Origin of the sequence: Mycobacterium sp., assembly GCF_004298145.1 — a bacterium.
GTDB lineage: Bacteria > Actinomycetota > Actinomycetes > Mycobacteriales > Mycobacteriaceae > Mycobacterium.
Genome location: NZ_SCRH01000054.1, coordinates 115,344 through 171,299, shown reverse-complemented (window position 1 = coordinate 171,299; position 55,956 = coordinate 115,344). Strand labels below are relative to the sequence as shown.

Here is a 55,956-nt window from a genome sequence, read left to right as displayed (position 1 = left end):
CCGAGCGCTACCGCCTCTAGCGTCCGGGTCACCATGGATAAAGTCGGTCAGCGGTGGCTGATCAGCGGCTTCGACCCGGTCTAAAGCTGAAGTTGTATCTAAGCCAAGGTCTTACGCGCTGGGGTTGCTGCCAACGACTTCACAATGTGAACGATTTCGGCCCAATAGACTGGCACAGCTTCGTTACTGGTCCCGTTGTGCTGTGGTTCGCGGGATTCTCAAACACGTCCGCGCACCCTTGGCCTGTGACGACGTACGTCGCTCCCGGCCGGTATGGATAGTAGGTCACCGCAGTGAACGAGCCGACCCTATTGCCGCACTGCCCCTGAGAACCTTCAATTGCCAAACACACGACCGATTCGTTGGGGAGGGCGTCCATAGTGCACGGCCCGGGCTTCACAGTGGCCTGCACCATGCGGGTGTCGGAGACCTGAACAACTTCGGGTGGCGTGAGTACCCATGAGCACGAACCGGACTCGGACCCGGCTTCCTCCGACGGCGACGCATTCGAGACACCCGCCAACCCGACGCCAACGAGTGACATGGCTACCAGCGCCGCGAAGAGTGAACTGGAGCGAAACATGGCTAAATCCTATTGGCTAAGCGGGTTTTAGTTGTCGAAGCGTTGAACTTAGGCTCGGCGCAGACGCTGGCAGAAGGCGCATTTCGAACGGCGGGATGGTGCGCGAGAAGCACCCTGGTGAAGTCCAAGTTTCACCCCCGGCATCGATGCGACTGATTATGATGACTCTAGCCCAAGATCTCCAACTAAGTTAGAATTCTTTTGCTCGATCGACGTCAAAATCTTATGATGAGGACCGTGAAGTCGTGCGACCCAACGGCGGCCCCACACTGTCATCCAATTTCGCCGTCGGCGCGTGACGTGACCGCGTACCGGTAACCGGTACCGGGTAGCTGAGGGTCGGGAGGCATGCGATGACATTTGCGATTGGTGCGGCGCGCACCGCACTGCCCCAATCGGCGGTTGTGCTTCTCATCGGGGCGACCGTGTTGGCGCCTAACGCCCAAGCCGACAACGGCAATACCGTTGTGCCCAACAACGCCCGCCTCAACAACAGCGTTTACGTGAACATCAACACCGCTCAACGCCAAAACGGTTGCTGGACCGACTCATTGGTGGACCGCCGACTGACGGATGCTGCCCGCCGGCACACTCTCGACGTCCTCAACAACCCTGACATCAACGGTGACATCGGATCCGATGGGTCCAACCCCCAGGACCGCGCTCGTGACGCCGGATTCAACGGCAAGGCGGCCGAAACCGTGGCGATCGTGCCCTCCATCGCAATCAACGCCGTACAAGTCCTCGGCCAGTGGTGGTGGGACCCGCCATCGCGGGCCCTCATGCAGGATTGCGCTAACACCGCCATCGGCGTCTGGTCGGAAAACAGCCTGAACCGCTCGGTGCTGGTGGCGGTGTACGGCCAGCCAACCGTATAACGCGAATCACGTTGTTTCCCTACAGCATTTCGTGGTTTGAGCCGGTCAATCCATCACGTCGCGGACCTTGATCGTTGGCAGCAACTTCTGCAGAATCCTCCGCGAATTGTCCATGTGCCGGCGCCAATGCGCCTCAGCGGCATCGCCATCACGCGCCCGGAGCAACTCAATGAGCTGGCGATACGAACGCACGAGCTTGTCGTAGTCACCCTTGGGAACGCTGCGCTTGCGCACAATCGCCACCGCAGTGTGCCGTTCGGTGATCTCGTGAAGCATCCCCGCGATCATGCTCAGCGTCGCGTTGCCGGACAGCTCAACAAGCCGGAGGTGGAACCGCGCGGTGACCGAGGCAAATTGTGCAGCCTCGCCGGATTGCGGAAGTTCCTCGAGCAGTATCTGCTCGAGTTCGTCGAATGCCTTGGCCTTGCCATCAGACGCGAGTAGGCGTGCGGCGAGGGGCTCTATGGCGGAGCGCGCGACCAGGACGTCGGCAATGGTTGCGCCCGACAACTCCAGCAACAGGCCGGCTGGGCGCGCGACGATTTCGGGCCCCGGTACCCGGACCCGAGCCCCGGTGCGCGAGCCGCGGCGGACCTCGACGAGGCGCTCGGATTCCAGCACCCGCACCGCCTCGCGTAACGTCGGCCGGCTGACACCGAAATGGGTCATCAGCTCCGGCTCGTTGGGGAGAAAGTCGCCGTCCTTCAGCTTGCCGTCGACGATCATCCGGCGCAGGGTTCCAGCCACCAGCTCCGCGGTCTTCGGAGCGCGCACACCCTGCCTGCCGGGCCCCGCGGGATTCACGGCCGCCATCGGGGCGAGTGGGGGAAGTGATGCCACCGGGCCTCCCAATAGATATTGCGGTCAAGCACCGCCTTGGGCTAAAGCCAAGGGCTGCGCGCTGGACGCTATTCAATCAGCAAGTTTAACAATCAGCACCGAGTGAGATAGCAGACCCATCATATTTCGGCTCGCCAACCTTCGTGAGCCGGCTCGACGCCCTCGCCGGAGTCGGCGCTCACAACAGTATGTCGCGGACTTTGGTCGTCTCATGCCCTTTGAGGAGCGCGTTCGCCGCGTTCTCCATGTGTCTGCGCCAATGGGTTTCGGCTTCGGCGCCGTCGCGCGCCGCGACGAGATCTGCGAGCCGACGATACGACTTCATCATTTTTTCGTACTGGGTCTTCGAGAGGGTCACATCGCGGATTGCCGAGGTGGTGTGGCGTTCGGAGATTTCGTGCAACATGCCCGCGAGCAGGCCCAACGTGGTATTTCCGGACAGTTCGACCACCCGGCGATGGAGATTGGCCGATGCGCTGGCCAGTTGGCCGGCTTCCCACGCTGCGGGAATTTCGTTGACTATGTGCACCAGTTCCTGGTGTGCACGATCGTTTCCTTCGTCCGCCAAGAGTCTGGCTGCCGGGGGCTCGATCGCGGTGCGGGCCGTCATGACGTCGGCCAGGGTCGCACCCGACAACTCCAGGAGTAAGCACGCTGGGCGCGCCACGATCTCGGGCCCCGGAACACACACACGCGCACCGGTGCGCGAGCCACGGCGCACCTCGACCAGCCGGTCGGATTCCAGGACGCGCACGGCCTCGCGTAACGTCGGCCGGCTCACCTGGAAATGTTCCATCAATTCTTTTTCGTGCGGCAGGAAGTCGCCGTCGCCAAGCTGGCCGTCGACGATCATCCGGCGCAATGTGCCCGCGACCAACTCGGCGGTCTTGGGTGAGCGAACGGCACCCGGTGCGGCTTCGGGGGTGATCATCGGCGCCAGGGGTCGCGGCTGAGCCATCGTGACCTCCGGATCCCGGATAAGTTATACAACCCAGTAAACCATGTAATCATGCTCGACGCGCAACGGGCGGTGCGTCGCGGGGCGGGCTTGACGAAGTGAGCGCTCACGGTAGAGACTTCTACACATAAATAACCAAGTTAACTATCTAAGGTTGCGCGATGTCACCCGACGACTGGCGTCAACGTCTGCAAAATCTGATGGCCGAGTTCGGCCGACACCAGGCCGAGGCGAAAACCAAGGCGAAGTCCGAAGGTGTGAAGGTCGATCGGATTGCCGTTGCAAAAGCCTGGCAGGCGGAACTCGTCGACAATGAGCTCGCCGGCCCTGGCTGGCCCAAAGCCGCTGGGGGCCTTGAATTATCCCTTGCGGATCAACTCGATTACTACCGGATGACCAGTGCCGCGGGAATGCCCGCGCACCCGTGCCAAACGTCTTTCATCGTGGCGCCGGTGCTCATCAAATTCGGTACCCCCGAGCAACAGCACCGCTTTCTGCGGCCGCTGCTGCGTGCCGACGAGTTCTGGTGCCAGGGGTTTTCCGAACCGGGGGCCGGCAGCGACCTGGCCTCGCTGTCCACCCGCGCGGTTCGCGACGGCGACACCTACCGTGTCAACGGGCAAAAGGTCTGGACGACGATGGCGACCCAAGCCAATTGGATGTTCGCACTGGTGCGCACGGGCGCGCCCGGACGCGGCGCCGAGGGCATCACCTATCTGCTCATCTCGATGCACAGTCCCGGCATAACGGTGCGGCCGCTTCGCGACATCAGCGGCGGAGCGCATTTCGCCGAGGTGTTCTTCGATGACGTCGAGGTTCCCGCGTCGCAGCGGGTCGGCGAGGAGGGCAAGGGCTGGTCGATCATGCGCACGTCGCTCGGACACGAGCGGGCGACCGCGTTCCTCGCCGACGAGTTCAAGTTCCGCCGCACCGTGGATCAGGTGCTCGACCTCGTGGTGGAGCAAGGCATCGACTCGGATCCGCTGGTGCGGCAAGAGATCGCGCGGATGGAGTCCGGGGTGCGCGCCATCGCCGCCAACAGCGCCCGGGCGCTTGACGCGGTGCTACGCGGCGAGGACCCCGGCGGTGTCGCATCGGTGAACCGGCTGGTGAAGTCGAAGTTTGAACAGCAGATGCACACGCTTGCGTTGCGCGCGGCGGGCCCGCACGCAATGCTGGGCAGCCGGGCGCCGGACGCGGTGGACGGTGGCCGCTGGACCTACGGTTATTTGAAGACGCGGGCCAGCACTATCGGTGCGGGCACGGCCGAGATTCAGCGCAACACCATCGCCGAATCCGTACTCGGCCTGCCGTCGCACCGCGGCGAAGGCACCCGTTCGGCGGCCGTTGTGCCAGGCGCGCCGCTCGCCGTCTCCGATGAGAGTGAGTCCGAACTCCGCGAGGTCTTGGCCAAGGCGCTCGACGCGCGCGTGAGCCTGGATGCGTTGCTCGATACCGAACGCGCAGTCGACGCCGCTGACCCGGCCGTCTGGTCGGCGCTGGTCGAGTTCGGGCTCCCCGGGCTTGCGCTCGGTGAATCGCTCGGGGGAGCCGGGGCGCCGCCGAGGTTGCTGTACGCGGCGATCGAGGAGGCGGCCAAAGCCCTGGCGCCGGCCCCGCTGGTGCCCAGCGTGATGGCGCTGGAGGTCGCGACCGCCGCCGGGGCGCCTGCGGCCGCTGAACGGATCGCGAGCGGCGTACCGGCGGCCTTCGCGATTCCGCTCGACGAGACGGGTTGGGTCATGAGCGGTGCGGAGCTTCCTCGATGGGACGGATCACTCAGCGGGAAGGTACATCCCGTGATCGGGGCGCCCGGCGCCGAGCTGCTTCTCGTGCTGGCCTCGTCGGTCGACGGCGAGGTGCTCGTATTGGTGGAAGCCGCGGGCGAAGGGGTGATCGTGAAGGCGGAGCAACCGCTCGACCTCACCGCCACCGTTGGCTCGGTGACCTTCGAGGCAGCGCCTGCAGAAGTGTTGGCAGACGGCAAGAACCTGAGGCACGCGCTGGAAAAGGCAAGGCGGCGAGCCCTGTTGGCGGCGGCCGCGGACTCGATCGGCGTGGGCGGCGGTGCGCTTCGCATGGCGGTGGCGTGGGCCGGCGAGCGCGAGCAGTTCGGCCGAAAGATCGGCAGATTCCAGGCCATTTCGCACCGCTGCGCCGACATGCTCGTGGCCCTGGAGGCCGCGCGCAGTCAGGTCTTCGCCGCGGCCGAAGCCGATGAACCCAGCGCCGTGGACTGCATGCTGGCGGCGGCCGCGGCGTTCGACGCCGCGGTGTTCGCGGCCGAACGGTCGATCCAGATCCACGGTGGCATCGGCTTCACGTGGGAGCACCCGGCGCATCTGCTGCTGCGGCGCGCACGCGCAAACGCGGTGGCCATGGGGCGGCCCGAAACCTTGCGTGACCGTGCGGTCCTCGAGCTGTTGGCCGCACGCGCCCGCCGAGCGAACGCCTAGGGAACGGATGGAGCGGAGTGCAGCAGGATGCCCTGTTGCACTCGTACGCTGCCGGACAACTGATCGAGTAAGTGCGCCCGGGTCAGCAACAGGTGGGCATCGTGCTCCCACGTATAGCCCATACCGCCGTGGATCTGAACGTTGGCTCGTGCGTTGTCGAGTGCGGCGGCGGTAGCGATTCGCTTCGCCGCCGCAACCTGAAACTCCGCGTCGGAGCGACGATCACGCATCGCGAGAGCCGAAAAGTGAAGTAGCGAGGCCGCCGCTTCGGCGCTCATCGTCATGTCGGCGCATCGGTGCTTGATCGCCTGATTGATGCCGATGGGACGCCCGAACTGGACCCGTTCCTTCGCATAGGCCACGCTCGCATCTCGGGCGGCCTCGGCAACACCGACGAGCATCGCGGCCGTGAGCAGGGTGCCGAGCAGCATGATCTCGTCACGTGCGGCCGGTGGAACCGGTACCGGCTCAGCCAGGCTGGACAACCGGGTCAGGTGAACCGAGGGGTCGAGCCCTTCGGCCGCTGCACCACCCTCCTGCGGTGCACGAAACAGCCCCGCGGGATTGCCGGCCCGGACGACGAGGGCGGCACCGTCAAGATCGATGACATCGAAATCGCCTGCAGCTTGCGGCAATCCGAGCGCGACTCGCTTCGCCCCGGACGTCACGTCATCGCGTAGCTCGCCGTCGCCCGCCGCGTGCGCGAACCGGCCGGCCAGCACCGAAGCCAGGAAGTTCACCGGGGCGAGTCGCCGCCCGATCACCTGAAACACGAGAGCTTCCTCGACAACCGGGCAGTTCGATCCACCGGCCTCCTCGGGCAGGCCGAGCGAGAACATCCCGAGCTCGGCGGCGCCACGCCACAGCTCGGGCCCCCCAGGCGTTCCCGCGTCCACCAGGGAATGGCGCACCGATTTCGGTAACTCCTTGTCGAGGAAATGCTCGACGGTGGCGGTCAAGTCGAGTTGGTCACGCGACGGCAGCAGATCCATGCGGATCCCTTCTTCCTCGGTTCATCAGCCGATGCTGAATCGGGCCAACTCGTGCTCGAGCATGCCGTCCAGGTCGGGTGCGGGCGGTTCGGGCAGGGCCACCGGGGTATCCCGGGTGGGCAGCAACACCACCGCCGTGCCCGGGGTGCTGGTTTCACCGCGTTGATTCTCACACCAGACCTTGAGGTGAATTTCGTTGTGGCCGTTCGACTGCTGTTTGTCGACGACTTCGCCGCGGACCCAGGTGACGTCGCCGATGTAGTTGAACTTGCGGTGTTCGCAGCGCAGTTTCCACAGCCAGGCGTCATCGCCCATCCAGTCGGTGATGAGGTGGGTCAGCCAGGTTTCGCGCATTCCGCCGTAGTCGTAGGAGTTGGGCAGTCCGAGTTCCTTAGCGCGTTGCGGCTCCCAGTGCAGGCGCTGCACCGTGTCGGGGATGTTCAGCCCGTTGCGCGGGTAGAGCCCAGGTGCCTTGCGGCGGATTCTCGCCGCTATGCCAAATGAACCGGGCGGAGTGAGCTGCATTCCCCAACCCAAGTGCCACACAACAACATCCGTCGTCGTCAACGGGCCCTTCACTCGGGGCTGCAATTGGTCGCCGACGCGCACGTCCTCGAAATAGCGTGGCTCGGCACCGCGACGAGTCTCGGCCGCATACGCGGCGTCGATTTCGGCGATCTGCTCATCGGTGTAGGGGAGCTGTTCCAGCTTCTCCTTGGCGCGCTTGCGCGACGTGTGCCGCTCGGCGTTGATCCACGTGCCGCGCCGGACGGCGTGCATCTCACCGCGCCCGTTGGTGTAGAGGTAGTCGTGGGTGATGTGCACTGTGCGGCCGCCGAAGCTGCTGGGCTTGGGCCGCACGCCGACCTGGGCTTGCAGCACCTCGCAGCGATCGCCGAGTAGCAGTGGGCGCCACCATTCGAATTCCATCACTGCCTGGTATGACCCGAGACCGGCGAAGGGGTCTCCCTTGAGCAACGCCTTCGTCTCGGGATCCGGCTTCGGCGCGGCGTCGTCGCCCATGGTGTACAGGAAGTTCGGCGGCGCGATCAGCGCTCCCCAGCGGGTCTTCGCGGCGTATTCGGGGTCGCAATACAACGGATTGTCGTCGCCGTAGCCGTAGGCGAAGTGCCGCGTCCCGTCAGCCGTCACCTCGTAGTTGTGTGGCGAGTTCGGTTGCGGCTGGGGCACACCCAATCGCAACCGGGATCGCTCGATGGCCTCGTCGGTCAGCACGCCGAATTCGGTGCTGCTGGTCTCGGTCACGGTGTCTTCTCCTTCTCGATGAATTCCTCACCGAACCAGGTGAGCGCGCCGGTCGCTGCCGCAACCGAATGTGCCGGTGTGCGCACAACGAAGTGGGTCACCCCGGCCCCGGCGAGCTCCCCGATGTGGTCGTGAAGGCGCTCGGCGGAAACTGCCGCCTCGACCAACGCACTGTGCGGTGATAGGACCTGAATAGCGATCGAGGCTGGATCGCGGCCGGCCTCCGCCACGAGCTGACGCAGGTCGTCGATGTAATCGGCCAGTCGGGTGACGTCCGTGATGGCGGGCATCCGCGTGGTTGCGGCGACCTCCTCACTGGTGACGAGCGGACTCCACCCTTGGCCGAACCGCGCGACACGGCGCCGTGCGTTGCGGCCGTTACCGCCGATCCACACCGGGGGGTGCGGCCGCTGGGCCGGGCCGGGCACCATCGTCACTCCGCGAGCACTGAAACGCGATCCCGCGTAATGGAATTCTTCGTTGGTACACACCCCGCTGAGAACCTCGAGCGCCTCGTCGAACAACGCGCCCCGCTCGTCGAAATCAGCACCCAAGGCCGAGAACTCCGATCGCAGATAGCCGCCACCGGCAGCGACGATCAGTCTGCCCCCGGAGAGCACGTCGAGGGACACGATCGACTTGGCGGCCAGCAACGGGTTTCGGTAAGGCAGCACCAACAGGTAAGGCATCACGGCGAGCGACGTGGTGGACGCCGCGACAAACGACAGCGCCGCGACCGGATCCAATGTCGCGTGCCCCCCGCCACGCAACCACTTCAGCGAAGGCGCCGGATGCTCGGTGAACGCGATGGCCGTGAAGCCCGCCCGTTCTGCCGTCTGCGCGAACAGCGGCAGACCCGCCGGCCCGTACAGGTCGGGCTCGCAATCCGCCCGCCCGATCGGGTGCTCAGCCGTGAAATACATTGCCGCTCACCTTCTCAACACGCATCAGCAGTGCGCGACCGACGGCAGTGCGGCCAGCACGTCGTCCGTGGTGGTCACGGTGGCCAGCAACCGGATGATGTTCTCGATCTGAAACCCGTGGATCTCCGCGCTGCTGCCGGCGACGGCGTCCTCGGGCACAACGGCTGTGAATTCGCGGTTGATCGCCTCGAGACACGTTCCCGGCACTCCGACGTTGGTCGAGACGCCCGTAACGATCACGGTCTCGACACCGCGTTGCCGCAGTATCGATTCCAGCTCCGTGCCGTGAAACGGGGTCAGTCCGTGCCGTCGTTGCGAAACGTAGTCCGCCGCTCGTGGCGTGAGGTCCGGGTGGATCTCGGCCGACTTCTTGCCCTCTACGCAGTACCCCCGCTTGACCAGCAAACCCAGCAGCAGGCACGACGCCGTCGTCCCCAGCCCGTCGCGTCGCAAGACGATGGTCGAATGCACCACCAGTGCCCCGGCACCGCGACAGGCATCGGCGAGGGCCGCAATACGTTTCGTTATCGCGCGTTTGGTGGCTTGTTGCGCCAGCTCCACGTTGGCCTGAAATTCAAGGTCCAGCATCGCGTTCTGGCATTCGTTGATGATGAGCGCTACTCGGCGGCCGGGTTCGAGCCCGCGGACGGTCATGACTTCTCCTGTAGTTCGATAGTTTAGCGGTTCGATGGTCAGCGGGGGAGGCCCAGCAGGCGCTCACCGATGATGTTGCGTTGAATCTCGGAGGTGCCGCCCCCGATGGAGTCGGCGAGGCTGTAAAGGTAGCCGCCAGTCCACCCTCCGTCGATGTAACGGTGGGTGAACCGAAGTGCAGCCGGGCCGAGGATGTCCATCGCCAGCCGGAACAACCGCTGGTGTACCTCGGCGAAATACAGCTTGACGACCGAACCTTCCGGACCCGGCGTCGCGGTGCGGGCGCTGCGCGACACGACGGCGAAGGTCATCGCGCGCAGCGCCGCAACCTCTGCTCGCAGATCGGCGATGCGGCAGGATATTTCAACGTCGGCCAGCGCGGTGCGCTTACCGTCCGGCCCCGTGGTTTCCCGAGCGAGGTCGATGAGGCGCTCGGTTTCCTTGTGCAGGGCGACCTGGTGCGCCATGAACGCCGTGCCGCGCTCGAATGAGAGGGTGGACATGGCGACGCTCCACCCGTCGCCGACCCTGCCGACCACATTGCTCACTGGGATGCGGACGTCGTCGTAGAAGACCTCGGCGAAATGCGCGTCACGGGCCGGGGTTTTGATTGGCCGGACGTCGACGCCCGGGTTGTGCATGTCGTTGATGACCCAGGTGATGCCCTGATGTTTGGTGCCGCTCGGGTCCGTGCGGACCAGAAGCTCCTGATAGTCGGCGCAGTCCGCGTAGCTGGTCCAGATCTTCTGCCCGTTGACGACGAGCTCATCGCCGTCGAGTTCCGCGCGCGTGCGCAGCGAGGCGAGGTCTGATCCCGCGTCCGGCTCCGAAAAGCCCTGGCACCACACGGATTCTCCACGCAGGATGCGCGGCAGGTGAAACGCCTTCTGCTGTTCGCTACCGCGCGCGATGAGGGTCGGCCCACCGTGGTTCAGGCCCACGAAGTTGACTCCGACGTCGGGGCCGTCGGCCAACGCGTATTCCTCGTGCCAGATGAGTTGCTGGGTCAGCGTCATGCCGCGCCCGCCGTACTCACGGGGCCACGCGATCCCTGCCCATCCTCCCTCGTACTGGGTGCGCTGCCACGCCAGGTCGAATTCGCGAAGCGGTCCGGGGTCGACGGGTTGTTGCTCGCGAGGTACGTGCTTGCGCAGCCAGGTGCGCACCTCGTCGCGGAACTCCTTGTCCTGCGCGCAGAAAGCGATATCCACGAGTCAGATCGCGTGCTTCAACATCGCGCCGGCGTCGACCTTGAACTGGCTGCCGGTGATGTACCGCGACTCGTCGGATGCAAGGAAGCAGACGACGCTCGACACGTCGTCCGGCTCCACATACGGCACCGGCATGGCTTGCATGGCGGGGAAGGCGAGCAGGGCGTCGTCGCGCGTCGGCTCCGGCAGATCGGGCCGGAAGATCCGGTACATCGGATCGCTGTTCAGCATCGCGGTGTTGCAGTTCGTCGGGTGGATCACGTTGGCCCGGATGGATTGCGATGCCAGTTGTGCGGCAAGCTGTTTCGTGTACTGATCGACCATCTGCTTGGCGAAGTTGTATCCCGCACCTCCGGGCCCCACGGGTCCGACGTCCGCGCTGCCCGCCGCCATCAGCCCGGCGATGGAACCCGTAGTGATGATGGACGCGCCGGCCTTGAGATAGGGCAGCGCGGCGTGAACGGTGTTCACCACACCGACGAAGTCGACGTCGAACGCGTCGGCGAACGCGTCGACACCTTTGGCGGTCCCGAGTGGGCAGATGCCGGCATTGGCCACCACCACGTCGAGGGCGCCATCGAACTCGTCGAGTGCGGTGGCCAGCGCCGCAACGACGGCCGCCTTGTCCCGCACGTCGACCTCGGCGGTGACGGCGCGTCGCCCGTACTTCTCCACCCCCAACTTGGCCTCTTCGAGATCGCGAGGCGTCGCGAGCGGATAGTCGTTCGTGACGATGTCCTCGCAGATGTCGAAGAGCACGACATCGGCGCCTTCTTCGGCCAGTTTGACGGCATGACTGCGGCCCTGACCGCGCGCCCCGCCGGTGATCAGAACGACCTTGTCCTGCACTCGTCCCATTGCTTTATGCCTTTCCCAGTTTTGTCAGCCGCCCGCGACGGGCCAGTGCACCGTTTTGGCTTCGAGGAACTCCTCCAGCCCGAAGGCGCCCCATTCGCGTCCCAACCCGCTCTGCTTGTAACCCCCGAACGGACCGTGCGGCGAGAGACCCGGGCCGCCACCGTTGACGGCAATGAGGCCGGCACGGATTCGCTTGGCGATTCCGTACGCGCGCACCGGGTCTTTGGCCCAGACGCCACCGGCTAGGCCGTAGTCACTGGCGTTGGCCAGGCGCACCGCCTCGTCGTCGTCGTCGAAGGGGATGACGACGCCGACGGGGCCGAAGAATTCCCGCTGCGCCACGGCCATCTCGTTTTTCACGCCCGTCATCAGCGTCGGCTCGACGAAGAAGCCGGTGTCCAGCCCCGCGGGACGGCCGCCACCGAAGGCGATCTCCGCGCCCTCTGCCACACCGGTGGCAATCAGGCTTTCGACCTTGTCCCGTTGGGCGGCGCTGATCAGTGGGCCCATCATCGTCGACCCGTCTCGCGGGTCACCCACCGAGATGTGCTGCAGTGTGGCAGTGGCCATGCCTACGAGCTCGTCGTAGCGCGAGCGGTGCACCAGTGTCCTGGTGAGTAGCGCACAGCCCTGCCCCGCGTGCGTGACCATGTTCTGTATCACCGTCGGCAGCACCTTGGACAGATCGGCGTCATCGCAGACGATGTTGGCCGACTTTCCGCCGAGCTCGAGGACGACCTTTTTCAGGGTCGAGGAAGCCTGGTTGGCGACCAGACGACCCACCGTGTCGGACCCGGTGAAGCTGACCAGATCGATCATGGGGTTCGTGGTGAGTTCCTGGCCCGCGTCGATATCACCGGTCACGACATTGAGCACACCCGCGGGCAGGCCGGCTTCCTGCGCGATTTCGCCGAGCACAAAGGCTTCCAAAGGCGTCGTCGGAGCGGGTTTCAACACCGCGGTACAGCCGGCGGCGAGTGCGGGCGCCACCTTGAAGAGGTTCAGGAACAGCGGGAAGTTGTAGGCCGAGATCAATGCGGCCACACCGGCGGGCTCCTTGAGCACGACGCCTTGGCCGAGTCCCTGACCGACCAGGGGCAGCATCGGCTGTTCGAACGCGAAGGTCGTCAGCACGCGTTCGGCCGTGTCCCGGAAATGCTCGAGCGGAATACCTACTTGGAGCGTCTCGGAAAGCATCCGCACCGAACCGGCTTCGGCGATGTTCAGTTCGATCAGCTCCGCCCGGCGCCGGTCCAGGACGTCTGCCATCCGCACCAGGACGGCGGACCGCTCCCGCGGTGACATCCGCGGCCACGGACCGTCATCGAAGGCCCTCCGCGCGGATTCGATGGCCCGCACCACGTCCTTCTGGCTGGCCTGCGCGGCGGTGCCTATCACCGTTTCGGTGGCTGGGTTCACCACCTCCACAACGGATTCGGACTCGCCATCCGTCCACGCGCCATCGATGAACAGTTGGTAGTGCAACGTCTCTGTCACTGTCCTGTTCTCCTGTCTTGAGCAAACCTCGCGCCGTTCATGTGACGGCACCGTCGATCTTGAGCGCGATGAGCTCGTCATCGGAGAAGCCGCGCTCGCGCAGCACGTCATCGGTGTGCTCGGCGAAGCCCGGTGCGCGCGTGATGCTGAAGGCAGTCTCGTCGAATTGCACCGGGCTCGCGACTAATTCGCGCTCGATACCGTCGGTGTCGGTGACGCCCGCGATCATGCCATTCGCGCGCAGGGCGGTGTCCTGGCTGACTTCCCACGCGTCCTGCACGATGGACCACTGGCCCTCGCCGCGCGAGAGCACCTGCACCCATTCCGACAGCGGCCGGGCGGCCATCAACTCGGCTACGATCTCGGCCGCCGCGGGGGCGTTGGCCATGATCTTCTCGACAGAATCGAACCGTTCATCGCTGACCAGATCGGGCCGGTCGGCAAGTCTGCAGAACTCGGGCCAGTAGCGGCCGGGTTGCAGCATGGCGAGTTCGATGAAACGGCCGTCAGCGGTGCGGTAGGCCCCGATGAGCGGATTGGTCGCCGCCCCGTGCGCCGGCGGCTCCTCTTTCGGCAGCGGCCCGCCCGCCATCAGCGCCAGGTTCACCGAGAACTGTGTTGCCCACGCCCCGACGCCGATCAAGGAAACGTCAACGACCGAGGGCTTGCCCGTCGCAGCCCTCGAGTACAGGGCGGCAGCGATGCCACCGGCGATCGTCATGCCCCCCATCGAATCCCCGTAGGCGCCGGCGGGCATGCGTGGGCTTCGCGGGGAGGAGGGCGAGGTCAGACCCGCCGCACTGCCACCACGCGCCCAGAACGCCGTGCTGTCATAGCCGCCCTTGTCCGCCTCGGGACCGCGCTGGCCGAAACCGCTGCCGCGGACATAGATGATGTCGGGATTGATCGCGCGGATATCGGCAAGCTCTATTCCCAGCCGCTTACGCGGTCCCGGAAGGTAATTGGTGAGGAAGACGTCGCTGGATGCCACCAGTCGTTCCAGAACCGGACGGCAAGCGGGATTGTCCAGTGCCAGGCCGACGCTGCGCTTGCCCCGGTTGGGGCCCTCCATGATCGGGAAGAAGGACGAACCCCCGCTTGCCGTTTCGAGGCCGAGCACCCGAACCAATCCGCGTTGAGCGTCGCCGCGTTCGGCGTGCTCCACCTTGATGACGTCGGCGCCCCAATCGGCGAGCACTGCACCGGCGGCCGGCACGAACGTGAACTGTGCGACCTCGAGGACGCGCACGCCCCGCATCGGTCGCGTCACCGGGACGGGCTCGGAGTCGGTTGTGCTCATACCGTCCATCGCAGGGGGAGCACGTCGATACCGAAGACGCCCCCGGTGTGCTCGACCACGGCCGAGGGGTCGGCGAGCTCGTATTCGGGAATCAACCGGTGCCACTCCTCCAACACCACGGTGATCTCCTGGCGCGCCAGGTGCGAACCCAGGCAGCGGTGCGGGCCCGCACCGAAACCGATGTGCCGCGCCCGCGGCGCATCGAAATCGACTGTGCGGCCGCGCTCGTGTTCTTGCGGGTCACGGTTGGCCATGCCGAGTGGCAGCTCGATGACTTCACCCTCCTTGATCGAGCAGCCGTGGAAGACGACGTCGCGGGTGGCCTTTCGCCCGGTCTGCACGATAGAATACGCGCGCACGAGCTCCTCCACCGCGTGCGGGATGATCGACGGTTCCGAGGCGATTCGCTTGCGATCGGCGTCGTGAGTCGCCAAGTGCAGGAAGGAATACGACAGCTGCGATGCAACGGTGTCGAGGCCGGCCATGAATAGCAACAGCATGCAGGACAAGAGATCCGCATCCAAGGGTTCTTCGCCGTCTATTCGCCAGTCGAGCGCATGACTGACGATGTCATCGCCGCGCTTACTCGGGTCGGCGCGCTTCTCGGCGATGAGCTCCGAGAAGTATCCCGCCACCTCCATCATTGCCGCCGCAGCGATCGATCGGTCGGGATCGCTGTCGGCCGTCGTATGCAGGATCTTGGCTTCCCACCGCATGAAATCCGGCAGTTTATCGATGGGGAGCCCCATGATCTGCAGGAAGATCGTGGTCGGGAAGACCGCCGCGAAATCGGAGTAGAAATCGCATGAGCCGCTGTCGCGAAATTTGTTGATGAGATCCCTTGCGAAGGACCGTTGTTCGTCTTCCAGACCGCGGACGCGACCGGGGGAGAAGTACAGCCCGAGCAGGTGTCGCCACTTGCCATGTTCCGGCGGATCGATCATCATCGGGATCCACTTATATGGGGGGTCGGGTTCTAGCGGTACCACCGAGCTGTTCGAGAAAAGCTCTGGATCCTGCAGCGCTTCCAGAATGACGTCATGATCGGTGAAGACCCAGTAGTCCCGGTCGTCCTTCGCGCGGAAAAACGGACGCGCTTGGCGTTGAAGGTCGTCAAGCCGCAGGAAGTTCGAGCCTCCCGGATCCGGACCGCGAAAGTAGCTGTATTTCTGGACCGGGCAGTCGTGCATCTCGGTCATCGATTCCTCCGTCATGTCTTTTACTTGTCCTCTTCCAGGACGAGCGCCCCCTCCGGGCATGCTGCTACGCCACGGCGCACCCTGTCCTCGATATCCGGCCCGACTTCGCGCGGCTGGAGCACCGAGTAGCCGAAATCATCCAGAGGGAACAGCTCTGGGTCGACGGCGTTGCACTGCGCGTGTCCCATACATTTCTCTTTCTCTAATCGGACTTTCACGTCGTTCCTTTCGCGGGGGCCGGCTTCGGGGGCGTTGGCATATCGCAGGTACCGCTCATACCTTCAACGCGGTTTCGGCGGTACGTGGGAAGCGCAGCATGCGGCGGGCGTTGTCTTCGACGATCAATGCGCACTCGTCGTCGGGAATGTCGGCAAGAACCTCTGCGGCCCGCTTGCGCGAGTTCGGCCAGTTGGAATCCGAGTGGGGAAAGTCGATTTCGAGGGTGATCCGATCGACGCCCACGGTGTGCCGGTTCTGCAAGCCGTGGATGTCATCGATGAAGCAGCCCCAAAAGTGTTGCCGGAACAGGTCCGAAGGCCGCGCGTCGAAGTCGATGGGCTGGTAATAGCGATGGCGCTCCCATACGTAATCGCTGCGCTCTAGTACGTAGGGCACCCAGCCGATGCCGCCTTCGGCCAGCGAGAACTGCAGCTGCGGAAACTGTTGCAGCTTGCCGGAGAACAGCAGGTCCATCGTCGTCCACATCAGATTGGTGGAAAATGCCGTGATCGCGACGGCGAACGGGGCGTCGTTCACTGCGTCCGGTTTGGCGCTGGCGGCCAGCGAGCTGAAAGAGAATCCGGGCACGAAAGAGCCGGAACCGAAGTGCAACGACACCGGCATTTGCGTCTCGGAGCAAACGCTCCAAAGCCGATCCCAGTGGTCGGAGTGAAAGGACGGAAGCCCGAGCGGCACTGGGCTATCGGGGAAGGACACGGTGCGTGCGCCTTTCGCGGCAACCCGCTCCGCCTCCGCGACGGCCTGGTCGATGTCCCAGGTGGGCAAGATCGCCAGCGGGATGTAGCGGTCGGGAGCGGTCGCGCACCATTCGTCGATGTAGAAGTCGTTCCATGCCTTGACGCATAGCAGCGCCAGCTCCTTGTCCTGGGCCCGGTGAAAGGTGCCGCCGGCGAACCCCGGGAACGACGGGAAGCACAGTGCGGACTGGACGCCGTCAAGATCCATGTCCTTGACCCGTGCGTGCGGGTCGTAGCAACCGGGAATCATGTCCTCGTACCGGACCGGGTCCAAGCCCCATTCCTCTTGCGGCTTGCCCGCGACGGCGTTGAGCCCGATGGTCGGGTACGACTCGCCCTCGTACACCCAGATGTGTTTTCCACCCTGCTCGACGATGCGCGGGCCGACTTCCCTGAATTTCTCTGGTAGCCGGTCCTGCCACACGCGCGGGTGCTCCACCAGGTGATCGTCGACCGAAACGATCTGCATGTAGTCCCGGAGCGGCATCGATGCCTCCAGCTGATTCTGACAGTTTGTCTTGATTTCTGACGGGTTGTCTCAGACCATAGAGCGGGAAGACCGAGTCTGTCTAGAGAAACTAGAGAGTAATGAGCGAAGCCGGGTCGGAAAGTGCCAACCCCTCACGCCGCAAGCTCGACGAAGACGATCACGATCTGCTGACATTCGGCGAAGCCGGTGAGCGGCTGCGCATGGAGATCAGCGGCGCGCAGGCCCGCATTGCCGAACTGGAGGCGGCCGGTCCCAACGCTGCGGGCCTGCCGGAGGCGCGGGCAAGGCTTTCCGCGCTACTAGAGGCCGCCCAGCGGAATTCGGCCCAGCCGATCAACGACGAGAACTTCGAGCGATTTTTTGGCTACCCCGGCAAAGCCAAACGCAACGTGGCCCCGGGGCCGGCCAAACCGCACCGCGATCCCGACCGCTAGGCGACATCGACGATGATGACGTGGCGATGACGAGTCCCGAGACGGTACGGCGTGCCGGTTACGCACCGGCCAACACGTCGGTGGGACGCCGCGGGCGGCACACCCGCGAGCGAATCCTCGCCTGCGCGGCCGACCTCTTCGTCGCCGACGGCTATCACGCGGCATCCATCGAGGAGGTTGCCCAGGCCGTTGGGGGTTCGCGCGCCACGATCTATCAATATTTCGAGAGCAAACACGAGATCGTTCTCGAACTGGCCGCCACCTGCCGGCCCGCCGTCTTCGACCATGCGCGCGGTTTGGGCGCGTTGGCGCCCGACGCAGACGGACTGCGTGAATTGCACCGTTGGCTTAGCGAATGGGCCGAACTGCACGACATGTATGCCCTGGTCTTCCTCGAGTTTCCCGGCATCGGCACCGTCGAAAAGGACGCCGCGGCCGAGTCTGGTAACGCGTCGCAGGAGTACACCGAAATCGTCGCGGGCAAGCTGCACGCCGCGGGCATCAGCGGCATCGACCCCATCGATGCGGCCGCCGTGCTCCTCCGCATTTCCCACATGCTCAACCTCAACCAGTTCCGGGACATGTTCGGTCTGTCGGACGGTGGCCGGATCACGGCTTCACTCGCGATCGCCATGCAGCGGCTGGTATTCCCCGATACACCCGCGAAGGTTCTCAGCGTCCTGGGTGGCGCACCGGAACGGCGGGCGCGCAAGAGAATTGGTCGCACGGTATCCAGAATGGCCGAATCCGACGAGCCCGACGCCTCCGCCGTTTCACCGGTCCGCCAGGACATCCTGTCCGCGGCGTCGGCCCTGTTCTCCGAGCGTGGGTATTACTCGGTGTCGATGGAGGACGTCGCCGCGGCCGGGGAAGTCAGCCGGGCGACGCTGTACCGGCACTTCAGCACCAAGGTCGCTCTCCTCGATGAGCTCAGCAGTTGGTCGACGCTCGAAAGCGAGCGCCTCAGTGCGGAATTGCGCGCGATCTCTCCGGGAAGCGCAGAGCCGCTGCGCGCCTGGCTGGCTCGCTACGTCCACTTTCATCGCGCCTATGGCGGCGTCATCCGCGCCTGGTATGACGGCGCGATTGCGCGACAACTTCCGAATGACTCTGTCGCTGGGGGCATGCGCACCTTGCATGCCGCGGTGCAAACCTTTCTCACCCGGCGTCGGTTGCTTCCGGGTGTGGATTCCGACGTGGCGGCTGCGATCTTCCTCGCCGCATTGGGGCGCCTTTCCGAGTACTCGACGGAGCGGCACCCTGCTGAGATGGACTACGACGCAGCCGGATTCATGCTGCTTGTGCTGCGGCGCGCCCTACTGGGCGAAGACGCCGACGACGACTCCGCATAGCGCTGCGGTTCCTGGCGATTCGCGCCGCCGACGGCGGTGCCGGCCGAGGGGTTTCGATGCGTGTTCGCGAGCTCCGGAGTCGCCGTTAGTAAGTTGACCTAGTAAACCACCTCGGCTAGGTTGAGGAGGCCTTACCTCGCGATTTCGAGTCCGAAGAAAGTTGGCATGACGAGCATCCAAGATGCGCTGGGGCGGTTGTGGCAGGCCGACGATGGCGCCAACATGCTGCAGAGCGGCGGTCATTGGATTTCGTGGGGCCGGATCAGAACTCTGGCAGAGCAGCTCGACGAGCAGCTCAGCGCTGCAGGATGCGGGGCCGGTGGCCGCGTCGCGGTCGTTTTGGGCAATCGGATGGAATCGGTCGCCGCGCTCATCGCGATCATGCGTGGCGAGCGCACCCTGGTGACAATCAGCCCCCTGCAGCCGGTGGAGCGGCTGAGCTCCGACCTGCTGGCCACCAAGGCCGCCTTCGTGTTGGCACCCGCCGCGCTGTGGGTGGAGGACACGTTCACGTCGGCCATGGCAGAACTGGGCGCGGCGGCGTGGAGCGTGGACGACGGGGCGCTCGTCAAGCGTTCCGAATTGACCTGCGAGCCACCGGCGGGGGAGCCGAAGGTGGCGGTCGAAATGCTGACGTCCGGAACCACCGGTGCTCCCAAGCGCATCCCGCTCAGCAGGGCGCAGTTGGAGGCGTCGTTGTCCGCGGCCCTGCAGCACAACAACCGGCCCGACGGCAGCGAAAGAGCGCCGTTCACCGGAAAGGTCGGCTTGGTCGTATTGCCGATCGTGCACATCGGCGGATTGTGGGGACTGTTGCAGGCGCTGGTCACGGCCCGCCCGTTTGTCATGCTCGAGCGGTTCAACCTGCCCGCTTGGCGCGCCGTGGTCAACGAGCACCGCCCAGCCCTGATTTCGCTGCCGCCGCCCGCGCTGCGGGCAGTCCTCGACTCTGACATCACCCGCGAAGAGCTCGGCAGCGTTCGGGCTGTAAACGTCGGCACCAGCCCGGCGGAGCCGGCCCTCGTCGATGCGTTCTACGAAAAGTTCGGCATTCCCGTGCTGATCGTCTACGGCGCGACGGAATTCTCGGGAGCCGTTGCGGGATGGACGAAAAAAGATTTTGTGGCCCATTGGTCCGATAAGAAGGGCAGCACCGGTCGCCCCTTCCCCGGGGTCCGCCTCCAGGTCATCGATGACGACGGCAATGTCCTGCCAACCGGGGAAACGGGCCGCCTGCAAGTGGCGTCGCCGCAAGTCGGCGGATCCTCAGACCGGTGGGTTACCACCAGTGACCTCGCACACCTCGACGAGGACGGTTACCTGTACATCGACGGCCGCGCCGACGACGTCATCCTGCGCGGCGGGTTCAAGATCGCGCCCGACACGGTGGCGCGCGCGCTGCGTACGCACGACGCCGTGCACGACGCCGCGGTCGCGGGCCTTCCGGACACGCGGCTGGGCCAAATCCCCATTGCCGCAGTCGAACTCCGTCCGGGCACCTCGGTGACGCCGGAGCAGTTGCGGAGCCACTGCAGGTCATCGTTGACCCCATACGAGGTGCCCGCAGAGGTGCACATCGTCGACGAATTACCGCGCGGCGCGGCGCTCAAGGTGGACCGACGGCGCCTGACCGCGATGTTGGAAGAGCTGCGGCAAGACGCCCCCGCAGCCAACGACCGATTCACGCGCGAATCAACCAAAGGAGTTCTCATGGCTGAAGCCGTCGTGACCGCTGACGCGGTGGCCCCCGCCGCCGCGCTCGTCGAGGTGCGGTCCAACGTCATGATCATCACGATCAACCGGCCGGAGGCGCGCAACGCCGTCAACGGCGCGGTGAGCACCGCGGTCGGTGATGCCATGGTGCGCGCACAGCAGGATCCAGAGATACGCGCCGTGGTAATCACCGGGGCCGGCGACAAATCGTTCTGCGCCGGGGCCGATCTCAAGGCGATCTCGCGGGGCGAGAGCGTGTTGCATCCCCACTACCAGGAGTGGAGCTTCGCCGGCTACGCGAACCATTTCATCGACAAGCCGACGATCGCGGCCGTCAACGGTACGGCGCTCGGCGGCGGTACCGAACTCGCCTTCGCCAGTGACCTGGTCGTGGCGTGCGAAAGCGCTTCCTTTGGGCTGCCCGAGGTAAAGCGCGGCCTCATCGCCGGCGCGGGGGGCGCATTCCGCATCGTTGACCAACTGCCCCCGAAGGTGGGCCTCGGGCTGCTCTTCACCGGTGATCCGATGACCGCCGCCGAGGCCCTGCGGTGGGGTCTGATCAACGAGGTGGTGCCCGATGGTCCGGGCAACCCGGCGCTAAAAGCGGCGCTGGCGCTGGCGAATCGCATCGCCGTCAACGCGCCGCTCTCGGTGCAGGCGAGCAAGCGCATCGCCTATCGGGCCGACGACGGAGTCATGTCCAACGAGACAGCGGACTGGTCGCGCACCGCCCATGAATTCGACGTTCTACTCAAAAGTGAGGACGCGAAGGAGGGCCCGCTCGCCTTCGGCGAAAAGCGCCAGCCCGTGTGGAAAGCGCGCTGACCCCGGCGGCTTCGACCAGGACGGTCAGCGTCATCAGGTAGCTTCTCGGATATCAGGCAAGGTCGGCGTCCAGATGCGCCGCCGTCACGGAGAACAAGACATGAAGCGACAGATTTTTGAGGCCGAGCACGAGGCCTTCGGGGACACCACTCGACAGTTCATCGAGCGCGAACTGGTGCCGCACGCCGAAAAGTGGGAAACCGAGCGCATCGTCGACCGCTCCGCGTACGCGGCCGCGGGAAAGTACGGGCTGATCGGGTTCAACATGCCCGAGGAGTACGGCGGAGGCGGTGTCGACGACTTCCGTTTCAATGCGATCGTCAACGAGGAGATCGCCCGTTACGGCGGACCGGCCCCGGCGCTGAGCTTGCAGAACGACGTCGTTGGCCCGTATTTCAAGAACCTGGCCAATGACGAGCAGAAGAAGCGCTGGCTGCCAGGGATCATCAGCGGTGAGCTGATCCTCGCCGTCGCGATGACCGAACCGGGCGCGGGTAGCGACCTGGCCGGCATCCGCACCTCGGCCGTCCGGGACGGTGACGACTGGATCCTCAACGGCTCCAAGACCTTCATCTCGGCGGGCATCAACAGCGACCTTGTCGTCGTCGTCACCCGCACCGATCCCGAGGCCGGCCACAAAGGCTTCACACTCTTCGTCGTCGAACGGGGGATGGACGGCTTCACCCGCGGGCGCAAACTCGACAAGATGGGCCTGCACTCCCAAGACACCTCCGAACTGCATTTCGAAAACGTCCGGGTGCCCTCGGCCAACCTGCTCGGCGAAGAAGGCCGCGGTTTCTATCACCTCATGCACAACCTGCCCTCCGAACGGCTCGGGATCGCCATCACCGCCATCGCCGGAGCGCGCGAAACATGGCGGCAGACACTGCAGTACGCCAAGGACCGCAAGGCATTCGGCCAATCCATCGGTAACTTCCAGCACAATCGCTTCCTGCTGGCCGAGATGGACACCGAACTCGACGTCTCCGAGCGCTACATCGACCGCTGCCTGCAGGGAGTGCTCGACGGTGACCTGAGCGCGGTGGAAGCCGCGAAGGCCAAGTGGTGGTGCACCGAGGTGGCCAAGAAGGTCGTCGACGGGTGCGTGCAGTTGCACGGCGGCTACGGCTACATGCTGGAGTATCGTGTCGCCCGCGACTACTGCGACGGCCGCATCCAGACAATCTTCGGTGGCACCACCGAGATCATGAAGGACATCATCGGTCGCGACTTGGGCCTGTAGCCGTGACTGCGGGCGTCTCGTGCCGCCGCGATGATGCTGTGTTGCGCATCGTGCTCGACAAGCCCGAGAAGCTGAACGCGGTCAACACGCCCATGCTCGTCGCTCTTCGCGAGGCGATTTCGGCTGCCGCGAGCGATGATTCGGTCCGCGTCATTACGCTGACCGGTGCTGGTCGCGCGTTCTGCGCCGGCGGTGAGGTCGGCGGCGAGGACATCGGGGGCGCGGGCGCCGCGGCGGCCGAACTGGTCGAGGTCCTCACCGGGTCGCCCAAGCCGGTTGTTGCCGGCGTCCGCGGTGCGGCCGTCGGCGTGGGATGCTCGCTGGTACTCGCCTGTGATCTGGCGGTCGTCGCGGAATCGGCGTTCTTCCAGTTGTCGTTCACAAAGATCGGCTTGATGACCGACGGCGGGGCGTCGGCGCTGATCCCGGCGTCCATCGGCCGTGCGCGGGCGGCGCGGATGGCTTTGCTCGCCGAGAGGATCACTGCCACAACAGCATTTGAGTGGGGCATGATCTCGCACGTGGTCCCCGACGAAGCCTACGACGCGGAGTTCGAGGCCGTGACGCAGGCCCTGGCCGGCGGTCCGACGCTGTCCTATGCCTGGATAAAGCGCGCGCTACGGACTGCGGCGCTGTCCGAGTTGGGGGAGACGCAGGGCGTCGAGATCCGGGGCCAGGAAGCCCTGCATCGCAGCGAGGACGTTCGCGAAGGCGTGCGGGCTTTTCGTGACCGACGCGAACCACGCTTTCGCGGACGTTAATCACTGTCTCCGATTTTCCCGCTTACACCTTGAGCACGATTCCTTGGGTGAGCGCGACGATGATCGCGAGGATGGTGACAAAGGCAAGGCTGCCGAGCAGCAGTCCGACGGTTTCTCGCCGCAGGCCGGTATCGGTCGCAGGCGGCAGAAAGAACTCGGGGGGAAGGTCTTTCATGTTGACGCGGCGACGTGGTCGTCTAGGCACGATGCTGGCCCTTTCAAATCACGGAACGTAAGGACTGTCAACGCCGCTCAACGCCCGGAACAGCACCAACGGCACGGCGAGGACACAAAAGCTGACCTGGAAGCAGACGAACCAGGCGCCCAGCCGTAGCAACTCGAATTTCCAACGGGCGATGGTGACGTCGTAGTTGAGGTAGTCGTCGAACTCCTGCTGTTTGGTTTTGACCACTGGTCGCGTGGCCACCTCTACGGCAATGCCTGCGCCCGCGGTGTCGACAGCCGGCGTCGGCGGGGTGGTTTTGGGAACGGTGAAGTGCTGCAGGCCGCAGAACCGCTCCAGATGGTTGAGGCCACGGATGGGTGGTTTGCCGGCCCAGTAGGCGATGAGGTTGGGCCACACGCACATCAGACCGATGGTCCACACTAGGGTGATGCGCCCGCCGTTGGGCCACTGGAGGACGGGGCCCATGCCGGGGTCGTAGGTCCACCAGCCCATCGCTGTGGCGGTGCCTTCCACGACGAAGTCCCAGACATAGTTGACCGGAATAGCCAGTATAAGAAGAGATTTGAGCATGCTCCAGCCGGTGCGCGAGGCCACCAACTGACTCAGCCACAGCACCAAGATGGCGTGTACACCCCAGTAGACGGCATAGGCGAATGGCATGAACAGCGGATCGTTGGGTGTCTTCAGCGGCAGCCACTCCAGCAGATGGTGTCGGGCGAAGGTCGGGCTGTAGAACAGCATCTGTCCCCAGTCGCCCACGGTTTCCATCCAGTAGATCGCCATGCTGTTGAACAGGAACAAGAAGCCCCAGGTGAACCGGCGGCGACAGATTACGCCAGCGATCACCAGCACGATGAACAGGCTGCCCACGATGGGGATCACCCAATTGAAGAACCACACCCCGGCCGGCTTCAGCGTGGATGGGGGAACCAATTCGGCGCCTGCCATAAACGATCTCATGCCACCTGCCAGCCTGCGGATATAGTGAAGTAAGCTTTACTAATTTTCGCCGTGATGTCAACTGCCAAGCGCGTGAGGCGCTAGTCTGCAGTAATGCGAGGGAGAGCGGAAGGCGGCAGCCCGCGGTCGCGCCGGGACTCCGAGGTGGATTACCGCGCTATCGAAGAGTTCGTCACGGAGTCGTTGCAGCGCCACGCCATCGACTTCGGTGAGTGGATGGCCGCAACGAGCAGCCAACGAGCTCATGCGCGCGGCTACAGCACGCTGCGGCGCGTGCATAATCGGGTCTTCGTGCACCTGCGCCTCGACGGCAGCAGGATCGTGGATATCGCTCGGGCCGAGGGTGTCTCGAAGACGGCAATCGGGCAACTGGTCACCGAGCTCGAGCAACTCGGATTCGTTGAACGCCGTGCGGACCCAGCGGACGGCCGAGCCAAGAAGGTCTTCTATACCCGCAAGGGACTCGAAATGCTTGATGAGGCCTGCTCGATTGGGAAGACCATAAACGCTGACCTCGTTGCCGTGTTGGGTCAACGTAAGTTCGACCAGCTCGCAAAGTTACTCGCCGAAGCCTTCCACGCGAAGGACGATGTGCCGCCTCGGTGATGTAGGCAGCGGTAAATTAGCGAAGCCTGCTTGACTATTTTCCGCGAGATGTGTTGGCATTGTAGCGACAGTGCATGGCGCAATGGCGGGAGTTCACTGGTGAGTAGTCCAACGGAAGCCTGCCCGGCCTACCAGTTTGTGCGGGGCGGTGACCCCGCCTGCTCCAACTTCAGACGATTGGATCGGTTACAGGCCGAGAACCGGCCCTTCTTGCGTGCCGACGAAGCTTCGGGTTACTGGGTCTTCACAGATCACGATGCAATCCTCGAGGGACTGCAGCATCCTGAGTTGTTCTCGAATGCGGTGATGGTTCCGATAGAGCCGGAACCACCGTACAAGTGGATCCCGATCATGCTGGATCCGCCGGACCACAGCAAGTGGCGCCATGTGCTCGGGCTCTATTTCTCCCCGGGGCGGATCAACAGTCTGGAGTCCGAGCAGCGCGCGTTTGCAGTCAAACTCATCGAAAAGTTTCGCGCCCAAGGGGAATGCGACTTCTATGCAGACTTTGCCGCGGTGTTCCCGACGACGATCTTCCTGCAGATCATGGGACTGCCGATCGACCGGCTCGACGATTTCATGGTGTGGGAGGCAAAGATTCTGCACGCTACCCCGGAGAGCGATCCGGATCGATCGATCACCGTGGGTGCCATGATGGAGGTGATGGCTTACTTCGGGGACTTGATTACGCAGAAACGTGACGATCCGAGCACCCGAAGCGACGACATCGTCAGCCATGCGATCGACTGGAAGATCGACGGGGCATCGCCGACCGACGAGGACCTGTTGTCATGCATGCTGCTGCTGTTCATGGCCGGCTTGGACACGGTGGCCGGGCAGTTGTCGTACGCGTTCTACCACCTGGCAACTCATCCCGCGGACCGGCACAAGATCGTGACCGACCCAACGATCATTCCGCTGGTGGTCGAGGAACTCGTCCGCGCGTACCCGATCGTCCAGACGGCGCGAATCGCCACCCGCGACACTGATTTTCACGGTTGCCCGATCAAGCAAGGCGATATGGTCGCTTTCCCGTTGGGCATGGCCAACCGCGACCCGAAGGAGCATCCACGTGGCGGCACCGTGGATTTCGACGCGCCCAGGCCGCGGCACATCGGCTTCGGCGCTGGGCCGCATCGGTGCCTCGGCTCTCACTTGGCCCGCCAGGAGATGGCCGTCGTGCTCGACGAGTGGCATCGGCTCATCCCTGATTACGAGGTCGCCGACGAGGCAGCGGTGGTCGAACACAGCGGCGGGGTGTACAGCCTCGACCGGCTCCCGCTTCGATGGAACCCCTGATCGATTCCTCGCTGAAAACGTTGTGAATCAATACTTTTGGAAGGAACCAGTGGAGCTACCCGAGAAGTCTTTCATCGGGGACTTGTCGTTCCCGGAGGCGCCGCGCTGGCGCGCCGGACAGCTCTGGTTTTCGGACATGGTCGCCAAGCGGTTGTGCACCGCCGACCCTGGGGGAACCGTTCGGACGGTCGCGCGGTTCGACGAAATGCCCGGTGGCGTCGGGTTTCTTCCCGATGGCACACCGCTGGTCGTCGGCATGTCCTCGGCTCGCGTGTTCGCCGTCCGCAATGGCGAGGCTGAGGTGTACGCGGAACTTGGGGACGCCGCGGCCGGTCACTGCGACGATATGGTCGTGTCACCGGACGGTACCGCCTACGTCGGTGCGATCGGCGAGGTGACCGCTGACATGGAGGGTGCGCCGGCAGGTGGGGGGATCGTCTCAGTTACGCCGGACGGGCAGGTTATCCGCGACGCTGACGAGCTTGCGTTTCCGAACGGTGCCGTCGTCACCAACGATGGCAGGTTGTTGGTCAATGAGACGTTCGCCGAACGAATCACGGCCTTCGACATCGACGGGGACGGCCGGCTCACGAATCGCCGGACGTGGGCGGAGCTGCCCCGCACGCATCCGGACGGGATCGCGGTCGACGCGGACGGCGCCGTGTGGGTTGGCTGCTATCTGGAGGGGCAGTTCGTCCGGGTATTGGAGGGCGGCGAGATCACCGACGTGATCACCACCGGTGACCGTTGGGCGACGGGCGTCGAGCTGGGCGGTCTCGACGGGAAGACGCTGTTCTTGTGCACGGCCGACACGGACGTGCGGCGGTTCTTCGCCGGGGACTCGCACGGCCGGATCGACGCCGTCAATGTCGACGTCGGAGTGGCCTGACGCATGACAGTGACCACTGAACCGGCACAGGGTCTTCCGCCCGCGATCACCTCCTGGCTGCAGGAGGTCACCGGGGCCGCCCACGTTCACGCCCGGCGTCGCCCCGGGGGCGGCAGGCGCCAAGCCTGGCTCGTCGACGTCGAACGCGATGACGGTCCCCTCGAGCCGCTCTTCCTGCGCTTCGACTCATCAGATCCCGCTAAGACCGGCGATCCGTTCACGCTCGACCGCGAGGCGCGTTTCTACGCGGCACTGCAGGACACGGAGGTACCGGTGCCCCGATTCGTCGCGTCTCATCCGTTGCTTCAGGCCGTGCTCTGCGGTCGCGTCGAGGGCGAGACGTGGTTCTCCCGGCTCAAAGATGAGCGCGCGCGGCTGGCGATCGCGCGGGAGTTCATGGGCATACTGGCAGCCCTGCACCGCGTCGATCCCGCGCGGGTGCGGCTGGATGAGCCCCGCCGGCCACTACGGGCTTGTGTCGAGGCGGACATCGCCCGGTGGGAGGCGCTCTACCGGTTCGGCGATCCGCCGAAGGACCCGACGATCGAATTCGGCCTTGCCTGGCTGAAAGCCAACATTCCCGACACGGATATCGATCCGGTCATCGTTCAGGGGGACACCGGTCCCGGCAACTTTCTCTACGCCGACGGCCGCATCACCGCCGTACTCGATTGGGAGCTAGCCCATTTCGGTGACCCGATGGAAGACCTTGGCTGGCTGGCGTTGCGGGCAGTGCAGGAACCGTTCACGTGTTTCGCCGATCGACTGGCCGAGTACGAGACCTTTTCCGGCACTGCTCTCGACCTCGGTCGCGTGCGGTACTACCGGCTTTTCGCCGAATTCAAAGTGGTGATTCTGGGCTTCCGGCGCACGGTCGAACGCGGGGTGCACGGTGAGATCGGCAATGCGCTCATCTACGAGGCGCTGCATAACACGCTGTTCGCCGAGGCGCTTGCCGAACAGTATGGGCTCAAGGGGCTGACCCGGGTAGAGCTTGACGGCGCTTCCACCGAACGCCAACAGCTCTATGACGTCGTCCTGGCGCAACTCAGGGACATCATCGTCCCTGGCATCGACGATCCCTTCGTAGCGCTGCGCGCAAAAGGATTGGCCCGCATTGTCAAATACCTCAGTGCAGCGGATCGCCACCGGGAGTTGGTGGAGCGGCACGAACTCGACGCGTTGGAGAAGGTGAGGCGCCGGCGGCCGAGGACAGTTGGCGAGGGCCGCCGCGAACTCGCGGACACTATCGGCGCCGAATCTCTCTCCGACACCAACATCGTTGCCTACCTGTGGGTCCGGGCTCATCTTCAGCATGAGTTGATGCGCCCGGCGATGGGAGTGCTGGCCGAGCGACGGTTCGATCCGCTGCCTGACGACGTCAATCCGGAACAGCGGTGACAATCGAGAACGCGTTCGGGCCTCACGACGACGCGCTACATCGCCCGGGGGACGGCCACTACGAGACCGAGACGTTTTGGTACTCGTTCGTGGTGCCGGAGCGAACAATTGGTGGATGGATGTACGCCTCGGTGCGCCAGAACGCAGGCGTCACGGCCGGCGGCATGTGGATGTGGGATGCCGCTACGGCCCACCCGATCGATTCACCGTTCTACGAGTACTTCGCGCATTTGAAGCTGCCGGCCGACCCCGGACCGGAGCTGATCACGTTCCCCACGGGGATGCGCGTCGAGGTCCGCGAACCGCTGATGGTCTACGACATTGCCTACGACGACCGGGCGCGGATGGACGCGCGATTGCGATTTGAGGCCGCCGAACCGCCCGTGCCGTTGCGAACCGGTGAACCGCCCTATCCCAAGGCGCACCATTTCGACCAGACCGGCCGGGTTAGCGGGACGGTGACACTCGACGGCGACGCCATTGCCGTCGATTGCTTCGCGATGCGCGACCGATCCTGGGGCCCACGGCCCGAGCGGGGATACCGCCGCGTCGGCTATACGTGGGCCGCCGGATCGGCGTTGAGCCTGCTCACCTATACCGCGCCGGTCGGCGAAGGTGCCGAGCACGTGTATTCCGGTTACCTACGCCGAGGAAACCGGATCTCACGAATTGTCAACGGTGTCAGGCACGTCGAGCGACATCCCGTGGAACGCTGGGTCAGCGTGGTCAGCCTGGACGCCGAGACCGAGAACGGCAACCGGATCCGGGGCCGCGCCACGGCGGTGAGTCGGTTGCTGCTCTCGATCGGCAACCACGTCTGCGTGTGCACGCTGTTGGATTGGGACCTGGACGGCGAGCGGCTGGCGGGCGAAGACCAAGACGTGTGGCCTATCCCGGAATGGCGCCTTCTCCGCGCCGCGGGCAGGCGCGCAGGGCAGTCATAGCGCCGGTGCGCGCGCCCGCCCGGATCAGTCGAGATTCGCGGCGAATTCGATCGCCGAGGCGTCGTAGACCGCCTTGCGGCGGCGCCCGACCAGGAAGCTGGGCGGGGAGATGAAGACCGTCTCGGGTAACCGGTTGCGCGCCTTGATCATCTCGGCGGCCTGACCGCGGTCTCCGCAGACCGCGATTGCCCACACCATCTCCTCGGTCACATGATCGGCGATGCTCTCGGGCGGGCCCGACCGAAATGCTTTGCGGATGGCCTCAACTCGGTCCTGCCAGCCGTGCAGCGCAACCAGGGAGTCGTAAGTCCGCACCGTCAGGTAGAACGCGATCTGAAGTTTGGCCTCGCGGATCGCCCGGTCGGGGTACTCGTCGTCGATGGCGGTGATCAGCCAGCCCCAGCGATGTAACGCGGAGGTATCACGCCCGGCCGACGCGGCGCCCCGCGCCAGTTCCGGATCGATCACCTCTTCCCACCAGCGGTCGGTGAACAGGCCGTGCCCCAGCACGCCGTCCGCCGACCTGCCCGCCACCCGAACCATGATCTTGTTGAAGGCCCCGATCAGGATGGGGACGTCAAGGCGGCCGAACACCGGTGCGCGGATATCGGCGTCGACGCGGTAGAACTCACCGCTGTAACGGATCTTCTCGTCGTTCTCCGCGTGCAGATAACCCTTGATGACGTCGATGAGTTCAGCCATCCGCGGCGCCGGCCGATCCGAATCCACGGCGAACCAGTCGCGATTCATTCGGCCGGTGCCGGCGCCGAGCCCGAGGAAGACGCGGCCGGGCGCCAGCCGATGCAGCTGACGCACCGCCGAGGCATGCACGAACGGTGAGCGCGCGAAGGCATACGCGATGCCGGGTCCAACCATGGCCGTTGACGTGCTGAGCGCCATCTCTGTCGTGGTCACATAGGCGTCGCGGTCACTGAACTCCCCCGAGCAGAATGCGGCGGCCCCGGCCGCTTCTGCGCGCTCGGCCATCTCCCGGCCCGGCCACGGGAGCCCCCATCTGACCGGTCGCCGCTTTCCCGACTCAGGCATCGACGAGCACCGCCCGATGCTCGGCGACCGTACCGTCCAGCGCCTCATCGACTTTGACCCGACGGAGGAGTAGGTGCAGATCGTGTTCCCAGGTAAACCCGATGCCGCCGTGCACCTGCAGCGCGGTTCCGGCGACATCGGCGGCTGCCGCCTTCGTGTAGGCTGCGCCCGCCGCGGCCGAATGCCGGCGGGCGGGTGGCTCGGCGTTGTCCAGCGCGAGGGCGGCGGCCCACAGCGCTGCCCGGCCTGCTTCGACCCCCACCGCCATATTTGCGCAGTGGTGCTTGACGGCCTGGAATGAACCAATCGCCACGCCGAACTGCTGGCGCTGGCTGGCGTAGGAAACGGTCATGTTCAACAGTCTGGCGGCTGCTCCCAATGCGTCGAGTGCCCGGTGGACAGCCAGGGCATCCCTGATCAATGCGACGGTGCCACGGGGCAGCCCGATACCGCCTCGGATTTGTTGCCCGACCCTGGTTCTGGACCAGGTGCGGGAGAGGTCCAAAGTCGCCATCGGTATCCATTCCGGTTGGTCGATGATCGTGCAGATATCCGCATCCGCGGACTCCGCGACCACCACCACGCCCGTCAGGTCGGGGGCCATCGGCACCGCGGTCGTGATCCCCCCGCTCTCGCCGGGCAGGCGCGCCAGTCCGTAGAGGGCTTGGCCTGCGACGGCCGGTTCGGCCTGGGGTGCATCGACGAGATCGAGCAACCAGGCCGCAGTCGCAAGGTCGGCGACGGGCAGTGAACTCGCGGCCCAACCATGGGCTTCAGCCAGCACCGCCAAGTCAGCGTGCTCACCCCCGACGTCGGGGGTGAGCAAGGCCAACAAGCCCGACTCCGCCAGGTGGCTGATACCCGCCGGATCGATCGTGATCGGCTCGGAGTCAAGGGAATTACGCAGACGCGCGATGGGGTCATGTTGGGTCAACCACGCGCGTTCGGCGTCGTCGAGTTGCTGTTGTTCGTCGCTGAGCCCGAAGTTCATGGCAACCCCAACACCACGCGGTGGTCGCGGTTGAAACCGAACTTCGCGATGCTGTACGTCATAGGCAGGACACTATCATGTGCGTTCTAACCTAGTTAGCTATCTATTCGAGGCCCACGCGGATCGAGGGCGCCTCTCGGCCTGCTCGGTTGGATGCTTGACGAGGCCGTCTTGGTTGCGGGAAGCTGCAAGACGTACCCCACCAAGTTAACTATGTTTGGGTGAAGGTGCGCAGACGGAAAGCAGGCGATGAACAAAGCCGATGATGAGCGCGACTCGAGCCCGCAACTGCGCGCCTTCAGGGCGGAAGTGCGGAATTTCATCCTCGAGTACGGGCCTTCAATCCCGTACCGGGCGGGGGTGCGGAGCGCCGAAAACGAGGACGAGCACCGACTCCTCATCGATTGGGCCACCCGTCTGTTCGAAGCAGGCTACGCGGGCGCCGATTGGCCGAAGGAATACGGCGGACGCGACGGCTGGACGGCCGAGCACGCCGTCGTGGTGAGCGAGGAACTCGCCAGGGCCCGGCTGCCCGGCGTCCCAAGCGGCAACAACCTGGCGTCGCGGGCTCTCATCGACTATGGAACCGGCGAGCAGCGCCACGCTCATTTGCCGAAAATCCGGGCGGGACAAGAATCGTGGTGCCAACTGTTCTCCGAGCCTGGCGCGGGTAGCGATTTGGCGTCGCTGCGGACGAAGGCAACCTTGGACGGCGACCGCTACAAGGTGACCGGCCAGAAGGTGTGGACCACCGATGGGCACTGGGCGCGGTTCGGTTACCTGCTGGCTCGCACCGACCCTGCGGCCGCTAAACACAAAGGCATCAGCGCATTTATCCTCGATATGTCCGCGCCCGGTGTCGCCGTGCGACCGCTGCGGGAACTCACCGGGACTTCAGACTTCAACGAGGTGTTCCTCGACGACGTCGAGGTTCCTGCCAAGGACATGATCGGTGCGCCGGGGCAGGGCTGGGCGATCGCCAACGCCACACTGGCCCATGAGCGGACCGGCGTCGCCGCGATGGTCGTCAAACTGCGGCTCGCCCTTGAGGCGCTCAGGGACCTTGCGGGACGGGCGGTCACCCCCACCGGCCAAGCCTCGCTGAGCAGCGATTTGGTGCGGGATCGAATCGGCGACTTCACCGCACAGGCCGAGGCGCTGTCCGCGCTGACGATGGCCAACGTCACCCGGTGGTCTCGTGGCGCTCAGCGGATGCACGACGCGGCGATGGCCAAACTGATGTTTTCTGAGCTGAATCTCGCGATCGCTACCTTCGCGGTCGAATTAGCCGGAGAGAGTGGAATTCTCGTCGCAGGGGATGTCAATGCCGTCGACGGCGGTCGTTGGCAGGACGAGTTTCTGTACGCCCGTGCCTTCACCATCGCCGGGGGCAGCTCGGAGATCATGCGCAACCTGATCGCTGAACGTGGTCTGGGTCTTCCTCGCTGACAATCCTGGACACGAGTTGCGTGTTGCATTAATATAGCGATCGCTACATTAACGAGAGGAACATTTGCCAATGTCAATCCCGGCCTACGGTGACTTCGATTTCCAGACGGTCGTCGACACATACGACCCCAAGCTGTCCGATCTGCAGCCGCACCACCATCGGCACGGGCTGACGCTGCAGGTGCAGTACTTCTACGGCGGCCTGCGCGACGCCGACGGCGTGATGTGGGCGCTGGAGCGGAAGTTCATCGGCCCGATGACCGGCGGCCTGTGGTTTATGAACGATTCGACCGGCGACTTGAACCTGCACCCGGGTACCTTCACGTCGTCGCGCGGCGAGTCGATCCGCACCATCGAACCGTCCCGACGCGTCTGGCGAAACCACCTCATGCACACCATGTCCGAGAAATTCGGCGTGGCCACCGAGCCGCTCGAGCTGACCATCGACGATAGCGGCATTCATTGGTCGGAAGGGCAGCTGCTCGATGTGTCCGGGCCGCTGCAAGGTCCGGGGTTCCAGTTTTACGCCCCCGCGCGCGACGAACCGCTGTTCTACACGACCCAGGTCTACTGGGTCACCGGGACGATCGCCGGTAAGCCCGTCGAAGGATTCATCGGTCTCGATCACGGGTACTGGACGCACGGCCTGGAGTGGAAGGAGTACCGCTACTTCAGCGACCTCGAGATCTCCTGGGAGGTCTTCGGTAACAAGTTCACCGACGGCAGTGTGGAGTACGGCGTGATCGTCAAGGGGCGACGCGGGTGGTCCGGTGCGGCGACGTTCGACTCGGGCAGCCTGGTAGCCAAGACGGACCGGGTCAAGGCGAGCTACGATCTGGACGACGAGGGCTTCATCAACGCCGCGAAATTCGACATCGACGGGCAGGGCTACACGTTCACCGGCAGCGAGACGGGGAAGATGCGTCATTTCGGTGAGGCGCGGTGGGCCAATTACACTTCGCAAGGCGGGGTCACGCGACGGGATGGCGATGACCGCGAACTGGCCGTCGGGTACTCCTGGATCGAGTTCTTCCCAGGGCGCATCGTTGAGGAGAAACTCACCGCCCGGTGACTGGGAAATCGGAAGGTCGACGGCGCGGTTCTGGTAGGCCCCCTGCCGGGGCCGCGTCGGTTCGGGATGCATTGCTCCGTTCCGCGGCCACGCATTTCAGCAAGCACGGCTACGCCGGCGCGAGCACCCGTGCCATATTGTCCGAGGCCGGCGCGACGGCACCGGCGCTGTACCACCACTTCGGCAACAAGACTGGGCTGTATATCGCGGCGGCCGCCGCGGCTCAAGAACACGTGCTGAGCGCATTCACCGCAGCAATCGCCGATCACGCCACGTTGGCCGACCGGATGTCGGCGCTGCTGGCGGAAGCGGTCGCGCTGCGCCAGGAGCATCCGAACGTCGCCAAGTACCTCAGCGTGATCCAGCAGGATACCGCACGGCATGCGGAGCTCAGCGAATTAGATTCGTATGAAGCGCAATTCAATGTTCTGTGGCAGTCGGTGGCGCCCGGCCCGCAGCCGGAAACCGCTACGGCCGTCGCCCTCCGAGCGGTTGTCGAAGGGCTTCTTGCGGTCGGCGGCGCGCACATCGAAATGAGGGACATTGCCGCCGCGGCCGAAGTTCTGCGAAGGATTACGCGGACCGGGCTCGCCGGGGACTACCGCCGCCCACCGGTATAGCGTCGATCCAGCCCGTTGAGTGGGAACGTTTCGATCCATGCGACCGACGTGTCGGGCACCCGGTCGTCCCCGACCCGGCGCACCGAACCGGCCTGGCCGTGATACGCGTCGCCGCGCGCGGCGGCCAGTGAGCGCATCTGGCCTCGTTTGGCCGCGGTGAACCGCCATTCGGTGCCGCTGACCGCGTAAAGCGCGGTGTCAACGTACTTGTCGTTGTCCAACCGCACGTCTGCGGTGAGTTCGGTGGTCTCGACGATCGGGCCGGTTTCGTTCGCCACTACGGCAAAGCCCCAGTGTTCCTTACCCAGGCACAGGGCGCCGAACTCGTGAGTGCCGTCCCCGTAGAAGTTGGCGAACGTTACCCATGCCAGCTCGACCACGTTGAAGATCGGGCCGTTGTTGTAAATCTGCCCCGTCGGGCCGTAGAAGTTGTCCATCGACACCAGGCCGTGGACCGGGCGGCCGCGCACGTGGCCAGTGACGCGGAATGGTGTTGAAACGTAAAGGTTTCCACCGCACTCGTCGATGTTGGGGGTGTACCACTGGTAGCCGAGACCCAGTTGGGGGCCCTGCAGGTCGAGAAGATCGCCTTCCGCCCACTGAATTTCGTCGTCGGAGACGGTGATTGCGAACGGTTGGGTGGACGGGGTCGGCTGCGCGGCCACCTGAAACGACGTCTCGTCCTCGCTCAATGTCCAGCGGGCTCCCGCTCCGCGCTGGGATACCTCGAAGGCTTGGGGCGCGATCTCGAGGTTGTCCTCGCCGACGTTCGACGATAATTGCAGGCCGCCGGAGAGTTCGGTGTTCACCTTGCGCATCGGCGCCAAGAAGTTGCCGTCGTCGTCGTTCAGACAGCTCCACCAGTAGGTGGCCATCGGCCGTAAACCGAAGAACTCGCGCTCGCACCAGGCGTCACGAGCGACGAATTCGCAAGTGCTGACCAGGCTTCGGAAATCGAAGTTGCCACGTCGCCGCGACGGCCACCGCCACGAACTCAGCGGGGGACCCGCATTCATGACGCGACCGTCTGCCGCAGTGCGCCCGTGTCGATCAGCCGGCTGTTGTAGGTTTCCATCAGCGCCTCGGTGGTCCTGGGCCGCCGCTTCTCGTCTACGTGATGCGCCCAGCCCTGGCGCCAGCGGTGCCCGGCAGGAAGGTCGTGACGCACGGGGCAACGCCCGCCCTCATTCGCCTCCCACACCCAGGTCTCGCCGCCGCCGGTATAGGCGAGCTTGGCTGGGTAGGCGGATTCCGAAGCCGGCTCCCCGTCGAGCTCGGCTTCGACGACAATGTCGTGCGCTATCAGGGACGGCCCGTCGGTGCGGTGAATGATCATCAGGTTGAAGTTCTCGGTGCCGTGCACCAGGTGGCCGGCGTGTATTTCACCGTCTTCGAATTCCGTGGCGAACGCCACCCATCCGGTCTCCAGCTTCGTGATGACCGGACCCTTCATGAATGGGCGGTCGGCTTTGGTATGCATGCTGTCGTGAAAGATGAGGCCCGTCACGGGAATGCCTTTGATCGTCCCTGACGCCTTGAACAGGCGTGAGGTGTACACAAGCGGGTCGTCTTCGTCGGCGCAGTAGAACTGCAGACCCGGGCCGACCCGCTCACCGATGATCTTCAACTCGGCGCCGTCGTTCCACGCCATCTGATCGGTGGTGACGCCCATCAGCACGTGCCCCTCCGGATTGACGACCTCCCAGCGGTCACCGGAGTTGTGATGCTCGACCGGACCGCCGTAGGAATTGGTTTCGTCCATGGCGTAGGTGAAGTCGCCGCCGATCTTCGATTCCGGCAAGTGCAGAAAACGTGCGCGGTCGGCGTAGAAGCCTCGGATCGGCCACCAGTAATCTCCCGCCGCGGAACGAACCGATCCGTAGAAGTATTGCATGTTCATCGGGATGCCGAAGACATCGTTCCAATGCGCATCAGGGGTCGGTTCGATGAAGTTGCCGACCAAGGGGAATCCGTAGCGGCCGCTGGTACCAAGGTTTTCCGTCACAACAATCCTCGTTTCTCTTCGGGCCCGACAACCTCGGCCGGGATCTGATCGTTTGCGGTCTCGAGAAGTTTGATTTCGCCCGTCGAACCGTCTACTTCCACCAGGGCGCCGTGCGGGAGCCGCCGGGTTGCGTTGCGGGCGTCGACGACACAGGTGACGCCGAACTCGCGGGCCACGATCGCCGCATGCGACATCGGACCGCCGAGGTTGGTGACCACCGCGCCGGCGTAGGCGAAAGCCGGCGTGTAACCGACATCGGTGACCTCGGCGACCAGCACCTCATCCGGTTCCAGGTCGTTGACGGTGTGCTGATCGACGACGCGTACCCGCCCTTTGACGCGTCCACCGCTCACGCCCAGGCCATGAAGCACCTGCCCCGGCTGCAGTTGGGAGACGTCAGATGCCGGGGTCCACGATCCGCTGAATGCCTGCGGGGGTTGGCCTTCAGCCAACCGGTACATCTCGGCGCGCCGGCGGGCGACTACCTTTCGGGGGTCCGCGGGCAGTGCTTCCAGCTCGTCGATTTGGAAGAAGAAGATGTCGTCGATCCGATCGAGTGTGCCGCCCTCGACGAGCCGCCGCGCATAGTCGCGCAGCAAGCGACGCAGAATCCAGGTCGCGCGAACGACTCTGTCCCGGCGGACTTCGCGGTCGCGCAGTTGCCGTCCGGCTAGGCGTGTCACAAGCTTGCCGAGTGATGTGGCCGCCGGCCTGGCCAGTTGCGCAGAGTAGTTGTCCTGTTGCCGCTTAAGCGTCTTCGCGATCATCCGGGTGAACTGTTCGGGATCGTCGGCGTAGGTAGGTGAGCGCAACTCGCACTCGGCGGGCCCGCGATGGCCGACCTTGGCCAACTCCGCGAGGATCTCCCGGTGCAGCTCCGGCGCCCGCTGCCCAATGGTGGCGAGCACGTCGCTCTCGGCGGAAAGAGCCTCCACAGCTTGAGGATTGGAGCGTGCCAGGTCGGTCAGCCGCCGCAGGCTGGCGAGCGCCCGGCCACTGGCTACGCCCTGGCCCGCGGTGGGCGCTTCGCCGCCACCCAGGCGCGCGCCCGCGGTCGCGGTCGCCGTGCAGAGCAGCGCGCCCCAGGATGACAGCATCCAGCCGTGCACAACGAAATCGCGGGCCAGCAGAATGAGGCTTTCCAGGCGATTGTCCTCGAGTGCGGTCAGGTCCTCGGGCACCAGACTTTCGAGGCGATCGACGTCGCGCACGTACACGTCCGATTCGGATGTCGATCCGACGAGCAACCCGATGCCTGTCAGGCCGACCCCAAGCAGATCCCACAAGCGCCGGCCGATGCGGGGCGTCTCTTGCGGGGGACGCTCGGCGCCGAATACCGGCATGTCACTGAGTTCACGACCGAAGAAATGGTCGGTCAAACTGTCGGGGTTGGTACCCGGCATCGAGGTGGCCATGTAAAACACCGACGTCACGCCACCATAGACCCGGTGCGCGAAGGTGCCGATCGACCTGGTGGCGAACTCGCGTCCGATCACTCCGGGCAGCCGAAGCCGTTCGGCCATCGACACGCCGCCCGCGCGTAGCCCACGTACGGTGGTCGACGCGGAGGCCGGAGAGAACGGACCCGGCAGCGCCTCCGACAGGTTGGTGGCAACGAATGTCGGGAATCGGGGATCGATTGGACTGTCGAACTCTCCGTTGAGACCTTCCGGCCCAGCGGGCTGCAGCAATACGCCGTCCGCCGGTGCCTCATCGACGGCGGGAATGTCTTTCACCAGAGGCATCCGCCAGGGAATCGTGAAGACCTTCTTGCCGACCACGATTCGGCCGCGCACAGCGAGTTCGAAGTCGTCCAGGCACTCGTCGGCGTTCCAGGCAGGCGTGTAACCCCATTCGTCCACCAGTCTGCTGGTGTCCATGATCGGAAAGTTCAGCAGCAGCTCGAACTCCGCGGGGGACGCCTCGACGAGTTCGCGACGATAGAGCGCACCCATGCCGGTATCGATCAGCCGTTTTTTGGCCGGAAACAGTCGGCGCCCGAGTTTCGTGGTGATGTCCCGTACGGTGGGCTCGCCCGGGGCGGCCAGATTGACCGCCCCAGTTTCGTCTCCGAGCACCGCACGAACGAAAAGCCGGTGCACGTCGTCGGTGTGCACGATTTGCATCGGCCGGTCCGCGGAACCCTCGACGTTGGGAAACGCCGGCGAACCGAGCAGCCTCATGATGATGTTGTCGACGTCGCGCCCCACCACAATGCCGGGGCGGATCGCGACCCATTCCTTGCCGCATTGCGCGAGCATGGCTTCGACATGGGCCTTGTGGAAGGCATAGAAGTGATCCGGTGAGGGGGTCAGGGGGTCCTCTTCGGTGAGGTGCCCGTTGCCACCTGGCTGGGCCCCGTACGCCAGGACGGAGGACGCGAAAACGATTCGGCGGGAACCCGATTGATCCATCGCGTCGAGGACGTTCTGCGTGCCGCCGATGTTGATCTCGCGGGTGAGTTTTTCATCGGGGTTGGAATTGACCACCCAGGCGCAGTGTGCGACGACATCCACGCCGTTGACCGCGCACCGGACGCGATCGGCGTCGCGGATGTCGCCCTCGATGAAATCGCTGTCCGAGAACCAGTTTCGGGGACGGTGCCGGGCCAGCCCGAGGACTGTGTGTCCTTCGGAACGCAACCGGGCGGCGATGCCGCGCCCGAAGACGCCGCTGGCGCCGGTGACGGCGATCCTCATGACGGTTGCTGCCACGGTACGACCGGGGCCACACCTTCGAACGTGGTGGAGCCCCCCTGGGCGCGGCGCAAGATCAGGAAGTCGGCGCCCTTGTAGGCGCGGTGGTCGGATGGACCGAGCGTGATGATTGTTCCGGGTCCGCCGGTACACGCCGGGACGCGGCGCAGCGTGTCCATCGCGTCGCGCAGCGCGGTGGGCGTGGCGTAACGCATCCTGCCCAGGGCGAGCGCGAAGGCATGGCCGATGTCGTATCCCGTTGACAATCCCGAGGTTGCGTAGTCGTAGCCGAAGCGCTTGAGGAACCTCTCACGCACCGCGGCGAAGACCTCGTTGCGTTCGTCGTACTGGTCCACACCGACCCAGCCCTCCAGCCGCTGAGCGCGCTCTTCGCTGTACGTCGCGCTGACGAACGCCGTCGTCTGGATGCGCGGTGGATCCCACCCCATCTGTTCGAGAGCGGGCCGCACCCATTGGTTGACCCCGCCAAGGCCGAGGTACACCAGGGCGTCGGGCTTGGAGTCGCGGCAAATGGTGAGGGCCTCGACCAACTCCTCGACGCTGGTCGCCGGGTATACCGGGGGCTCGGCCGTGACGACCAAGTTGTGCGTCTGCAGGTCGTAGCGGAAGAACTCCGCGTACTCCTCACCGATCTGGGTGCGCTCGCGCAGCACGGCGATCCTGCGGTACTCGTTCGCCTCGAGCCACGCAGCCATCACGCCAGGCTCGTCCGCCAACCCTCCGTTGGCGAATGCGTAGGCGTAGTCACCGGCGAAGCGGGTGGACCCACAGATCGTGGCGGTGGGCACCTTCAGGCGCTCGATCTCGGGCAGCAGGGCGAGGCAGTTGTCGGAGGTGAACGGGCCGACGACGCCAAGCACCTCGGTCTCCTCGACGAGCTCGCGATAAGCCCTGATCAGTCCCTGGGCGGAAGCCCACGGCTGCGCGTAAACCTCGCGCACCACCACCTCGACATCGCGTTCGAGCAGTCCGCGAGCCTTGGCCTCCTCACACGCCAGCCGCACCGCATCGGGCCAGCAGTCACTGAGGCCGGGGTGCTCGGGAAGATCGATCAGCACACCGAGCCGATAGGGCTCGATGGGGCGCCCATGGTAGACGGTTGCCATATTTACTCCTTGCGCCGCTCGCCGGTGCGAGTCTGCGAGTGCGGTTCCACTCGTAGAGCTGCCACGATCATGACAAGAGTGTGGTATGTCGACGAGTTGCACTAGCCTGCAAGGCATTCGACACATCCGGTGGCGTTACTACGGTCCGGAGGCTGCCGTGCGGCATCGCGCAGGTCGAGAGTCTCACAAGTCGGAGCATAACCTGTTAAGCTAGCGGATGCTAGCTAGTGATTTCTTGGTTTACTTTGACTATGCCCACGAAGCGCCGTTCCAGCGCCGACGTTCGAGCCGAACTGCTCATGTCGGCCAGCTACCTGTTTGCGACGCGGGGGTGGGCCGGGACGTCGACCAAAGAAATCGCGGTGCGGGCGGGCACCTATGAGACTTCGCTGTACACCCATTTCGGCTCCAAGGCGGGCATTTTTTCCGCGGCGGTCGTCGAACCATTCAAGCAGTCCATCGACTCGTTTCGAAGCACATTGGCCAAGCAACCCGATGCCCCGGAGGACGTGCTGGCCCACGCGTTCGTGCACAACCTGTACGGGACCCTCGAGCAGCACCGCGAGGCGGCCACCGCCTTCGTCCTGGCTATGCAGGAGCCCGAGGCCAACGAGGCGCTGGCCCAAGCCAGAGCGGCGTTGGAATCGGTGTTCGACGACCTGTACGCCAGCGGCCGGGCCCGGGCCGCGCTCGTAGGCGAGTCCGCGCCGGGGCGGCCGCTGACCCAGCGGCTCATGGTCGGGTTGGTCGTCGCGTCGTCGGTGTTCGCTCCCTGGCTTTTCGCGGGCAACGGCCTGGCCGCGTCGGCGGACGAGATCCAAGAAGCGATCGTCAGCATGTTCCTGAACGGAATCACCACGGCAGGTAACCCCGAACGTTGAGTGCTCCCGCTCGGCTCGGCTATTCGGCCAAACCGATTGTCCGAGGCATTGGACCCAAATCAAGGGTGTCGTTGGTAGATCAGAAAACGACGTCGACTTCGCCGGGACCTACTGTGCCACTGGCTGAGTCGGAGGTGCTGATCGTGAACGTGACGACACCGCGATCAGCATCGATGGCTGTGACCGTCCCGGAGACGACCGCGGTGGTTCCGACGGTGTTGAACCGCGACATCCGAAATCCACGGATAGCGACGATCCGCCCCGTCGAGTCGGTCCAGTCGTAGATGGCCCGCTCCCACATTCCCATCAGAAACAAGGTGTTGGCGTAGGCGTCGGGCGCTCCTGTCGCCCGAGCATAGCCGCGGTTGTGGTGGATTGAGTTGAAGTCGCGGTTGGCCCCGGCTTCCATCACCAGTCGGTACGAGGTGATGGGGAAGGTGATGTTCGGCAGCTCGGAGCCAACCGTCGCCCCGGACGCCGCGGTGATCGGGGGTGCGGTCACGTCGCGTTCCTTTCCTCGCCGGGACCGAAGGGGTTGTAGGCGTAGGTGCCGGTGCGCATGACGGCCACGACGTCGCCACGGTCGCTGACGATTTCGCTTTCGGTTGTGCTGAACGCCCCGCGACCCACAACGGTCTCCTTTGGTGCGCAAGACAATAGGCGCTTTCCCCGGATGCCGAGTCGCTCGCCGACCACCACCGGGCGCAGGAAGTCCACGCTGATGTCGGTCGCGAAGAATCCCGAGGTGGGCGGCGCGGGGCCGGTGTCGACATTGTTGATCGGGGTGCGCAGCGGTTGAGCATCCGGGTCGTCGTCGCCGAACAGTGGCGCATCGCCGGGGGACCACATGGCCGGCAGGTGAAACGACAGGACGCTCGTGACCGGTGCCACGATGTCGTCGTAACCGGCGGCTCGTGCGGCGCCGGTGTCGTAATGGATGGCGGCGCCGATTTCGAGCGGTTCGAGGTACCTGCGGATGGTGCCGGCCTCCACCCGGTCCGCGCCCCAGATTGTGGTCCCGTCCGACAGATCCTGACCGACCAGGGCCACCATGTCGGCCCAGGACACCTTCCAATCATCTTGCGCGGCAGGGTCACTCATCGCAGAACGCCTTCATCCGCGAGTCGCTGTATTTCCTCCGTGTCGAGGCCGAGCAGCGTTGTCAGGATGTGCTCGTTGTCCTGACCGAATGTTGGCGCAGCGCGTCGTGGCATGCCCGGTGTGTCCGACAGCAGGCAGCGCGGGCCTTCCACCACGGTCTGTCCCAGCGTGGGATGCGCGAGCCGCACGAAGTGGCCGCGATGCGCAATCTGTGGATCCTCGAGCAGATCGCGACTGTTCGCCGAGCGATGGGCGGGCACCCCGGCCCGTTGGAGAATGGCCTCCGCCGACAAGGCCACGTGGTTGGCTGTCCACTTACTGATGGCTGTTTCGATCACGGCCGCATGCGCTATTCGGCCCTCGGCGCTGCCGAATCGCGCGTCAGCGCGGAGGTCGGGCCTGCCGATCGCCTCGGTCAGTGCCGTCCATTCGGCCTCGTCGGTCACGACCACGGCCACATACCGGTCCTCGTCCGGCGTGTTATCGGGCCGGCACTTGAAGACGCCGTGCGGCGCGAATTCGCGGTCCGCGTCGCCGAGTCGGGTCACGATCGTACCGTTGGCGGCACAGTCGGCGACCTCGGGCGCCTGCAGCCACACGCCGGCTTCGACCTGGGCGACGTCGAGGTAGCAGCCTTCGCCGGTACGGTCGCGGTATTGCAGGGCGGCGAGCAGCGCCACCACGGAGAAACGCGGGCCGACATAGTCGGTGTAGGGGCCGAACGGACCGATCGGGGCCCGGTTGGGCCAGCCGGTGATGAATTGGAATCCCGATAGCGCCGCCCCTACGTTGCCGTATCCGGCCAGTTGAGCGTGCGGGCCGTACTGGCCGTTGATGGAGGTGCTGAGCATGACAAGGCCGGGGTTGTCGCGCCGCAGTGTCTCGTAATCGAGTCCCCACTTCGCCATGCGTCCCGGCGAGAACGACTCGATGACCACATCGGCCCAGCCGGCCAACTTTCGGGCGAGGGCGCGGCCTTGCTCACTGTTGAGATCGAGCGTCATCCCCAGCTTGCCGGCGTTGCACGTGCCGTAGAGCGCCGAGCTTTCCGCACTGGGTTCGCCGTTGACGTAAGGCTGCATGAACCGGGCTGTTTCGATGCGGCCGGACGATTCGACTCGAATCACCGTGGCGCCGAAATCCGCGAGTGCACGGCCGATCAGGGGCCCGGCCACCACCCAGCTGAAGTCGACCACCTTCAACCCGTCCAGGGGAGCACCCGCTTCCGACGCGGCCGGGGCGGTCTCATTTCGTGCCGCAAGCCACTCGTCGACCACCTCCTGCTGGTGCTCGCCAAGTCGTGGTGCGCGGCGGCGAATTGCCATGGCGTTCGGCACTGAAGCGTGTGCGAACGGGCCGGGCAGCAGGACGGCATCGTCGCCGTCGCCGACGGTGACGAAGAAGTTACGCGCGGCCAGTTGGGGACTGTTGACGATGTCGCCGATGTCGCAAATCGGCACGCTGAGCAACTTGCGTTTGACCGCGGCTTCCATCACATCGGCCTTGGTGTGGGCGGCGAAGAATTCCGAGATCACCGCCCTCAGGCGCAGGCTGTCTGCGTCGGAGAACTCGCCCGACGCGATTTTGCTTGGGACGGTGCGAAAGTCGAGGTCCGTGAAGTCGCCGACCGGTGCGCCCTCCTCGGCCAGCCACGCGATGAAGTCGTTGGTGAAGGAACCCGACGCGGGCCCGATACCGATATGAAATTCGATCAGGCCATCGCTACAGGCCCACTTCTTGAGCGCCGGATCGGTGTTCGAGCCGCTACCGGATTGGTCGACGACGCGCGGGGCCTCGAGCACGTGGCCCTTGGTCATGTCACCTCGCGGCACGTCGCCGACCGCACAGGTCAGCGCGCGCCCCAACGTGGCGGTGGTCAGGCTGGCCTGCACGGCGACATCGACGAGCTGGCCGCGGCCGGTGTGGCGACGTGCCGCCAGCGCGAGCTGGGCACCCGCGACCGCATCGAGGGATGCGTGTAAGTAGGCCTGCGGCAACGATATTCGCAGGGGTGGGCGATCGCCGTCGCGGTGCTCGTCGAGTGGACCACCCGCGGCCCATACCACCAGGTCGGGTGCCTTGAGATGAGCCTTCGGGCCGGTCCGCCCGAACGCGGTGATGGACACGTATACCAACGCCGGGTTGACCGCATGCAAGTCGTCGACGTCCAGTCCGCGTGCGGCGAGCGTTCCCGGGCGGGCCGACTCGACGAGCACGTCAGCGGCGGAGGCGAGGCGACGGATGAGGTCTACTCCGTCGTAGGTGTCGACGTCGGCGACGATGCCGCGCTTGTTGGCGGCATATGCCTGCCACACATAGGAATCCGCCCCTGGACTCGGCGGCAGCGGCGCTCTGCGGCGAGCGCTGCTGCCGCCGGCCGGCTCCACCTGCACCACGTCCGCACCGAGATCGGCGAGCACGCGGCCCGCCATCAGGCCGCGCTCGTCGGTCAGATCCAGTACTCGCACTCCATCAAGAAACACTTCATCTACCCATTGGTTCGCCGGAAACTGGATTACTGAACAACATCGTATAGTAATGAGGCTCGAGTTCGGAAGGGCGATAGTCCCGTGCGTTCCTTAGACGCCGGCGCCAATCCGACTGTCGCACCATTCGAGGATTTGATTGAAGGTCTGTCCGCTTGATGGCGACGTGTTGAGGCAGTGCCCGGCGCCGCGGACACTCAGGCAGGTTGCATCGGTGGACGGGTCGTAGAAGCGCCGTTCGACACGCATCCACGCCTGGGTCCCGCACACGATGGTGTCGCGTGAGCCGGTGATCACCAACACCGGCGTGCGCAGCGCACGGGTTCGTAACGCCTCGTTGCGCATGCGGCCCAACGCTTCTCGATAATGGGCGGTCGTAGATTTGAGTTGCTCGTCGACCACGATTACATCGCGTTCGACAGGACCGGGAGCGTAGAACAGAAGTCGCCTCGAGCCCGGAATCGTGGTGCGATACCCACGCGGAGGCCGGACTTCGGGACCGCGCTGACGGGGCCGCCACCAACCACCGGCGTAGAACAGTCCGGTTCCTGGCATCACGAGGTGGCTGAAGCCGGTGAGCACCACAGCGTCCGGGCGACTGTGACGACCCGTACGATCAGCTGACACTGCATGCCCCGCGACAACGGCTGATCCCAGCGAGTGTCCGACACTGATGATCCGGCTCTTCGCAGTATCGGCGAGGCGACCCGAACGCAGCGCGGCGATGACGGTGTTCAATGCCGCGACATGATTGTCCAACGTCAGCAGGTGCGCGGGTGGATGACTGCTCGCGCCGGTGCCGAGGCGGTCCAAAGCCAGGGTGGCGTAGCCTCTGTTGACCGCTGCGCTCACGTACGAGTAGGACTCGGGCCGATGCGGAAAGTCCCAATAATTGTGGTCATACGTATAGCCCGGCACCAGCACCTGAACCGTTCGTCTGGCGAAATCACCGCTCCACGTCAGTTGCCCGGCGATTCGCATTTCACGTCCTGCAACCACCAAGCCACAGCTGACGTCTTGTCGATCAGTCTTCACGGCGCGCCCTGAATTCGGTGACTTCAACCCCGGCTCTCCGCTTCGGCCGTGGTCCGGACATGCCGAGATTAACGTACGGAACCGTATAGGAATATATTTCTGTCCATCTCCTTGGGAACGTAGCGACTACCATGGCGTGATGACGTCGGCGCAATCCACCAGCCGGGCAAGCGGCCGCCCCCGTAATCCCGATGTGGACCGCCGTATTCTCGAGGCCGCGGTACTGGAATTCGGCGACGTCGGCTACGACGGCCTGAGCATGGAGCGTGTCGCACTTCGCGCCCGCGTCAGCAAGGCCACGCTGTACCTACGGTGGGCCAAGCGCGACGATCTGCTACTCGACTGCTGGGCGGCGCTGGACCTGCACGTAGGTGAAATCGACACGGGCAACCTGCGTTCGGACTTGCGGGAACTTGCGACAAGCGTGGCGGAATTGTACTTCAGCGACTATGGTCGCTCCACGCTGCGACTGGTCGTGGAGTCCGAACGGCATCCCGTATTGGCGGTCCATTCCCAGAAGATCCGAGATGGTCAAGTGATGGCGGCGCGTTCGATCGTGCGACGAGCCATCGGACGCCGTGAAATTCCGGCCGACACCCCGGTGTCGATTCTGCTCGACGGACTGTGCGGAGCGCTGCTCAATCACGCCCTGAGCACACCGAGTCGGCTTCGAAGTCATGCGCGCTCCACACTTCCGGAGTACGTTGACCAGCTGGTGGAATTCGTGCTTGCCGGCAGCGATGCCGTGCGAAATTCGGGATTCGATTCTGGAGGCGATTAGGCGTTTGAGGCCATTGCCAGGCGCCGCGCATGTAAGTGATCGTTCACAAATTAGCTGTGACAAGCTAAAATACTGCTGATGTACGATGGACGACAGGTCCTGACCGCCATCGATAACCACCTAGTCTGGGTGTTGGTGCTATGCGCGCTGGCGATGGTCTTCAACTACACTTGGTTCTTTGCTGCCTACGTGATTGCCCGGCGCGAGAAGCGGTACTCGATCCCGATCTTCTGCACCCTATTCTGGTTTGCCGGCGATGGTTCTTTCGTAGCACGATACAACACCTGGTTCCACACTTACCACCACTGGTATGTCGAATTATTTTGGGGTGCGCTGCTTCTCACCGTTACGTTCGAAGTCGCCTACATTGTTCAGGCGATCCAGTACGGCAGGAAGGAGCTACTGCCGTCATCGACCCCGCGCCAGTTTGCGCTGCTGATCGTGTCTGGGGCGGCCGCGGCGGTCATCATCTGGAATTTCCTCAACTACTCGATGGATGACCCCATTGCGATCGCGTACTTCTCCGTCGCAAACACCGCGTTGCCGTTGATGTATATCGGCATCCTGATGCGGCGCCGGAGCCGGGCCGGAACCGCGCCAATCGTGTGGTGGGGTTATCTCGGCATGATCAACTGCTGGTTCCTCGCCATCACGCTCTTCTTCGGCCCGCAATTCCGCTCGCCGTGGTATCTCGGATTGTGGGCCGTCTGCGCCCTCGGAGGCATAGGCGTGCTGGTCACCGTGTCGCGGCTGCCCAAGACGCCCCCACAACCGGCGCCAGTACCGCCCATCCACGGTGCTTCGCTCCGGCGCTGAACATGATCGCCCACCGAAGTGCAAGGCGTTTCGCGGATTCAGCTCCAGGACGGGTGCTTTGCACCGGGCGCAGATCGGACGCGACATCGCGGTAACAAATGCTGAATTCGTGCTGTGTAACCGGCGATTTCCCTATCACGTATCCGCACCGAGCACTAGTCGAGCCTCGGCCAGCGCCTGCCCCCATACGTCCTTGATGCTGAGCCCGGTGGCTTGGGCGACTCGCGCACAGTCCCGATGCTCCGGCTTCGCATTGACGACTTCACCATCGAGAAGCCCGAACTTGACACTGATTTCATGGCCGTCGACGGTCACCGTTGCGAATCGGCGCTCCAGCGCCCACCGATGCTCGACTCGTCGCACCCGAACTCCGAGCGTGGTGGTGTGGCGCAGCATCGCGTGGGCGACCGGTCGTTCGCTCGACGTAGACACCAAGGCGGACAACGTGATTCCCGGCCGACCGTTCTTCATGCCTGCGGGCGTGGTCCACGCGTCGTGGGCCCCCGCATCCAAGCACGCCTGCACGACGTCGGGCACCCATTCGGGGACCATGTCGTCGAGGTTGGTCTCCAGGACCAAGGCCGCCCGTCCAGACTCGCGCTGCTCCTCGTCGGCTTTCCCTATCAACGCGCGTACGACGTTGGGCAGGGCGCGCCAATCCGCGTTGCCAGAACCGATTCCGATCGCGCTGAGCGACATCGCCGGCATGGCGCCGAACCGGCTGCTCTGCGACTTCACCAGTGCGGCACCCGTGGGCGTTACGGTTTCGCCCGTGACATCGATGCCGTAAACCGGGCTGTCGTGCAGGATCTCGAGGGTGGCCGGCGCGGGCAGCGGGATCACGCCGTGCGTGCTGCGGGTGGTGCCGTGGCCCATCGGTAGCGGCGAGCACACGACATCGTCGACACCGAGCTGCTCGAGCGCGATTGCGACACCGCAGATGTCGACGATGGCATCGAGCGCGCCCACTTCGTGGAACGTCACCTCGTGGGGTGAAATACGGTGCACACGTCCTTCGGCAACCGCGAGCACGTCGAAGGCACGATGGGCCCGCGACTTAGCAGCGTCCGGCATCGAACTCGCGTCGATGATGGCCTTGATGTCGTTCAGCCGGCGGTGCGCGTGCTCGTGCGGGGCCGTCACCGTCAGTGCGGTAGCGCCGATGCCGTGTCGCTCGACGGTGCGCGTCTCGAGTCTGACACCCGAAACCGGTAGCTGGGAACGGATCGCCTCCAGTGAGGCGCCGGCGTCGATCAACGCCGACAACAGCATATCTCCGGCGACCCCGCCCACACAGTCGATGTAGAGCGTGGATGTCATTTGGTGGCCAAGATTCGCGCGGCGCCGCATGCCGCCCCGAACCCATTGTCGATATTGGTGACCAGCACGCCCTGGGCACAACTCGCCAGCATGGCGTTGAGCGCCGTCTGGCCGCCGTGGGCGGCGCCGTATCCGGTTGACGTCGGCACCGCGATGATCGGGCAGCCCACCAAGCCGCCGACCACCGACGCCAGCGCGGCGTCCATTCCGGCGACCACGATCAGCACCTGTTCGTTGCGAAGGTCGTCGACGCGGTCCAGTAGCCGCCAGAGCCCGGCGACGCCGACATCGATATGTAACCGGGTGGTGATGCCCAAGAACTGCAACGTGCGCTGGGCCTCAAGCGCCACCGACCGATCGGATGTGCCCGCTGCCACGATGCCTACTCGGACGTCCCGCTCGGGCAGACAGCCGTTGAGGAACGCTGTCTGTGACAACAGGTCGTAGTCGAAGGTCGCATCCGTTCGCTCGATGGCCGCATCGTATTGCTGCTCGCACATCCGGGTGAACAGCACGGGCCCAACACCGGGCACGTCGAGGCGTTCGACGATCCGCACGACATCGTCGATAAGTTTGTCTAGGCAGAACACCGCCTCCGGCATCCCGATCCGAGCCGTCCGGCCGCAGTCGTAGACCAATATCCCGGTCGCTTCGGCGCCGGCCCGCTTCTTGACATTCGTGTTGGCGTTACTCATGCTGTGCGATAGGTTACGGACTAAATCGGTACGTATCAAGAGGGGTGGCGAGTGAACACGGTCCAATTCGGTATCGAGGTCGTCGACGAGAACTGCACCGGCTGCTACCGCTGCGAACGAGTCTGCCCGACTGAGGCGATGGTCATGGTAGGCCCGAAGACGAAGGCGCTGGCGGTGGTCGACAACGACAAATGCATCGCGTGCATGCGCTGCATCGACGCGTGCGACGACGATGCCTTACATACCATCAACCGCGCCGAACCGATCATCCAGGAATTCGATCCATCAGACGTCGATCCTGAGGCGGTCAAGGAACTCTGCCGGGCCGCCGACATGGCACCAAGCCACCTGGTATGCCCGTGCGCAAATACCACCGCGCAGGAGATCGCCGTGACAGTCCTCAAGGGGGCGAGTAGCTACGAGGAGTTGTCGCTTCAGATCGGGGTGCAGTCCGGATGCCTGATGTACTGCAGCGTTCCGCTGCGGCGCCTGGTGATGGCCGGCACCGGAAATGCGCAGGACAGCTCCAAGTTGCGCCGGTATGCGGACGACCAGTCGTTGATGGATATCGACCCCGAACTGGACGCTCGCTATCCCTTGTTCCAGATACGTGCCGAGCAGGAATGGCGCCGCCAAGAAAAAGTCGAAGCTGATGTCGATTTCTGACAGCGAGGAGAGACTCCGATGACGATCACTGCCCCGAGTAGAACGTTCAAACCGCCGATCGAACCGCCGGCGATCATGCCGTCAATTTACGGTCCACCGGTTCGCCCGCTGCGCGCCAAAGACATTCCGGGGATGGTGTCGCTCCCGGTCACCCAACTGTTCCCCGACATTCCGCTGGCGATATACCGCCACGACCAGGACGGGGCGCCGCTGCGCAATGCGGCCATGGGCGCATTGGCCCGGGTCGACATGACCATGATCAAGCCCAACCAGCGGGTCCATGTCATCTGCTCGGAGCATGGCTTTGGCATCGATGGCGGGTTCGGCTATGCCGAGATGTTGGGCGCCGTCCGCGACGAAATCGTCTCGCGCACCGGCTGTCAGAACGTCAAGCTCGTGGTGATCGCCTGGCATGGCCGCAAGGAGCCCCGGGAGTTCATCGAGTATTACGGCTTGGACAAGCGGTATCACGGCAAGGTCGTCGGCGCGAACCCGCTCGACGCGGGCATTGAGATCGACACGGTGCTGGGGCCGCTGCACGGAATCCGGGCGATCTACAACGCCGACTGGATCATCCACACCCACTATGACGATCCGCGCGAGGTTTATGCGCATCGGGCCATCGACCGCATCACCAAGCCATTCGGAATGTCCTACGCCCGCATCGAGACTCGGTCGATCTTCCACATGCAGATGGGGCCGCGCACCGGCAACCTGATCGGTCGCGCCATCGCCGATTCGGACTTCGTTCGCAGCAAGCTCGCTTTCTCGGTGGTGATGAAGAGTTCTCCCGACGGGCTGACCGGGGTCGATGCGGACAACGACCTGGACCAACTGGGTGCGCGCACCACGGCGGACATGCTCCGGTCCTACGGCAAGATGCTGGCGCTGCTGCGGACCGTCGACGACGTCATTCCCATCATCGACGGAGCCAGATGGCCGTACTACGTCCACGCCGGTGGGATGATTTTCGGCCAGCTGTTTTTCAACGGCCGCGATTGGTGGGACCTCGATCTGCCTGACGAAACCGCCGACACCGAACATCTGATCGGCGGCAACGTCTCGCTGGGAATCAAGGCGCTGGTGCTCAATCACACACTGATCGGTCTCACCGTGTTGGCACTGCCGATGGTGTACCCGACGGTCATTGCCGATCGCGCGATGGCCGACGTGATGGCACGTGACTTCGCCAATGCGGACTTCTTGGAGTACGCCGAGGTAGCCGATGACTTGTTCCAGGCGGTCGAGATGGCACGCGAAAGGGCCGGCGGCTCAAACAATCTGATGTGCTTTGACGGCAGCTACGGTGCCATCAACCTGACCCCGTCGATGGGAGAGCAGCTGCTGGAGAATGCTCCCGGATGCAGTCGGCTCGTTGACGAGGAGTTGCTGCCCAAGTACCTGAAGCAGCGGGGACTGGATCCGGTGGCTCTGGGGGCCGGCAGTGCCTGACCTTGACGACGGCCTCACTCTCGATCTGCTCGACAAGCGCGAATTGCGCGTAGAGGGCATCGCGCTTCGCGAGGCTAATCTCGGGGCACTGGCCGGCGTGGTGGCAAGCGCGTTGGATCTGTCGGCCGAAGAGGTGCTCGTCACCGATGTGCTCGGTGATGTTGTCACATTCGACATCCTGAGGCCAAAGTTGTACGGCCACCAGCTCGTTGGCCGCTGGGACGCGATCCGCCAAGGATTGGCCAACGTGCCGGGCGTGGTACTGCAACCCGACGCGCGCATCACGTCGAACGGTGTGCTGGGGTGGATCCCCACCGACCCGGAGATGCTGGACTCGGCTTTGGCGCAGGCCCGCAGCGCTGCCGAGGGCATCGCGGCCCGCATCGCGCGGCGGGTGTGCGTGTTGTCCACCGGCGCGGAGGTCGATCGCGGTGAAATCGAGGACACCAACCGCCAAACGCTCAGCGATGCGTTCGGCGACGCCTACGACGTATCGTTCGGCGGCACGGTACGCGACGACCATGACCTGATCGCGGGGCGCATACGTAACGCGGTGGAGGCGGGTTACGGCGTGGTGGTTACCACCGGCGGTGTGGGCGCCGAAAGCAAGGACCACACCATCGAGGCTCTGCTCAAGGTCGATCCCAATGCGGCGACACCGTATCTAGCCTATTTCCCGTCGGGGGAACACCCCCGCCACGTAAAGGCCGGAATCCGCATCGGCGTCGGAGAACTGCGTGGCAGCGTCATCGTGTGTCTTCCCGGGCCCAACGAAGAAGTGCGGCTTGCCGCACCGATACTGCTCGAGCGCTTCCAGGCGGGTAAGCGGGGTGCCGACCTGGCCGAGCCCATCGCCGCCGCACTGCGGGCGCACCTGCGCACCTGCATGAACCATCTCGACCACCAGTCAGGAGTCCACGAGTGAGTCAGAAACATCAATTCCTCAGCGACGAATGGTTCGCGTCCGTCAAGGACCTACTGGCCGACGGCCAGCCCGAACTGCCCGAAGCGCTGCGCGGCCTCGTCGTCAACATGGACGTCACCGACATGGGTGTGCAGGCAACGTATCGGGGATGCTGGTTCGAACCGGGATTCTCCGATGACGCCGAGGCGACGCTGACGACGACCAAACAGTTGGCATACGACGTATTGGTCGAAAAGAATCTCGCTCTGGGCGTCCGGGCAATCGCTACGGGTAAGGCGAAACTGAAGGGCAACAAAACCAAGCTGATGAAGCTGCGGGCGGTCCGTCCGACGGCTTCGCAGGAAGCGTTCGAGCAAAAGGTGCGGGAGGTTACCCAATCTTGAGCGTGACGTCTGCTCCGCCCCGACGCATCACGGCGGAACTGGTTTCCGAGCTGCGCGGCCTTTTTCGCGCGGTCGCAAGCCCGACGGAGCCGGGCCTGGTCGCGGGAACCGGTTTGGTTGTGCCTCCGTCGACCGACCCGGCCGGGCAATGGGACGTCGTCGCCCTCGAAGGGGAACACGCCGATGCCGGACAGCCCCTGGTCTTCATCGAGGGAAGTGCCTGGGAAATCTCGGTGGCCGAAGACCATGTACTCGGCGTGCTGGGATTTGCCGGCGGGATTGCGCGGCGTGGAGCCGAGATCAAGGCCGCAGCACCCGACGGACTGAGGGTCGTGTGCGGAGGCTGGAAGAAGCTGCCCGTCGCGCTGAAGCCGGCGCTTCGGGCAGGGCTCGATGTCGCGGGCCTGTCCCACCGCCTGCTCGACGGGGACTTCGTTTACGTCGGAAAGAATCAAGTCGCGATGCTGGGTGGTGTGGCGGCTGCGGTGCGGACGGCGCTCGATCTCCACGCCGGACCCGTGTCGGTGCAAGTCGTCGATGTCGCTGAGGCTTTCGCAGCCGTTGACGCCGGCGCCGGGGTCGTCATGGTCGACACCGGAGAACTTGCCGATCTAGAGGCGGTCACGACGGCGTTACGCGCGCGCGGCCACGACGGGCTGATCGCGTACGCCGGCGGGGTGGACCCGACACAGCTGGGCTCCATCGCCAACTTGGGCACGGACATCGTCGATATCGGTCGCGCCCTGCTCGACGCGCCCCTGTGGGACCTGCACCTGGAGGTTGCCGGATGAGTGAGCAGTTCGACATGTTGGCCGCGGCGCTGGAGCGCTCGCCGCGGCGCGTGATCGCCTGCAGCGGCGGGGTGGACAGTCTACTGCTGGCCGACGTCGCACACGAATTACAGCCGCGCACAACGATTATCGCCCACTCGGTGTCGCCGGCCGTTCCACCCTCGGCGACCCGTCGCGTGCGGCAGGTGGCCGCCGACCTCGGGTGGCGCCTCGAGCTGGTGAACTCACATGAGTTCGAGGACCCGCGGTACCTGGCGAACCCGCGTGATCGCTGCTACTTCTGTAAATCGAACCTGTACACGGAGTTGGACCGCGTAGGTGCCGCGGCCCGTGCTCATGGGGCCGACTGGACGGTGATGAGCGGTGCCAACGCCGACGATCTGGGCGAGTACCGCCCCGGCCTGGTGGCGGCCAGCGAACACGACGTGCGGCATCCGTTCGTCGAAGCACGGATGGCCAAAGCCGATATTCGCACCCTGGCACGTAGCCGGGACAGATCTTGGCATGACCTGACGGCGGCGCCTTGCCTGGCCAGCAGGCTCTACACGGGAACCGCGGTCACCGCCGACCTGCTGCGCGCGGTTGATCAGGGGGAGAACCTGTTGCGTGAACGTGCGGGCGTCGACGTGGTCCGCTGCCGGATCGACGGCGATGAGGTCTTGGTGGAGACCCGCACCGAGACCCGATCACGGCTCACGCCAACGCTATTGGACGAGGTACTCGAGATCATGCGTAGCGAGGTGCCGACCCTTCGTTCGATCAGCCTCGACGAGGTTCCGTATGCGCCCGGACGCGCGTTCGTCGCCCCTTCGGCGACTTCGAGGGGTTTTCAGATAAGTTGACTGCGTCAGTGTCGCGTGTCCTACGAGGGGCGAAGGTGCCGCAGGCTCGACAGGGGACCGGTCGGCCCAGGGATCCCGACGTCGAACGTCGGGCCTTCGAAGCCGCGCGGCAGATCTACGGCGAATCGGGCAAGTCGCAAGTGACGTTCGCCAACGTCGCGGTGCGGGCAGGAATCGGAAAGCCGGCGCTGTATAGGCGTTGGGAGACACCGCAAGAGCTGCTGATGGACGCGCTGCGGGCGATTCCGCTGCCGGAGGGTACCGAGGATCTCGGTGATGCTCAGGCCGAGCTCGCGGCTTACACGCGCGGTCTGATGCGGCTGTATGTGTCACCCGACGGGGCGGCGATGATGCGAGTCATCACCGAATTCCATGATGAGACAGAGCCATTCAGAAAGTGGATCACCGAGATATCGGATGGCATGATCGCCCATGCCGCAAAAGTAGTCCAGCGGGCAATCGACCGAGGTGAGCCGGCACCGCACCTGCCGGCGCGAACGATCATGGAAATCCTCACCGGCACCATGCTCAGCCATATCGTGACCCGTCTGCATGCAGGGCAGTTGCCGCCCGAGGCGGAGATGGTCGAATATTGTTGGAATCTGGCCGGTGTCGTGCTTGGCCGTCCCCCGTCGCCTTTGTCGCGTGGTGTGGCAACGACGGAGTTGGAGCGTGCGCCGGCGGGTAGCAGGCGTGAACAGTTGATTCGCATTGCCCAGCAGGTGGTGGCACAGCGGGGTTTAGCCGACGTCACCCTGGCCCACGTCGCCGAATCCGCGGGCATGACGGCGCCGGCGCTCTATACGCACTTCTCCAGCCGGACCGACCTGCTCGAGCAGGTCCTGGAGGCCACCGCGCGTGACTACACCGAGGATATGAGAGTCACCGATGACGCCGACGCCTCGGTGGAGGAAAGGCTGCGAACCCGATTGTCTCGCTGGGCAACTACGCCCACCGGTCGATTGCGCATCATCCACGACGGCGTGTTGCACATGCCCGACTCGCCCAAGATCAAGCTTGCCACCCAACGCGCTCGCCGCGCGTGGACGGACTTCGTCGTTGACGTGCTCACCCGCGGC

General features: G+C 64.7%; 52 protein-coding genes and 1 pseudogene (1 of these 53 cut by a window edge). 26 read left to right on the top strand and 27 right to left on the bottom strand.

The window, feature by feature from the left end:
* Positions 1–936 precede the first annotated feature (936 nt).
* On the top strand, positions 937–1,461 hold the full coding sequence (locus EPN51_RS23845; RefSeq protein WP_293047580.1) for a CAP domain-containing protein: 525 nt from the start codon (positions 937–939) through the stop codon (positions 1,459–1,461).
* Positions 1,462–1,506: 45 nt separating this feature from the next.
* Here the strand turns inward: EPN51_RS23845 and EPN51_RS23840 are convergent, their stop codons facing one another.
* Entirely contained in the window at positions 1,507–2,274 is a 768-nt protein-coding gene (locus tag EPN51_RS23840; protein ID WP_293047593.1) for an FCD domain-containing protein, read from the bottom strand.
* A 205-nt stretch (positions 2,275–2,479) separates the two neighbouring features.
* Positions 2,480–3,259 (bottom strand): GntR family transcriptional regulator, encoded by a 780-nt coding sequence (locus EPN51_RS23835; RefSeq protein ID WP_293047578.1) that lies wholly within the window; start codon positions 3,257–3,259, stop codon positions 2,480–2,482.
* A 161-nt stretch (positions 3,260–3,420) separates the two neighbouring features.
* Between EPN51_RS23835 and EPN51_RS23830 the strand changes: the two genes are divergently transcribed.
* On the top strand, positions 3,421–5,715 hold the full coding sequence (locus tag EPN51_RS23830) for an acyl-CoA dehydrogenase family protein (protein WP_293047576.1): 2,295 nt from the start codon (positions 3,421–3,423) through the stop codon (positions 5,713–5,715).
* On the opposite strand, the gene EPN51_RS23825 is transcribed toward EPN51_RS23830, so the two are convergent.
* The 11 genes from EPN51_RS23825 to EPN51_RS23775 are packed head-to-tail and all read right to left on the bottom strand — an operon-like array spanning position 5,712 to position 17,079.
* Positions 5,712–6,707 (bottom strand): acyl-CoA dehydrogenase family protein, encoded by a 996-nt coding sequence (locus tag EPN51_RS23825; protein WP_293047574.1) that lies wholly within the window; start codon positions 6,705–6,707, stop codon positions 5,712–5,714. The genes EPN51_RS23830 and EPN51_RS23825 overlap by 4 nt on opposite strands.
* 24 nt (positions 6,708–6,731) lie before the next feature.
* The gene (locus EPN51_RS23820; RefSeq protein WP_293047572.1) at positions 6,732–7,973 is read right to left on the bottom strand and encodes a MaoC family dehydratase N-terminal domain-containing protein; all 1,242 of its coding nucleotides are present in this window, start codon (positions 7,971–7,973) and stop codon (positions 6,732–6,734) included.
* Positions 7,970–8,896 carry a TIGR03619 family F420-dependent LLM class oxidoreductase gene (locus EPN51_RS23815; protein WP_293047570.1) on the bottom strand — a complete coding sequence of 309 codons (927 nt, stop codon included), beginning with the start codon at positions 8,894–8,896 and terminating at the stop codon, positions 7,970–7,972. Before EPN51_RS23815 ends, EPN51_RS23820 begins: the two co-directional genes overlap by 4 nt.
* A 24-nt stretch (positions 8,897–8,920) precedes the next feature.
* Positions 8,921–9,550: a cysteine hydrolase gene (locus tag EPN51_RS23810; protein ID WP_293047568.1), complete on the bottom strand. Its 630-nt coding sequence runs from the start codon at positions 9,548–9,550 to the stop codon at positions 8,921–8,923.
* A gap of 38 nt (positions 9,551–9,588) precedes the next feature.
* Positions 9,589–10,761: an acyl-CoA dehydrogenase family protein gene (locus EPN51_RS23805; protein WP_293047566.1), complete on the bottom strand. Its 1,173-nt coding sequence runs from the start codon at positions 10,759–10,761 to the stop codon at positions 9,589–9,591.
* Between the two features lie 3 nt (positions 10,762–10,764).
* Positions 10,765–11,619, bottom strand: a complete 855-nt coding sequence (locus EPN51_RS23800) for a mycofactocin-coupled SDR family oxidoreductase (protein ID WP_293047565.1) — start codon at positions 11,617–11,619, stop codon at positions 10,765–10,767.
* Positions 11,620–11,643: 24 nt separating this feature from the next.
* A complete protein-coding gene (locus EPN51_RS23795) occupies positions 11,644–13,116 on the bottom strand; it encodes an aldehyde dehydrogenase family protein (RefSeq protein WP_293047564.1) in 1,473 nt (490 codons plus the stop codon).
* 37 nt (positions 13,117–13,153) lie between these two features.
* Positions 13,154–14,386, bottom strand: a complete 1,233-nt coding sequence (locus tag EPN51_RS23790) for a CoA transferase (protein WP_293047591.1) — start codon at positions 14,384–14,386, stop codon at positions 13,154–13,156.
* Between the two features lie 26 nt (positions 14,387–14,412).
* Positions 14,413–15,615 (bottom strand): cytochrome P450, encoded by a 1,203-nt coding sequence (locus EPN51_RS23785; protein WP_293047562.1) that lies wholly within the window; start codon positions 15,613–15,615, stop codon positions 14,413–14,415.
* Positions 15,616–15,635: 20 nt separating this feature from the next.
* Positions 15,636–15,833 (bottom strand): ferredoxin, encoded by a 198-nt coding sequence (locus EPN51_RS23780; RefSeq protein WP_293047560.1) that lies wholly within the window; start codon positions 15,831–15,833, stop codon positions 15,636–15,638.
* Between the two features lie 55 nt (positions 15,834–15,888).
* Complete coding sequence (locus EPN51_RS23775; protein WP_293047558.1) at positions 15,889–17,079, bottom strand: amidohydrolase family protein; 1,191 nt, start codon at positions 17,077–17,079, stop codon at positions 15,889–15,891.
* A gap of 101 nt (positions 17,080–17,180) precedes the next feature.
* Between EPN51_RS23775 and EPN51_RS23770 the strand changes: the two genes are divergently transcribed.
* The 6 genes and pseudogenes from EPN51_RS23770 to EPN51_RS23745 all read left to right on the top strand — a co-directional run bounded on the left by EPN51_RS23770 (position 17,181) and on the right by EPN51_RS23745 (position 23,410).
* Positions 17,181–17,516: an acyl-CoA synthetase gene (locus EPN51_RS23770; protein WP_293047556.1), complete on the top strand. Its 336-nt coding sequence runs from the start codon at positions 17,181–17,183 to the stop codon at positions 17,514–17,516.
* Positions 17,517–17,542: 26 nt separating this feature from the next.
* Positions 17,543–18,868: a TetR/AcrR family transcriptional regulator gene (locus EPN51_RS23765; RefSeq protein WP_293047555.1), complete on the top strand. Its 1,326-nt coding sequence runs from the start codon at positions 17,543–17,545 to the stop codon at positions 18,866–18,868.
* 165 nt (positions 18,869–19,033) lie between these two features.
* A pseudogene (locus EPN51_RS23760) lies at positions 19,034–20,452 on the top strand (fatty acid--CoA ligase family protein); the annotation flags it as partial.
* Between the two features lie 126 nt (positions 20,453–20,578).
* Positions 20,579–21,406 carry an enoyl-CoA hydratase-related protein gene (locus EPN51_RS23755; protein WP_293047589.1) on the top strand — a complete coding sequence of 276 codons (828 nt, stop codon included), beginning with the start codon at positions 20,579–20,581 and terminating at the stop codon, positions 21,404–21,406.
* 100 nt (positions 21,407–21,506) lie between these two features.
* Positions 21,507–22,649, top strand: a complete 1,143-nt coding sequence (locus EPN51_RS23750; protein WP_293047553.1) for an acyl-CoA dehydrogenase family protein — start codon at positions 21,507–21,509, stop codon at positions 22,647–22,649.
* A 38-nt stretch (positions 22,650–22,687) separates the two neighbouring features.
* The gene (locus tag EPN51_RS23745) at positions 22,688–23,410 is read left to right on the top strand and encodes an enoyl-CoA hydratase-related protein (protein WP_366509471.1); all 723 of its coding nucleotides are present in this window, start codon (positions 22,688–22,690) and stop codon (positions 23,408–23,410) included.
* Between the two features lie 22 nt (positions 23,411–23,432).
* Here the strand turns inward: EPN51_RS23745 and EPN51_RS23740 are convergent, their stop codons facing one another.
* Positions 23,433–23,615, bottom strand: coding sequence for a hypothetical protein (locus tag EPN51_RS23740; RefSeq protein ID WP_293047549.1), 183 nt, complete (start codon positions 23,613–23,615; stop codon positions 23,433–23,435).
* 18 nt (positions 23,616–23,633) lie between these two features.
* Positions 23,634–24,545 carry a spirocyclase AveC family protein gene (locus tag EPN51_RS23735; RefSeq protein WP_293047547.1) on the bottom strand — a complete coding sequence of 304 codons (912 nt, stop codon included), beginning with the start codon at positions 24,543–24,545 and terminating at the stop codon, positions 23,634–23,636.
* A gap of 156 nt (positions 24,546–24,701) precedes the next feature.
* On the opposite strand from EPN51_RS23735, the gene EPN51_RS23730 reads away from it, so the two are divergent.
* The 5 genes from EPN51_RS23730 to EPN51_RS23710 all read left to right on the top strand — a co-directional run bounded on the left by EPN51_RS23730 (position 24,702) and on the right by EPN51_RS23710 (position 29,696).
* A complete protein-coding gene (locus EPN51_RS23730; RefSeq protein WP_293047545.1) occupies positions 24,702–25,163 on the top strand; it encodes a MarR family winged helix-turn-helix transcriptional regulator in 462 nt (153 codons plus the stop codon).
* A gap of 99 nt (positions 25,164–25,262) precedes the next feature.
* Entirely contained in the window at positions 25,263–26,462 is a 1,200-nt protein-coding gene (locus tag EPN51_RS23725; RefSeq protein WP_293047543.1) for a cytochrome P450, read from the top strand.
* 49 nt (positions 26,463–26,511) lie between these two features.
* Complete coding sequence (locus EPN51_RS23720; RefSeq protein WP_293047541.1) at positions 26,512–27,351, top strand: SMP-30/gluconolactonase/LRE family protein; 840 nt, start codon at positions 26,512–26,514, stop codon at positions 27,349–27,351.
* Positions 27,352–27,354: 3 nt separating this feature from the next.
* Complete coding sequence (locus tag EPN51_RS23715; RefSeq protein WP_293047539.1) at positions 27,355–28,752, top strand: phosphotransferase family protein; 1,398 nt, start codon at positions 27,355–27,357, stop codon at positions 28,750–28,752.
* Positions 28,749–29,696 (top strand): hypothetical protein, encoded by a 948-nt coding sequence (locus EPN51_RS23710; protein ID WP_293047537.1) that lies wholly within the window; start codon positions 28,749–28,751, stop codon positions 29,694–29,696. Before EPN51_RS23715 ends, EPN51_RS23710 begins: the two co-directional genes overlap by 4 nt.
* 24 nt (positions 29,697–29,720) lie before the next feature.
* Here the strand turns inward: EPN51_RS23710 and EPN51_RS23705 are convergent, their stop codons facing one another.
* On the bottom strand, positions 29,721–30,743 hold the full coding sequence (locus EPN51_RS23705) for an LLM class flavin-dependent oxidoreductase (protein WP_293047535.1): 1,023 nt from the start codon (positions 30,741–30,743) through the stop codon (positions 29,721–29,723).
* Positions 30,736–31,734, bottom strand: coding sequence for an acyl-CoA dehydrogenase (locus EPN51_RS23700; protein ID WP_293047533.1), 999 nt, complete (start codon positions 31,732–31,734; stop codon positions 30,736–30,738). The genes EPN51_RS23705 and EPN51_RS23700 overlap by 8 nt, the downstream gene beginning before the upstream one ends.
* A gap of 249 nt (positions 31,735–31,983) precedes the next feature.
* Here EPN51_RS23700 and EPN51_RS23695 point away from each other — a divergent pair, with 249 nt between their 5' ends.
* The 3 genes from EPN51_RS23695 to EPN51_RS23685 all read left to right on the top strand — a co-directional run bounded on the left by EPN51_RS23695 (position 31,984) and on the right by EPN51_RS23685 (position 34,875).
* Positions 31,984–33,183: an acyl-CoA dehydrogenase family protein gene (locus EPN51_RS23695; RefSeq protein WP_293047531.1), complete on the top strand. Its 1,200-nt coding sequence runs from the start codon at positions 31,984–31,986 to the stop codon at positions 33,181–33,183.
* 70 nt (positions 33,184–33,253) lie between these two features.
* Positions 33,254–34,255: a hypothetical protein gene (locus tag EPN51_RS23690; protein WP_293047530.1), complete on the top strand. Its 1,002-nt coding sequence runs from the start codon at positions 33,254–33,256 to the stop codon at positions 34,253–34,255.
* A gap of 71 nt (positions 34,256–34,326) precedes the next feature.
* Positions 34,327–34,875 carry a TetR/AcrR family transcriptional regulator gene (locus EPN51_RS23685; RefSeq protein WP_293047528.1) on the top strand — a complete coding sequence of 183 codons (549 nt, stop codon included), beginning with the start codon at positions 34,327–34,329 and terminating at the stop codon, positions 34,873–34,875.
* On the opposite strand, the gene EPN51_RS23680 is transcribed toward EPN51_RS23685, so the two are convergent.
* The 4 genes from EPN51_RS23680 to EPN51_RS23665 are packed head-to-tail and all read right to left on the bottom strand — an operon-like array spanning position 34,854 to position 40,703.
* Positions 34,854–35,891: a hypothetical protein gene (locus EPN51_RS23680; RefSeq protein ID WP_293047526.1), complete on the bottom strand. Its 1,038-nt coding sequence runs from the start codon at positions 35,889–35,891 to the stop codon at positions 34,854–34,856. The two genes, EPN51_RS23685 and EPN51_RS23680, sit on opposite strands and share 22 nt — an antisense overlap.
* Positions 35,888–36,880, bottom strand: coding sequence for a hypothetical protein (locus EPN51_RS23675; RefSeq protein ID WP_293047524.1), 993 nt, complete (start codon positions 36,878–36,880; stop codon positions 35,888–35,890). Before EPN51_RS23675 ends, EPN51_RS23680 begins: the two co-directional genes overlap by 4 nt.
* The gene (locus EPN51_RS23670; protein WP_293047522.1) at positions 36,877–39,579 is read right to left on the bottom strand and encodes an NAD-dependent epimerase/dehydratase family protein; all 2,703 of its coding nucleotides are present in this window, start codon (positions 39,577–39,579) and stop codon (positions 36,877–36,879) included. The genes EPN51_RS23675 and EPN51_RS23670 overlap by 4 nt, the downstream gene beginning before the upstream one ends.
* Positions 39,576–40,703 (bottom strand): ABC transporter substrate-binding protein, encoded by a 1,128-nt coding sequence (locus EPN51_RS23665; RefSeq protein ID WP_293047520.1) that lies wholly within the window; start codon positions 40,701–40,703, stop codon positions 39,576–39,578. The genes EPN51_RS23670 and EPN51_RS23665 overlap by 4 nt, the downstream gene beginning before the upstream one ends.
* Before the next feature lie 251 nt (positions 40,704–40,954).
* Here EPN51_RS23665 and EPN51_RS23660 point away from each other — a divergent pair, with 251 nt between their 5' ends.
* On the top strand, positions 40,955–41,584 hold the full coding sequence (locus EPN51_RS23660; protein ID WP_293047518.1) for a TetR/AcrR family transcriptional regulator: 630 nt from the start codon (positions 40,955–40,957) through the stop codon (positions 41,582–41,584).
* A 79-nt stretch (positions 41,585–41,663) separates the two neighbouring features.
* Here the strand turns inward: EPN51_RS23660 and EPN51_RS23655 are convergent, their stop codons facing one another.
* The 4 genes from EPN51_RS23655 to EPN51_RS23640 form a co-directional block, all read right to left on the bottom strand.
* Entirely contained in the window at positions 41,664–42,086 is a 423-nt protein-coding gene (locus EPN51_RS23655) for an acyl dehydratase (RefSeq protein ID WP_293047516.1), read from the bottom strand.
* On the bottom strand, positions 42,083–42,685 hold the full coding sequence (locus tag EPN51_RS23650) for a MaoC family dehydratase N-terminal domain-containing protein (RefSeq protein ID WP_293047514.1): 603 nt from the start codon (positions 42,683–42,685) through the stop codon (positions 42,083–42,085). The genes EPN51_RS23655 and EPN51_RS23650 overlap by 4 nt, the downstream gene beginning before the upstream one ends.
* Positions 42,682–45,153, bottom strand: coding sequence for a CoA transferase (locus tag EPN51_RS23645; RefSeq protein WP_293047512.1), 2,472 nt, complete (start codon positions 45,151–45,153; stop codon positions 42,682–42,684). The genes EPN51_RS23650 and EPN51_RS23645 overlap by 4 nt, the downstream gene beginning before the upstream one ends.
* Positions 45,154–45,264: 111 nt before the next feature.
* Positions 45,265–46,095 carry an alpha/beta fold hydrolase gene (locus EPN51_RS23640; protein WP_293047510.1) on the bottom strand — a complete coding sequence of 277 codons (831 nt, stop codon included), beginning with the start codon at positions 46,093–46,095 and terminating at the stop codon, positions 45,265–45,267.
* Between the two features lie 250 nt (positions 46,096–46,345).
* Here EPN51_RS23640 and EPN51_RS23635 point away from each other — a divergent pair, with 250 nt between their 5' ends.
* Positions 46,346–46,987 carry a TetR/AcrR family transcriptional regulator gene (locus EPN51_RS23635; RefSeq protein WP_293047508.1) on the top strand — a complete coding sequence of 214 codons (642 nt, stop codon included), beginning with the start codon at positions 46,346–46,348 and terminating at the stop codon, positions 46,985–46,987.
* Positions 46,988–47,065: 78 nt separating this feature from the next.
* Positions 47,066–47,803 carry a hypothetical protein gene (locus tag EPN51_RS23630; RefSeq protein WP_293047506.1) on the top strand — a complete coding sequence of 246 codons (738 nt, stop codon included), beginning with the start codon at positions 47,066–47,068 and terminating at the stop codon, positions 47,801–47,803.
* Between the two features lie 135 nt (positions 47,804–47,938).
* Here EPN51_RS23630 and larC read toward each other — a convergent pair whose 3' ends face one another.
* Together larC and larB are read right to left on the bottom strand one after the other, a co-directional pair.
* Positions 47,939–49,123: a nickel pincer cofactor biosynthesis protein LarC gene (larC, locus tag EPN51_RS23625; protein WP_293047504.1), complete on the bottom strand. Its 1,185-nt coding sequence runs from the start codon at positions 49,121–49,123 to the stop codon at positions 47,939–47,941.
* A complete protein-coding gene (gene larB, locus EPN51_RS23620; protein ID WP_293047502.1) occupies positions 49,120–49,818 on the bottom strand; it encodes a nickel pincer cofactor biosynthesis protein LarB in 699 nt (232 codons plus the stop codon). Before larB ends, larC begins: the two co-directional genes overlap by 4 nt.
* Before the next feature lie 51 nt (positions 49,819–49,869).
* Between larB and EPN51_RS23615 the strand changes: the two genes are divergently transcribed.
* The 7 genes in view from EPN51_RS23615 to EPN51_RS23585 are tightly spaced (at most 35 nt apart) and all read left to right on the top strand, a layout consistent with a single transcriptional unit that may run on beyond the window.
* Positions 49,870–50,484 (top strand): 4Fe-4S dicluster domain-containing protein, encoded by a 615-nt coding sequence (locus EPN51_RS23615; protein ID WP_293047500.1) that lies wholly within the window; start codon positions 49,870–49,872, stop codon positions 50,482–50,484.
* Positions 50,485–50,502: 18 nt separating this feature from the next.
* Complete coding sequence (locus tag EPN51_RS23610; protein WP_293047498.1) at positions 50,503–51,936, top strand: hypothetical protein; 1,434 nt, start codon at positions 50,503–50,505, stop codon at positions 51,934–51,936.
* Positions 51,929–52,861 carry a molybdopterin-binding protein gene (locus tag EPN51_RS23605; protein ID WP_293047497.1) on the top strand — a complete coding sequence of 311 codons (933 nt, stop codon included), beginning with the start codon at positions 51,929–51,931 and terminating at the stop codon, positions 52,859–52,861. The genes EPN51_RS23610 and EPN51_RS23605 overlap by 8 nt, the downstream gene beginning before the upstream one ends.
* Positions 52,858–53,244, top strand: coding sequence for a hypothetical protein (locus EPN51_RS23600; RefSeq protein WP_293047495.1), 387 nt, complete (start codon positions 52,858–52,860; stop codon positions 53,242–53,244). Before EPN51_RS23605 ends, EPN51_RS23600 begins: the two co-directional genes overlap by 4 nt.
* A gap of 2 nt (positions 53,245–53,246) precedes the next feature.
* Positions 53,247–54,035 carry a hypothetical protein gene (locus EPN51_RS23595; protein WP_293047587.1) on the top strand — a complete coding sequence of 263 codons (789 nt, stop codon included), beginning with the start codon at positions 53,247–53,249 and terminating at the stop codon, positions 54,033–54,035.
* Complete coding sequence (locus tag EPN51_RS23590) at positions 54,032–54,877, top strand: adenine nucleotide alpha hydrolase (RefSeq protein WP_293047494.1); 846 nt, start codon at positions 54,032–54,034, stop codon at positions 54,875–54,877. The genes EPN51_RS23595 and EPN51_RS23590 overlap by 4 nt, the downstream gene beginning before the upstream one ends.
* Positions 54,878–54,912: 35 nt before the next feature.
* Positions 54,913–55,956, top strand: partial view of a TetR family transcriptional regulator gene (locus EPN51_RS23585; protein WP_293047492.1) — the 5' portion only. Its footprint extends 222 nt past the window's final position; only the first 1,044 of its 1,266 coding nucleotides appear in the window; its start codon is at positions 54,913–54,915; its stop codon lies beyond the right edge, outside the window.

Coding starts and splice junctions, on each gene's coding strand:
- larC (WP_293047504.1), bottom strand. CDS start 49,123: ATGACATCCACGCTCTACATCGACTGTGTGGGCGGGGTCGCCGGAGAT.
- EPN51_RS23680 (WP_293047526.1), bottom strand. CDS start 35,891: ATGAATGCGGGTCCCCCGCTGAGTTCGTGGCGGTGGCCGTCGCGGCGA.
- EPN51_RS23590 (WP_293047494.1), top strand. CDS start 54,032: ATGAGTGAGCAGTTCGACATGTTGGCCGCGGCGCTGGAGCGCTCGCCG.
- EPN51_RS23825 (WP_293047574.1), bottom strand. CDS start 6,707: ATGGATCTGCTGCCGTCGCGTGACCAACTCGACTTGACCGCCACCGTC.
- EPN51_RS23610 (WP_293047498.1), top strand. CDS start 50,503: ATGACGATCACTGCCCCGAGTAGAACGTTCAAACCGCCGATCGAACCG.
- EPN51_RS23775 (WP_293047558.1), bottom strand. CDS start 17,079: ATGCCGCTCCGGGACTACATGCAGATCGTTTCGGTCGACGATCACCTG.
- EPN51_RS23690 (WP_293047530.1), top strand. CDS start 33,254: ATGTCAATCCCGGCCTACGGTGACTTCGATTTCCAGACGGTCGTCGAC.
- EPN51_RS23735 (WP_293047547.1), bottom strand. CDS start 24,545: ATGGCAGGCGCCGAATTGGTTCCCCCATCCACGCTGAAGCCGGCCGGG.
- EPN51_RS23765 (WP_293047555.1), top strand. CDS start 17,543: ATGACGAGTCCCGAGACGGTACGGCGTGCCGGTTACGCACCGGCCAAC.
- EPN51_RS23840 (WP_293047593.1), bottom strand. CDS start 2,274: ATGGCGGCCGTGAATCCCGCGGGGCCCGGCAGGCAGGGTGTGCGCGCT.
- EPN51_RS23635 (WP_293047508.1), top strand. CDS start 46,346: ATGACGTCGGCGCAATCCACCAGCCGGGCAAGCGGCCGCCCCCGTAAT.
- EPN51_RS23785 (WP_293047562.1), bottom strand. CDS start 15,615: ATGACCGAGATGCACGACTGCCCGGTCCAGAAATACAGCTACTTTCGC.
- EPN51_RS23705 (WP_293047535.1), bottom strand. CDS start 30,743: ATGCCTGAGTCGGGAAAGCGGCGACCGGTCAGATGGGGGCTCCCGTGG.
- EPN51_RS23750 (WP_293047553.1), top strand. CDS start 21,507: ATGAAGCGACAGATTTTTGAGGCCGAGCACGAGGCCTTCGGGGACACC.
- larB (WP_293047502.1), bottom strand. CDS start 49,818: ATGAGTAACGCCAACACGAATGTCAAGAAGCGGGCCGGCGCCGAAGCG.
- EPN51_RS23630 (WP_293047506.1), top strand. CDS start 47,066: ATGTACGATGGACGACAGGTCCTGACCGCCATCGATAACCACCTAGTC.
- EPN51_RS23670 (WP_293047522.1), bottom strand. CDS start 39,579: ATGAGGATCGCCGTCACCGGCGCCAGCGGCGTCTTCGGGCGCGGCATC.
- EPN51_RS23810 (WP_293047568.1), bottom strand. CDS start 9,550: ATGACCGTCCGCGGGCTCGAACCCGGCCGCCGAGTAGCGCTCATCATC.
- EPN51_RS23695 (WP_293047531.1), top strand. CDS start 31,984: ATGAACAAAGCCGATGATGAGCGCGACTCGAGCCCGCAACTGCGCGCC.
- EPN51_RS23650 (WP_293047514.1), bottom strand. CDS start 42,685: ATGAGTGACCCTGCCGCGCAAGATGATTGGAAGGTGTCCTGGGCCGAC.
- EPN51_RS23700 (WP_293047533.1), bottom strand. CDS start 31,734: ATGAACTTCGGGCTCAGCGACGAACAACAGCAACTCGACGACGCCGAA.
- EPN51_RS23755 (WP_293047589.1), top strand. CDS start 20,579: ATGGCTGAAGCCGTCGTGACCGCTGACGCGGTGGCCCCCGCCGCCGCG.
- EPN51_RS23815 (WP_293047570.1), bottom strand. CDS start 8,896: ATGTATTTCACGGCTGAGCACCCGATCGGGCGGGCGGATTGCGAGCCC.
- EPN51_RS23835 (WP_293047578.1), bottom strand. CDS start 3,259: ATGGCTCAGCCGCGACCCCTGGCGCCGATGATCACCCCCGAAGCCGCA.
- EPN51_RS23800 (WP_293047565.1), bottom strand. CDS start 11,619: ATGGGACGAGTGCAGGACAAGGTCGTTCTGATCACCGGCGGGGCGCGC.
- EPN51_RS23660 (WP_293047518.1), top strand. CDS start 40,955: ATGCCCACGAAGCGCCGTTCCAGCGCCGACGTTCGAGCCGAACTGCTC.
- EPN51_RS23770 (WP_293047556.1), top strand. CDS start 17,181: ATGAGCGAAGCCGGGTCGGAAAGTGCCAACCCCTCACGCCGCAAGCTC.
- EPN51_RS23845 (WP_293047580.1), top strand. CDS start 937: ATGACATTTGCGATTGGTGCGGCGCGCACCGCACTGCCCCAATCGGCG.
- EPN51_RS23665 (WP_293047520.1), bottom strand. CDS start 40,703: ATGGCAACCGTCTACCATGGGCGCCCCATCGAGCCCTATCGGCTCGGT.
- EPN51_RS23715 (WP_293047539.1), top strand. CDS start 27,355: ATGACAGTGACCACTGAACCGGCACAGGGTCTTCCGCCCGCGATCACC.
- EPN51_RS23830 (WP_293047576.1), top strand. CDS start 3,421: ATGTCACCCGACGACTGGCGTCAACGTCTGCAAAATCTGATGGCCGAG.